51 protein-coding genes, 1 tRNA gene and 2 pseudogenes (1 of these 54 only partly in view) are annotated in these 57,132 nt (G+C 64.1%); 15 read left to right on the top strand and 39 right to left on the bottom strand.

From position 1 onward, the window contains the following. From JQ632_RS17950 to JQ632_RS17900, 11 genes are all read right to left on the bottom strand, one after another. A protein-coding gene (locus JQ632_RS17950; RefSeq protein ID WP_212403891.1) for a sugar ABC transporter ATP-binding protein crosses the window boundary here: on the bottom strand, positions 1 to 1,370 show its 5' portion. 136 nt of this gene lie to the left of the window's left edge; 1,370 of the gene's 1,506 nt are visible here — the first part of the coding sequence; it begins with the start codon at positions 1,368 to 1,370; the stop codon falls past the left edge of the window. Positions 1,371 to 1,408: 38 nt separating this feature from the next. Then, positions 1,409 to 2,362: a sugar-binding protein gene (locus tag JQ632_RS17945; protein WP_212403890.1), complete on the bottom strand. Its 954-nt coding sequence runs from the start codon at positions 2,360 to 2,362 to the stop codon at positions 1,409 to 1,411. A 190-nt stretch (positions 2,363 to 2,552) separates the two neighbouring features. Further along, positions 2,553 to 3,389: a glucose 1-dehydrogenase gene (locus JQ632_RS17940; protein WP_212403952.1), complete on the bottom strand. Its 837-nt coding sequence runs from the start codon at positions 3,387 to 3,389 to the stop codon at positions 2,553 to 2,555. Between the two features lie 127 nt (positions 3,390 to 3,516). After that, positions 3,517 to 4,464: an ABC transporter substrate-binding protein gene (locus JQ632_RS17935; protein ID WP_212403889.1), complete on the bottom strand. Its 948-nt coding sequence runs from the start codon at positions 4,462 to 4,464 to the stop codon at positions 3,517 to 3,519. 97 nt (positions 4,465 to 4,561) lie between these two features. Beyond that, entirely contained in the window at positions 4,562 to 5,608 is a 1,047-nt protein-coding gene (locus tag JQ632_RS17930; protein ID WP_212403888.1) for an ABC transporter permease subunit, read from the bottom strand. Next, positions 5,601 to 7,124 (bottom strand): sugar ABC transporter ATP-binding protein, encoded by a 1,524-nt coding sequence (locus tag JQ632_RS17925; RefSeq protein WP_212403887.1) that lies wholly within the window; start codon positions 7,122 to 7,124, stop codon positions 5,601 to 5,603. Before JQ632_RS17925 ends, JQ632_RS17930 begins: the two co-directional genes overlap by 8 nt. Positions 7,125 to 7,265: 141 nt before the next feature. Next, entirely contained in the window at positions 7,266 to 8,711 is a 1,446-nt protein-coding gene (gene xylB / locus JQ632_RS17920) for a xylulokinase (protein ID WP_212403886.1), read from the bottom strand. A 27-nt stretch (positions 8,712 to 8,738) separates the two neighbouring features. Beyond that, positions 8,739 to 9,368: a uracil phosphoribosyltransferase gene (gene upp, locus JQ632_RS17915; protein ID WP_212403885.1), complete on the bottom strand. Its 630-nt coding sequence runs from the start codon at positions 9,366 to 9,368 to the stop codon at positions 8,739 to 8,741. A gap of 55 nt (positions 9,369 to 9,423) precedes the next feature. After that, positions 9,424 to 10,665, bottom strand: coding sequence for a URC4/urg3 family protein (locus JQ632_RS17910; protein ID WP_212403884.1), 1,242 nt, complete (start codon positions 10,663 to 10,665; stop codon positions 9,424 to 9,426). A 7-nt stretch (positions 10,666 to 10,672) separates the two neighbouring features. Further along, the gene (locus tag JQ632_RS17905; RefSeq protein WP_212403883.1) at positions 10,673 to 11,929 is read right to left on the bottom strand and encodes a GTP cyclohydrolase II; all 1,257 of its coding nucleotides are present in this window, start codon (positions 11,927 to 11,929) and stop codon (positions 10,673 to 10,675) included. Positions 11,930 to 12,105: 176 nt separating this feature from the next. Next, positions 12,106 to 12,969 (bottom strand): alpha/beta fold hydrolase, encoded by an 864-nt coding sequence (locus JQ632_RS17900; protein WP_212403882.1) that lies wholly within the window; start codon positions 12,967 to 12,969, stop codon positions 12,106 to 12,108. On the opposite strand from JQ632_RS17900, the gene JQ632_RS17895 reads away from it, so the two are divergent. Further along, positions 12,968 to 13,234, top strand: a complete 267-nt coding sequence (locus tag JQ632_RS17895) for a hypothetical protein (protein ID WP_212403881.1) — start codon at positions 12,968 to 12,970, stop codon at positions 13,232 to 13,234. The two genes, JQ632_RS17900 and JQ632_RS17895, sit on opposite strands and share 2 nt — an antisense overlap. A 52-nt stretch (positions 13,235 to 13,286) precedes the next feature. On the opposite strand, the gene JQ632_RS17890 is transcribed toward JQ632_RS17895, so the two are convergent. The 7 genes from JQ632_RS17890 to JQ632_RS17860 all read right to left on the bottom strand — a co-directional run bounded on the left by JQ632_RS17890 (position 13,287) and on the right by JQ632_RS17860 (position 25,777). Continuing rightward, on the bottom strand, positions 13,287 to 15,761 hold the full coding sequence (locus JQ632_RS17890) for a tyrosinase family protein (RefSeq protein ID WP_212403880.1): 2,475 nt from the start codon (positions 15,759 to 15,761) through the stop codon (positions 13,287 to 13,289). A gap of 259 nt (positions 15,762 to 16,020) precedes the next feature. Continuing rightward, complete coding sequence (locus tag JQ632_RS17885; RefSeq protein WP_212403879.1) at positions 16,021 to 17,211, bottom strand: adenylate/guanylate cyclase domain-containing protein; 1,191 nt, start codon at positions 17,209 to 17,211, stop codon at positions 16,021 to 16,023. Between the two features lie 107 nt (positions 17,212 to 17,318). Then, entirely contained in the window at positions 17,319 to 17,903 is a 585-nt protein-coding gene (locus JQ632_RS17880; RefSeq protein WP_212403878.1) for a HutD family protein, read from the bottom strand. A 93-nt stretch (positions 17,904 to 17,996) separates the two neighbouring features. Further along, positions 17,997 to 19,658 (bottom strand): FAD-dependent oxidoreductase, encoded by a 1,662-nt coding sequence (locus JQ632_RS17875; protein WP_409363495.1) that lies wholly within the window; start codon positions 19,656 to 19,658, stop codon positions 17,997 to 17,999. 57 nt (positions 19,659 to 19,715) lie between these two features. After that, positions 19,716 to 20,192 carry a MarR family winged helix-turn-helix transcriptional regulator gene (locus tag JQ632_RS17870; RefSeq protein WP_212403876.1) on the bottom strand — a complete coding sequence of 159 codons (477 nt, stop codon included), beginning with the start codon at positions 20,190 to 20,192 and terminating at the stop codon, positions 19,716 to 19,718. A 3-nt stretch (positions 20,193 to 20,195) separates the two neighbouring features. Further along, positions 20,196 to 22,517 carry a molybdopterin guanine dinucleotide-containing S/N-oxide reductase gene (locus JQ632_RS17865; protein WP_212403875.1) on the bottom strand — a complete coding sequence of 774 codons (2,322 nt, stop codon included), beginning with the start codon at positions 22,515 to 22,517 and terminating at the stop codon, positions 20,196 to 20,198. Between the two features lie 158 nt (positions 22,518 to 22,675). Then, positions 22,676 to 25,777, bottom strand: a complete 3,102-nt coding sequence (locus JQ632_RS17860) for a DEAD/DEAH box helicase (RefSeq protein ID WP_212403951.1) — start codon at positions 25,775 to 25,777, stop codon at positions 22,676 to 22,678. 427 nt (positions 25,778 to 26,204) lie between these two features. Between JQ632_RS17860 and JQ632_RS17855 the strand changes: the two genes are divergently transcribed. Then, a complete protein-coding gene (locus JQ632_RS17855) occupies positions 26,205 to 27,992 on the top strand; it encodes a peptide ABC transporter substrate-binding protein (protein ID WP_212403874.1) in 1,788 nt (595 codons plus the stop codon). Between the two features lie 90 nt (positions 27,993 to 28,082). Here JQ632_RS17855 and JQ632_RS17850 read toward each other — a convergent pair whose 3' ends face one another. Beyond that, positions 28,083 to 28,763: an alpha/beta fold hydrolase gene (locus tag JQ632_RS17850; protein WP_212403873.1), complete on the bottom strand. Its 681-nt coding sequence runs from the start codon at positions 28,761 to 28,763 to the stop codon at positions 28,083 to 28,085. A gap of 118 nt (positions 28,764 to 28,881) precedes the next feature. Continuing rightward, a pseudogene (locus JQ632_RS40460) lies at positions 28,882 to 29,088 on the bottom strand (P-type conjugative transfer protein TrbL); the annotation flags it as partial. Positions 29,089 to 29,090: 2 nt separating this feature from the next. On the opposite strand from JQ632_RS40460, the pseudogene JQ632_RS17845 reads away from it, so the two are divergent. After that, positions 29,091 to 29,231, top strand: a pseudogene (locus JQ632_RS17845) (DUF932 domain-containing protein); the annotation flags it as partial. A 93-nt stretch (positions 29,232 to 29,324) separates the two neighbouring features. Here JQ632_RS17845 and JQ632_RS17840 read toward each other — a convergent pair. Beyond that, positions 29,325 to 29,576 carry a helix-turn-helix domain-containing protein gene (locus JQ632_RS17840; protein ID WP_212403872.1) on the bottom strand — a complete coding sequence of 84 codons (252 nt, stop codon included), beginning with the start codon at positions 29,574 to 29,576 and terminating at the stop codon, positions 29,325 to 29,327. A gap of 162 nt (positions 29,577 to 29,738) precedes the next feature. Between JQ632_RS17840 and JQ632_RS39475 the strand changes: the two genes are divergently transcribed. Together JQ632_RS39475 and JQ632_RS17835 are read left to right on the top strand one after the other, a co-directional pair. Continuing rightward, a complete protein-coding gene (locus tag JQ632_RS39475; protein WP_249152171.1) occupies positions 29,739 to 30,011 on the top strand; it encodes a DUF2285 domain-containing protein in 273 nt (90 codons plus the stop codon). 165 nt (positions 30,012 to 30,176) lie between these two features. Next, the gene (locus JQ632_RS17835; protein ID WP_249152170.1) at positions 30,177 to 30,422 is read left to right on the top strand and encodes a transcriptional regulator domain-containing protein; all 246 of its coding nucleotides are present in this window, start codon (positions 30,177 to 30,179) and stop codon (positions 30,420 to 30,422) included. 29 nt (positions 30,423 to 30,451) lie between these two features. Here the strand turns inward: JQ632_RS17835 and JQ632_RS17830 are convergent, their stop codons facing one another. From JQ632_RS17830 to mnmA, 7 genes are all read right to left on the bottom strand, one after another. Beyond that, positions 30,452 to 31,213, bottom strand: coding sequence for a hypothetical protein (locus JQ632_RS17830; protein WP_212403871.1), 762 nt, complete (start codon positions 31,211 to 31,213; stop codon positions 30,452 to 30,454). After that, complete coding sequence (locus tag JQ632_RS17825; RefSeq protein ID WP_212403870.1) at positions 31,200 to 31,901, bottom strand: tyrosine-type recombinase/integrase; 702 nt, start codon at positions 31,899 to 31,901, stop codon at positions 31,200 to 31,202. The genes JQ632_RS17830 and JQ632_RS17825 overlap by 14 nt, the downstream gene beginning before the upstream one ends. Positions 31,902 to 31,921: 20 nt before the next feature. Further along, entirely contained in the window at positions 31,922 to 32,617 is a 696-nt protein-coding gene (locus JQ632_RS17820; protein ID WP_312015624.1) for a DUF6538 domain-containing protein, read from the bottom strand. Positions 32,618 to 32,875: 258 nt separating this feature from the next. Beyond that, positions 32,876 to 32,952: transfer RNA gene (locus JQ632_RS17815), tRNA-Met, on the bottom strand. Positions 32,953 to 33,066: 114 nt separating this feature from the next. Continuing rightward, positions 33,067 to 33,432, bottom strand: a complete 366-nt coding sequence (locus tag JQ632_RS17810) for a hypothetical protein (protein ID WP_212403868.1) — start codon at positions 33,430 to 33,432, stop codon at positions 33,067 to 33,069. A gap of 174 nt (positions 33,433 to 33,606) precedes the next feature. Next, positions 33,607 to 34,245, bottom strand: coding sequence for a class I SAM-dependent methyltransferase (locus JQ632_RS17805; protein ID WP_212403867.1), 639 nt, complete (start codon positions 34,243 to 34,245; stop codon positions 33,607 to 33,609). A gap of 20 nt (positions 34,246 to 34,265) precedes the next feature. After that, on the bottom strand, positions 34,266 to 35,447 hold the full coding sequence (mnmA, locus tag JQ632_RS17800) for a tRNA 2-thiouridine(34) synthase MnmA (protein WP_212403866.1): 1,182 nt from the start codon (positions 35,445 to 35,447) through the stop codon (positions 34,266 to 34,268). Between the two features lie 353 nt (positions 35,448 to 35,800). Here mnmA and JQ632_RS40290 point away from each other — a divergent pair, with 353 nt between their 5' ends. From JQ632_RS40290 to JQ632_RS17760, 8 genes are all read left to right on the top strand, one after another. Continuing rightward, positions 35,801 to 37,432 carry a flagellar hook-length control protein FliK gene (locus JQ632_RS40290; protein ID WP_212403865.1) on the top strand — a complete coding sequence of 544 codons (1,632 nt, stop codon included), beginning with the start codon at positions 35,801 to 35,803 and terminating at the stop codon, positions 37,430 to 37,432. Positions 37,433 to 37,443: 11 nt separating this feature from the next. Next, positions 37,444 to 38,139, top strand: coding sequence for a flagellar hook assembly protein FlgD (locus tag JQ632_RS17790; protein WP_212403864.1), 696 nt, complete (start codon positions 37,444 to 37,446; stop codon positions 38,137 to 38,139). Between the two features lie 288 nt (positions 38,140 to 38,427). Further along, positions 38,428 to 38,703: a DUF1153 domain-containing protein gene (locus JQ632_RS17785; protein ID WP_002714638.1), complete on the top strand. Its 276-nt coding sequence runs from the start codon at positions 38,428 to 38,430 to the stop codon at positions 38,701 to 38,703. A gap of 177 nt (positions 38,704 to 38,880) precedes the next feature. Further along, entirely contained in the window at positions 38,881 to 40,497 is a 1,617-nt protein-coding gene (gene fliF / locus JQ632_RS17780; RefSeq protein WP_212403863.1) for a flagellar basal-body MS-ring/collar protein FliF, read from the top strand. Positions 40,498 to 40,503: 6 nt separating this feature from the next. Continuing rightward, on the top strand, positions 40,504 to 41,601 hold the full coding sequence (gene fliG / locus JQ632_RS17775; RefSeq protein WP_212403862.1) for a flagellar motor switch protein FliG: 1,098 nt from the start codon (positions 40,504 to 40,506) through the stop codon (positions 41,599 to 41,601). Further along, positions 41,601 to 42,236 (top strand): FliH/SctL family protein, encoded by a 636-nt coding sequence (locus JQ632_RS17770; protein WP_212403861.1) that lies wholly within the window; start codon positions 41,601 to 41,603, stop codon positions 42,234 to 42,236. The genes fliG and JQ632_RS17770 overlap by 1 nt, the downstream gene beginning before the upstream one ends. Positions 42,237 to 42,259: 23 nt before the next feature. Further along, complete coding sequence (gene fliN, locus JQ632_RS17765; RefSeq protein WP_212403860.1) at positions 42,260 to 42,613, top strand: flagellar motor switch protein FliN; 354 nt, start codon at positions 42,260 to 42,262, stop codon at positions 42,611 to 42,613. Positions 42,614 to 42,668: 55 nt separating this feature from the next. Beyond that, positions 42,669 to 44,051 carry a sigma-54-dependent Fis family transcriptional regulator gene (locus JQ632_RS17760; protein WP_212403859.1) on the top strand — a complete coding sequence of 461 codons (1,383 nt, stop codon included), beginning with the start codon at positions 42,669 to 42,671 and terminating at the stop codon, positions 44,049 to 44,051. A gap of 88 nt (positions 44,052 to 44,139) precedes the next feature. Here JQ632_RS17760 and JQ632_RS17755 read toward each other — a convergent pair whose 3' ends face one another. Further along, a complete protein-coding gene (locus tag JQ632_RS17755) occupies positions 44,140 to 44,472 on the bottom strand; it encodes a GYD domain-containing protein (RefSeq protein ID WP_212403858.1) in 333 nt (110 codons plus the stop codon). 344 nt (positions 44,473 to 44,816) lie between these two features. Here JQ632_RS17755 and JQ632_RS17750 point away from each other — a divergent pair, with 344 nt between their 5' ends. Beyond that, complete coding sequence (locus tag JQ632_RS17750) at positions 44,817 to 45,965, top strand: M20 family metallopeptidase (protein WP_212403857.1); 1,149 nt, start codon at positions 44,817 to 44,819, stop codon at positions 45,963 to 45,965. 124 nt (positions 45,966 to 46,089) lie between these two features. Here the strand turns inward: JQ632_RS17750 and JQ632_RS17745 are convergent, their stop codons facing one another. From JQ632_RS17745 to JQ632_RS17700, 10 genes are all read right to left on the bottom strand, one after another. After that, positions 46,090 to 46,245: a hypothetical protein gene (locus JQ632_RS17745; RefSeq protein ID WP_212403856.1), complete on the bottom strand. Its 156-nt coding sequence runs from the start codon at positions 46,243 to 46,245 to the stop codon at positions 46,090 to 46,092. Between the two features lie 92 nt (positions 46,246 to 46,337). Beyond that, the gene (locus JQ632_RS17740; protein WP_212403855.1) at positions 46,338 to 46,916 is read right to left on the bottom strand and encodes a flavin reductase family protein; all 579 of its coding nucleotides are present in this window, start codon (positions 46,914 to 46,916) and stop codon (positions 46,338 to 46,340) included. Positions 46,917 to 46,993: 77 nt separating this feature from the next. Next, positions 46,994 to 47,830, bottom strand: coding sequence for an ATP-binding cassette domain-containing protein (locus JQ632_RS17735; RefSeq protein ID WP_212403854.1), 837 nt, complete (start codon positions 47,828 to 47,830; stop codon positions 46,994 to 46,996). A gap of 7 nt (positions 47,831 to 47,837) precedes the next feature. Further along, a complete protein-coding gene (gene ssuC, locus JQ632_RS17730) occupies positions 47,838 to 48,644 on the bottom strand; it encodes an aliphatic sulfonate ABC transporter permease SsuC (protein WP_212403853.1) in 807 nt (268 codons plus the stop codon). Then, entirely contained in the window at positions 48,641 to 49,816 is a 1,176-nt protein-coding gene (gene ssuD / locus JQ632_RS17725; protein WP_212403852.1) for an FMNH2-dependent alkanesulfonate monooxygenase, read from the bottom strand. Before ssuD ends, ssuC begins: the two co-directional genes overlap by 4 nt. Before the next feature lie 143 nt (positions 49,817 to 49,959). Beyond that, positions 49,960 to 50,910, bottom strand: coding sequence for an aliphatic sulfonate ABC transporter substrate-binding protein (locus JQ632_RS17720; protein ID WP_212403851.1), 951 nt, complete (start codon positions 50,908 to 50,910; stop codon positions 49,960 to 49,962). A 370-nt stretch (positions 50,911 to 51,280) separates the two neighbouring features. After that, a complete protein-coding gene (locus tag JQ632_RS17715; RefSeq protein WP_249152169.1) occupies positions 51,281 to 51,721 on the bottom strand; it encodes a hypothetical protein in 441 nt (146 codons plus the stop codon). 40 nt (positions 51,722 to 51,761) lie between these two features. After that, positions 51,762 to 52,931 carry a cytochrome P450 gene (locus tag JQ632_RS17710; protein ID WP_212403850.1) on the bottom strand — a complete coding sequence of 390 codons (1,170 nt, stop codon included), beginning with the start codon at positions 52,929 to 52,931 and terminating at the stop codon, positions 51,762 to 51,764. A gap of 216 nt (positions 52,932 to 53,147) precedes the next feature. Further along, entirely contained in the window at positions 53,148 to 54,161 is a 1,014-nt protein-coding gene (locus tag JQ632_RS17705; protein ID WP_212403849.1) for an ABC transporter substrate-binding protein, read from the bottom strand. A 391-nt stretch (positions 54,162 to 54,552) separates the two neighbouring features. Next, positions 54,553 to 55,341 (bottom strand): class I SAM-dependent methyltransferase, encoded by a 789-nt coding sequence (locus tag JQ632_RS17700; protein ID WP_212403848.1) that lies wholly within the window; start codon positions 55,339 to 55,341, stop codon positions 54,553 to 54,555. Positions 55,342 to 55,623: 282 nt separating this feature from the next. On the opposite strand from JQ632_RS17700, the gene JQ632_RS17695 reads away from it, so the two are divergent. After that, positions 55,624 to 57,003, top strand: coding sequence for a transposase (locus tag JQ632_RS17695; protein WP_212403847.1), 1,380 nt, complete (start codon positions 55,624 to 55,626; stop codon positions 57,001 to 57,003). Positions 57,004 to 57,132 lie beyond the last annotated feature (129 nt).

Here is a 57,132-nt window from a genome sequence, read left to right as displayed (position 1 = left end):
CTCGAAATCATCAGGATCGCGACGCCGGCATCGGTGAGGCGGCGCAGCATGTCGTAGATCTCCTGCTTGGCGCCGACATCGACGCCGCGCGTCGGCTCGTCGAAGATCAGCACCTTCGGCCGCATCGACAGCCATTTGGCGAGCACGACCTTCTGCTGATTGCCGCCGGACAATGAACCGACGGATGTTTCAACGTCGGGCGCGCGGATCTTGAGCCGCTCGCGCTGGGCCTTCGCATTCTCCGTCTCCTGCGCGGTGTTCACCAGAAAGAAGCGCAGATAGGATGAAAGGTCCGGCAGCGAGATGTTTTCGGCGATCGACACGTCGAGCAGAAGGCCGCAGCCCTTGCGGTCCTCCGGGATCAGATAGATGCCGTGGTCGATCGCCGCGCGCGGGCCCGCGACGCGGATGGGTTCACCGTCGAGCCGGATGGCGCCGGCTTGGAGCGGATCGACGCCGAAGATGGCGCGTGCGAGCTCGGTGCGGCCGGAGCCGACAAGGCCCGCGAGGCCGAGAATCTCGCCGCGGCGCACCGAGAGGCTGACGGCGCGATCCGGATAGGTCGACGTGACGGCGCCCTCGATGTCGAGCACGCTGTCGCCGGGCGGCGCGGCCGGCGGAACATAGAGCGACTTGAGGTCGCGCCCGATCATCAGGCGGATCATCGCCGCCGGTGCAAGCTCTTCGCGCCGGAGCGCGCCGACCATGCGTCCGTCGCGTAGCACCACCGCGCGATCGGCGCATTGCACGACCTCGTTGAGGCGGTGGGTGATGAAGATGACGCTGACGCCGTCAGCCTTGAGACCGGCGATGACCCGCATCAGCCGGTCGGTCTCGGTCAAGGTGAGGCTCGACGTCGGCTCGTCCATGATGACAAGACGCGCATCGAGCGACAGCGCTTTCATGATCTCGACGAGCTGGTGCTGGGCAAGCGACAGCTCCGCGAGCGGCGCATCCGGGCCGAAATCAGCCCCGAGACGTTCGAGCAGCGGCTGCACCTTGGCATGCAACTGCTTGCGGTCGATGAGCCGCAGCGGCCCGCCATAGACGGGCTCGCGGCCGATGAAGACGTTGCCGGCGACATCCAGATTGTCGAAGAGGTTGAGCTCCTGATGGACGAAGGCGATGCCGGCCGTGATCGCCTCCCCCACGGTGAGCGAACGTCGCTCGGCGCCGTCGACCCGGATCAGACCGCCGCTCGGCTCGACCACGCCGCCGAGCACGCGCATCAGCGTCGACTTGCCGGCGCCGTTCTCGCCGATCAGGGCGATCACCTCGCCGCGCGACACAGAAAGATCGACGTGGTCGAGTGCGACCACGCCGGGATAGTTCTTGCTGATGTCGACCAGCTCGAGGAACGGCTCTGGCATTGGAGGCTGCGAGCGCCAGGTTGGCGTCAGGTCTCCCGTTACTTCTTGAGCATCGCTTTCATCGAGGCCATGAAGTCGTCGACGTTCGACTTGTCGATGACCTTGCCGGGTACGATGATGATGCCGTTGGCCGGAACGCCCGACTTGTCGCCTCCGATATACTTCGCCATCAGCTTCATGCCCTGATAGCCCCACTCGTATGGCTGTTGCACGACGGTGCCGGCGATGCTGCCTTCCTTGACGCCACCAAGCGTGATCGGATCCTCGTCGAAGCCGATGATCTGGATCTTGCCGAGCTTGCCGGCTTCCTTCAGCACCTCATAGATGCGCGGCGTGTTGTAGGAGTAGAAGCCGACCATGCAGCTCACGTCGGGCATGGCGGCGAGGATATCCTCGACATTGCGCTTGGCGCGGGTCTGGTCGATTTCGTCGCCGCGCACGTCGACGAGTTCAATCTTCGAGCCCTTGATGGTCTCCTTCACGCCTTCGATGCGCTCGCGCGCATTGTCGGCGCCGGGCAGGCCGACGAAGCCGACGCATTTGCCGCCGTTCGGCAGCGCCTTCAGCATCATCTTGCCGGCGTCCTTGCCGAGTTCGGTATTGGACGAGCCGATATAGGCGATGCGCTTCGAGTTTGGCGCGTCGCTGTCGGTGGTGAAGAGCAGTGTCTGGGAAGCGATCTTGTTGAGGTGTTCGGTCTGGTTCTTCGGATCGACGGCGCTGACCATGATGCCGGCAGCACCGGCCGCGACCAGGTCGTCCATCATGCGCTGCTGCACGGCGGCCGCAGCCTGTTCGGGATATTTGAGCTGGAGATCGTAATTGGGCAGCTCGCCCTGTGCCTTCTTCACGCCGGCCTCGGCGATCTTCCAGAAGTCGGACGCGCCATTGACGACGAAGGCGAGAACCTTCTTGTCGGCGGCCTGCGCGGAGCCGAGCCCCAGCAGAGCTGAAAAGGCAACGGAAATACCTGCAACAACAAGACGCTGCATCGAACCCCTCCCTGAATGCGGTCGGCCATCTACGGGCCCACTCGCGTCACAAGCTTGAACTTCGCCTCAAAATGAGGCGCGCACCTCAAAGCTAGCAGAAAGACATCAGAGGCGCAACCGATGACCGACTCAGAGACGTTGCACAACGACGGCGTGAAACCTGCGAGGAACGCAGACGCAGCATTGCCGATTAGCTCGCCCAGTTCTCCCTGAACTCGCCGAACAGCGTCAGGCCTCCGCAAACGTAGATGGTCTGCCCGGTGATGTAGCCGGCCTCCTCTGAGGCAAGAAAGGCGAACACGCCGGCAATCTCCTCCGCCGTTCCAACGCGTCCGAGCGGAATGTGCGCCTCGACGGCCGCCCGCTTGGCCGGATCGCCGGTCCATGCGGCGTTGATGGGGGTGTCGATGGCGCCGGGCGCAACCGCATTGACGCGAATCCCGCGGCCGGCAAATTCCAGCGCCAGGGTCCGCGTCAGGTTCGCCATGCCGCCCTTGCTGATGGAATAGGCGAGATAGCCGGGTTTTGGGACGATCTGGTGGACGCTCGAACAGTTGACGATCGTGCCGCCGCCGCCGCGCTTCACGAAATGCGCGAGCGCCTGCTGAGCGCAGAGTACCGCGCCATTCAGATTGACGTCGAGAATGCGACGATAGGTTTCGACATCGAGCGCCTCGCTTGCGGACTCCCGCTGGAAGCCGGCATTGTTGACAAGGCAGTCAAGGCGCGGCCAGCGCGCCAGCACTGTTTCGAACATTCCCGCGATGTCCGGCTCGGCACCGATATCGGCCTTCACGACGAGATGGTCCCGATCACCATGCCCACGCTCGCGCGATGCCGCTTGCACCTGCGCGAGCGTATCCTCGGCCTGCGCACGATGGTCATGGAAATTGATGGCGACTGTCGCGCCCTCCTGTGCGAACCGGACGGCGATCGCGCGCCCGATCCCCTGAGAGGCCCCCGTCACCAGCGCATGTTGCCCAACCATGCGCGACGGAAATTGAGTGGGACGATCCGGCTGCTGCATGGGTGGGGTCACTCTGAAAGACTCAAGGGAACGATGATGATCACACGGCGCAACTTGCGATGCGGTCACCCGCGTTCCAGCGCCGCCTGCGAGAGGCGGCGCTCCGCAAAACATAGCACGCGCTCGACTATTGCGAACGGTCCGAGGTCCAGCCCTTGTACTCGGCGACGTTGTCCCGGGTAACGAGCTTCGACGGCAGGAGTTCGACGGGGTTGGCCGGCTTCTGCCCGTTGAGAATGCTGACCCCGACCTGAACGGCGCGGCGCGCCATGAAGAAGGGATCCTGCGAGGCCGAGGCCTGGATCTGGGGCGACCCCGGGTCCTTCAGCGACGCCTCGATGTCGGGCGCGCCGTCGACCGCGGTAATGATGATGCCGCTGCGCTGCTGCTGCTTCGCCGCGAGATCGGTGCCGATCGCCTGCGGATCGTTGATGGCGAAGATGGCATCGATCTTCGGGAAGCGGGTCAGATAGCCCTGCGCCACGGTCAAGCCGCCCTCGCGCGATCCCTTGCCATCCTGATCGCTGGACAGGACCTTGATGCCGGGGTTCTTGGCGAACACGTTCTTGCAGCCGACCACGCGGTCGATCACGGCGGAGACCTGCGGCCCGTTCTCGATGACCACGTCGCCCTTGCCGCCCAGCTTGTCGACGATGTACTGGCAAGAGATCTCGCCGGCCTGGACATTGTTCGTGGTCACGGTGGCGTCGGCGCCTTCGGCAGCGGTATCCACGGCAACGACGATGATGCCCGCCGCCTGCGCCTTCTTGATCGCCGGTCCGATCGCCTTGGGGTCGCCGGGATTGAGCAGAATCAGGTCAACGCCGGCGGCGATGAAGTTGTCGATCTGGGTGACCTGCTTGCCGAGGTCGTATTCGAAACCGACCGTCGTCACCTTCACATTCGGATTGGTCTTCTTGGCCTCGAACTCCGCGCCCTTCGACAGCGCGACGAAAAACGGATTGCCGAGCGAACCCAGCGAGACGCCAATCGATTTGAGCTCCTTGGCGAACGACGGCGCTGAACTCAGGACCAGCGCCATGGCGGCGCCGGCAAGCGAGATCGTCTTCAACATGGCTTCCTCCCTGGTCTGGTTTTTGTCCCGCGACGGCCGACCAGTTGCCATCACGGGGTCCCATCACGTTGTATAGAACCTTGCGCGCCGCCGTCTTTCAAGTACGGGCCGAGCCCTGCAACCGGTAACGATCGAGTGCAACGGCACCGATGATCACCAAGCCCTTGATGACATATTGCCATATATCGGACACACCGACGAGAATGAGGCCGTTCGACAGCACGGCAATGATCAGGGCCCCGACCAGCGTCCCCCAGATCGATCCGATGCCACCGACGAAGGACGTACCGCCCAGGATCACCGCGGTGATGGCGTCGAGCTCGTAGGACTGACCGAGTTGCAACCCGTTGGCCGCATAGAGGCGCGCGGCCTGCATGGCGCCGCCAAGTCCGGCAAAGAGTCCCGACACGCCGTAGACGAAGATCAGCACGGCCCAGACCTTGATGCCGGCCAGGCGTGCCGCGCTCTCGTTGCCGCCGACGGCATAGATGTGCACGCCGAGCACGGTTCGGCGCAGCACCAGCCACGACGCGAGGATCACAAGCAATGCGATCACCGACAGCCAGGGAATCGAGGCGACGCCGGGAATGAGCGTCAACGAACCGTTGCCGATGAAGGCGTAGGGAATGGACGGATTGAAGACGGTGGTGTCGGCACCGAGCAGACGCGCGAGACCTCGCACGGCCGTCAGCGAACCGAGGGTCACGATGAAGGGTGGCAGGCGCAGAAGCGCAATCAGCGCACCATTGATCACACCGAAGGCGAGGCCCGTGAGGACGGCGACCGGCAACCAGAGCAACCCGAAATCGGGAAGTTTTGAGATCGTCAGCCCGGCCATCGCGGACGCCGCGAGAATGGAGCCGACCGAGAGATCGATGCCGCCGGTGAGGATGACGAAGGTCATGCCGGCCGCCAGCACCGTGTTGACGGCGGCCTGCTGAAGCACGATGCCGAGATTCTGGCCCGTGAAGAAACGCCCCTCGGACAGGAAATGGAAGCCGAGGCACAGGATCAACAGCACCGGCAGCATGCCCGCGGCGCGGACCAGCAACCTGATGCGCTGCCGCTTCGTCTCCTGCGCGGCCGCGATACCGTTCGCCGTGACGGGCGCGGCCTTTGCCTGCGAAGCACCATCATCAGGCATCGAGGTGCTCCATCCCGGTGGCGAGTGCCATGATATCCTCCTGGTTCAGCGGCGATGTCTCTGTTCGCTTGATCTCGCCGGCGATGTGCCCCGAACGCATGACGATGACGCGGTCGCAGATGCCGATGATCTCCGGCAGGTCGGACGAGATCACGAGGATCGCGGTGCCGGCTTTCGCGAGATTGTCGATGATCGAATAGATCTCGGACTTGGCGCCGACGTCCACGCCGCGCGTCGGCTCATCCAGGATCAGAACCTTTGGCGCGATCGCAAGAAGCCGCGACAACAGCACCTTCTGCTGGTTTCCACCCGAGAGCCCACCCGCCGGCACACCGGCATTTGCGGCGCGGATGCTCAAGCCCGTGAAAGCCCGGTCGGCGCGCTCGCGCGCCTTGTCGCGATCGAGGACCCAGCCAAGCTTGGCGTCGTTGCCCAAGACCGCGAGGTTGATGTTGTCCAGGCACGACATGTCGAGGAACAGGCCGAGCGCCTTGCGGTCCTCGGTGAGGTAGGCGATGCCGGCCTCCAGCGCCTCGCCGGGCGTGCGTATCTCGATCGGCCGTCCCTCGAGCTCGAGCCGGCCCGAAATCTTCGGCGCGGCACCGATGATGAGATGCGCAAGCTCGGTGCGACCCGCGCCGATCAGGCCGGCGAGCCCGACGACCTCGCCCGCATGTACGGTGAGCGAGCAGCCCTTGACGCGCTGCGCGTCGGACATGTCGACCGCGGTGAGCACAGGATGCCCCCTCCCGGCTTCGGGATCGTGATCCTTCTTGTAGAATGACGAGACGTCGCGCCCGACCATCATGCGGACGATGGTGTCGGCGCGGATGCCGGACTTGTCGAGCGAGCCGACGAGGCGGCCGTCGCGCAGCACCGTGACGCGGTCGCCGAGCGCGTAAACCTCGTCCATGCGGTGCGAGATGTAGATGATGGCAAGCCCCTCGGCGCGCAGCTGACGGACCAGCGCGAACAGCCGCTCGCTCTCGGCGGCGGACAGCGAGGTGGTCGGCTCGTCCATGATCAGGATTTTCGACCGCACATGCAGCGCGCGGGCGATCTCGACGAGCTGGCGCTGGCCCATCGACAGATGCGTCACCAGCGTCGACGGGGTGAAGTCCGCGCCGAGGCGCTGCAGGATCGGGCCGACACCCGCGCGCATCGCGCTCTTCGCCAGCAAACCTGAACGGGAGACCTCGCGGCCGAGATAGATATTCTCCGCAACCGTAAGGTTAGGAGCCAGCGATAGTTCCTGATAGATGATCGAGATGCCGGCCGCGCGGCCGCCAAGCGGGCCGTGGATGTGCGCCGGCCTGCCCTCGATGCGGATCTCGCCGCCGGGATCAGGCTTGTAGGCGCCCGACAGGATCTTCATCAGCGTCGATTTGCCGGCGCCGTTCTCGCCCATCAAGGCATGGATTTCGCCGGCATAGACGGTCAGGTCAACCTGACGCAACGCCTTGATACCGAAGAAGGACTTCGAGACCCCGCGCATCTCGAGGATCGGATCGTTCATCGTGCCTCCCGGCGCACAACGCGTTCTCAGCCGCGTCTCGTTTGGCAGGCAGCGCGGTTCGCGCATTAAACAAAAGGCCGCGACGGAGGGCAATACCGATCGGGCCTCCCGGATCGACCGCAACCAAATTTGAGGGCTGAGCTAGTTCCGCGGGCGGTACAGCGCGCGCCATTCGGGAAGCCGCTCGGCATAGGCCGCAACGAGCGCGCGTTCAGGCTCGAACGTCTCGACGCGTTGCGGCGGCGTGCAAACGGCATCGATCGCCTCGCCGGTGACGGCAAGCCGGCCCAGTCGCGCCGCACCAAACGCCGCTCCTGTCTCGCCATCGGCAAAGCGATGGATCGGGACATTGAGGACATTGGCCAGCACCGACAGCCAGAACCGCGAACGCGATCCGCCGCCGATTGCATCCGCTTGCGCGATCACGATGCCGGTATCGGCGAGCGCGTCCCGGCAATCCGCAAGTGCGAAGGCCACGCCCTCGAGCACGGCTTGTACAATCGCAGTTCGATCAGCGCCAAAGGACAATCCGTCGAGCATTCCGCGGGCCAGGGGATCATCGTGCGGTGTTCGTTCGCCGGACAGATACGGCAAAAAGCTCACGGACGACGGCGCCTTCGGACGCGCGCCGAGTGGCTTCAGCAGATCTGTCTCGGAGGCGCCAAACAGCCGCGCGATCCAGGCAAGGCACGACGCCGCCGAGAGAATTGCGCCGGCCTGTATCCACATCGCGGGAACGGCGTGGCAGAAAATATGCACGGCCCTATCAGGATTGGCGGCAATTGCGTCGGTCGGCACCAGCAAAGCCCCCGAGGTCCCCAGCGAGATGAAAGCGGCACCTCGCCGTATCGCACCGATGCCGACGGCACCCGCCGGATTGTCACCGGCACCTCCAGCGATCACGGGACGCCGCGACATTCCCCAGCGCTGCACCAACTCGCTTCGCAACATTGCAGCGGGCGCGCACCCCTCGGCGAGGCGCGGCATGTGCTCACGCGTCAGGCCGGTCGCGGCCAGTCCCTCATCCGACCAGTCGCGCCGCGCGACATCGAGCCACAATGATCCCGATGCGTCCGACACGTCCTCGACCGCGTCACCGCTGAGGATCAGGCGCAGATAAGCCTTCGGCAACAGCACGAGCCTGGTCGCTGCAAAGACATCCGGCTCGTGCTTCGCGACCCAAAGCAATTTCGGCGCGGTGAAGCCGGGCATCGCCTTGTTGCCGGTCGTCGCGCGCAATGCGGGCCAACGCTGTTCGAGCGCGCGACATTCGAGAGCGGATCGCCCGTCATTCCAGAGAATGCAGGGACGCAGTGGCCGGAGGTTCACATCGAGCAGCGTCGCGCCGTGCATCTGGCCGGACAGGCCGATGCCCTCGACCGCTGCCAACTCACGCGGATGATCCGCCTTCAGTGCGTCCAGCGTTGCAAAGGCGGCATCAACCCAGGACGCCGGATCCTGCTCGGAATAGCCCGGATGCGGCGAAGCGGTGTCAAGCGATCGGCTTTGGGTCGCGATCACGCGCTGCGCATCATCGACCAGAACGGTCTTGACCGCCGACGTGCCGAGATCGATGCCGAGATACATGATGCCTGCCTGCGTCGAGCCACGATTTCATCTGGTTCCGTAGGCGCGGTCGCCCGAATCGCCGAGGCCGGGGACAATGAAGCCTTGCTCGTCGAGGCCTTCGTCAACGGCCGCGGTCCAGATCGGGACGTCGGGATGCAGGCCCCTGATACGTTCGAGGCCTTCGGGCGCGGCGATCAGGCAGGCGAGCCGGATGTCCTTGGCGCCGCGCTCCTTCAGCCGGTCGACGGCAGCGACCGCGGTGTTGGCTGTCGCGAGCACCGGCGTCACCACGATCGCAAGCCGCTCGCCGAGATCGGACGGTGATTTGAAGAAGTATTCGACCGCGGCAAAACTGTGGGGCTCGCGGTAGAGCCCGATATGGGCAACGCGCGCAGTCGGGACCAGATCCATCATGCCATCGACGAAGGTCACGCCGGCACGGAGCACTGGAACGAAGGCCAGCTTCTTGCCGGCGATCTTGGCCGAGTGCATGCGCGCAAGCGGCGTCTCGACGACGACGTCGGTGAGCGGAAGATCGCGCGTCACCTCGTAGCACACCAGCATCCCGATCTCCTTGAGGAGCTCGCGGAATGATTTTGTCGAGATGGACTTGTCGCGCAGCAGCGTCAGCTTGTGCTGGACCAGCGGGTGATCGACGATCGTGACGCCTTCCATGAATTGATGCTCCCTGCAATCGAAGTGGCGCGCAGTGCGCTTTTCGGCCCCTGCGCTAAAACACGGTGCCGTCGCTGATGATCTTGAGCGGCGGCGCACCGTCGCTGCGCCGCTCGAACGCGGCGGCGCGCCCTGCCGCCCAGGTGCCGCCTTCCAGAATGCTGGCCAACGGCAGCTCGCGGGAATTGCGGCCAAGCTTCGTGCGGACGCGTTCGGCGATGCGATCCAGCAAGGCAACCGTCAGCGCGCGCCACTCCACGACAAGGAGAGAATCCACCGCATGCGAACGCTGCGCGTCCGCAGCGTCGCGCAGCCGCAGGACGCCGAGATCGACGAACAGACCGCCGTTGCGGTATTCGGCGAGGCCCGTCAGGCCGTCGATGTCGGTCACATCGAAGCCGGCGCGTTGCAACGGCTCAATCAGCGAGTAGCTCAGCCATTGCGACAGCTTGTGCAGGGGCACGAGGCCTGCGGTCGCGTCATCGGCCGTGATCGCCGGATGGCGCCAGCAATCGCCGAGCGGAACGCCAGCGAGCGTGAGCCGCGACGGCCAGATCGATCCGAACTCGCTCAGCACCTCCGACAAGATGACGGGTGCAGCAATCGCGCCGCCAACTACCTTCGCCGTGAGATGATCGAACAGTCCTCCCGGACGCGAGCGGTCGGAAAGCGCAAACACCTCCGAACGATCCAGCACCAGCGCGCCAAGGCGGCGCAGCAGATCGACGCGGCCCTCGAGGCCGAGCAGTGGATTGTGGTCGGTGACCTGAAAACCGGCCTGGAGTCGATCGAGCGGGAGTTGTGCGAGCACGTCCGCATCGACCCGGAAGGGATCGCTTGCATCGCTGGAGAACGCGCCGTTCGCGAACATGTCGAGGCTTGCAAGCGCGAGCCCCTCGGAGCGGCCGACATCCGCCCCGGTCACGGTGTCACGGTATCGCCAGAGAGGCCCGGCACCGGCATCGAGCAGCACGCTGACGATGGCGAGATCGAATTCCGCGCGCGCCTGCGCCGCGCGATCCGGCCACGCCGCGACATCCGCATACAGGGCCCAGCGGTCGACACCGTCACGAACGAAATGCCGCCAGCGGGCATGAAAGGGAACATTCAGCGCCGGATACGACCGGCGCGTGACCGCGAGCACGGCGTCGGCCACGGCATCCATGCGATCGAGATCGACCGTGAAGTGATTGAGCCCGTCACGCAGACCGATCGCGAGCATCTGTTCGGCGCGCGCACGCACCGCTGCTGCCGCAAGCAGCGAACGGGCCTGTTGTTCTGTGGCCGAGGCCGGCATCACGGGATCAATATTTCTCCAGCGAACGCCCGACCGTGTCGGTCAAGTCCGTCGCCGCCGGAATCTCCTCGGAGTAATATCCGGCCGCCTTCTTGGCGGCGATCTCGACATGCGCGTCGGCCGGGATCAGCTCCAGCGGGATCGGCACGCGTTCGACGATGTCGATCCCCTGGGCGGTGAGCGCGTCGTACTTCATGTCGCTCATCGACAGGAAGCGATCGATGCGCGTCAGGCCGAGCCAATGGATCGTATCCGGCATCAATTGCTGGAAGCGCGCATCCTGAACGCCGGCGACACATTCGGTGCGCTCGAAATAGGCCGCAGCCGCGTCGCCGTCCTCCTGCCGCTTGCGGGCGTTGTAGACGAGGAATTTCGTGACCTCGCCGAGCGCGCGCCCTTCCTTGCGGTTGTAGACCACGATTCCCAAGCCGCCCGCCTGCGCGCCGCGCGCACATTCCTCGATGCCATGGATGAGGTAGGGTCGGCAGGTGCAGATATCGGAGCCGAACACGTCAGAGCCGTTGCATTCGTCGTGCACGCGGCAGGTGGTCCTGGTGCGATGATCGGGCAACTTGGTGACGTCGCCGAACATGTAGACCGTGGTGCCGCCGATCGGCGGCAGAAACACTTTCATGTCCGGCCGCGTCACGAGTTCGGGGAACATGCCCGCGGTCTGCTCGAACAACGTGCGGCGCAGGCTGGCCTCGCTGGTGCCGAAGCGCGTGGCGATGCCGGGCAGATACCACACCGGATCGATTGCGATCTTCACCACCGACACGCTGCCGTTGGCGTGCACGACCTCGCCGTCGGGCTTCAGCCGCTTCGCAGCGATCGCATCGCGGATCTCGGGCAAATCGAGCCGCGCGCGCGTCACCGCGATGCTCGGTCGGATGTCCGCGCCCTCGGCGATCTCCTGGCGGAAATTCTCGGCGACCAGATGCCCCCACGGGTCGATCGCGACGATCTTGGCCGGATCGGTCCATTGCGGGAACGGCCCGATGGTCGCGGCGGGAAACGTGTTGGTGAGATCGGGGCGCCGGATGGGATCGAGCGCGCCGGCGGAGACGGCGAGCGCGCGATAGACCGCGTAGGAACCGCCATGGCTGCCGATGACGTTGCGATCCTGCGCGCGCGACACCGTACCAACGATCGGCCCGCGCGCGCGGGCATCCGCGGCACCCCAGTGAATGGGGAAGGCCGCCTTCCCGCCCGGCTCCGGGTGGGAGGTGAGACGGATATGGTCGGTACGGTTCGAGCGGCTCATGACCGGGCTCCCAAAAAGCCAACGGCCCGCCTGTCGGACGGGCCTGGCTCCGTGACGTCGCTGTTCTCGTGGCGCTCATATTAGTATGCGCAGGGAACTACGACGATTGATGATCAATATAGGGATGATTTGTTATTAATTTCAATAGCGTGAGGCCCCGGAACCGCCGCCAGCCGCTAGAGGACGCCGAGGAAACCGCGGATCGCGCCCAAGACCTCCTCGGGCTTGTCGTGGTGAAGCCAGTGCCCGGCGCCGGTGATCGTCTCGATGCGCGCCTGTTTGAAATGATCGGCGAGACCCGCCGCGCGGGCACCGCCGAGGAAGCTTTCGGAGGCGTTCACCAGCAGCGTCGGGCAGACAATGCGCGACCAGAGCGCGACATGATCGTCCGACCAAAGCCGATGCGGCGCCGCCGCGCGCTGGTAGGGATCGAACTTCCAGCTATAGGTGCCGTCGGCATTTTGCCGCGCGCCATGGGTCGCAAGGTGGAGCGCCAGCTCGCGCGACAAGCGTTTGTTATGGGCCTGCATACGCGATGCAGCATCCTCGATCGTCGCGTAGCGATGCGGCGTGCGATCGTGCAGCCGGTCGAGTTGATCGACCCATTTGGCGATGCGCTCATGTGGCGGCGGCGGACTCTTTCCGCCCGGCAACACGGTCACGCCGTCCAGCACCACCAAAGCCGACACCCTGTCCGGGAATGCCCCCGAATAGATCAGGCTCACCATGCCGCCCATCGAATGGCCGACGAGAGTCACCTGCGGCGCCGCAAGCGTCTGCACCAGCCGGGTCAGATCGTAGAGATATTCAGTCAGCGCGTAGCTGCCGCCTTTGGTCCAGTCGGAATCACCGTGCCCGCGAAGGTCGGGCGCCAGCACGTGGAAATGCGGACGCAACGCGCGGGCGAGGAAATCCCAGCTCCGGCAATGATCGCGGCCGCCGTGAATCAGGATCAGCGGCGGCGCCGTCTCGTTACCCCAATCGGCATAGTGCAGCCGCAGGCCCTGGGACTCGTAGAAGCGACTTTCCGGAATTGCCATGGCGACCTGCGGTTCTCTTTCTGGATGGCACCCTTCGGTCAGTAGCGGCAGGCTGGCCCGGCCGCAAGGCGAGAGCGAAACGGGCCTCTCTCGACAAAATGTCGAAAACAACCCCATGCAAAGTAGAAAGCCCATCGCCCCAGATTTCCGGGGTAACGTCTGCTACGACGTTGAGGCGTTGGACAAATCGGCCGCACAGGCGCAACGCCGCCCGGCCAAGGACGACGGCAAGACCAGAAATCATGGGGCGGAGTTGATCGACTGAAAAGGGCGACCGCCGTTGCAGACGGTCGCCCCAGCGACAAGGCCCTGTCGCGTCAGCCGGGAGGTGCGACGACGAGGCGGGCGCTGTCGAAGCGGACATTGGCGTCCGGCTTGATCAGGGCCGCGGCGGCCTCCGGCGCGGAGTCGGACAGACCGGTAGTCGGTTCGAACACCAGCGAGGGCTGTTCACCCGCGGTAATGCCGAGCCGGTGCACGGCGTCGGTGGCGTCGAACTCGAACTGCGCGGCGTTGCCCGTGTGGTGGGCGTGGGCACCGCCCTGAGGCGCCGTGAAGTTGAAGAAGTTGATGATGCCGACCTGCTCGCGCTGGCCGCCCTTCACCATGTAGACGTTGTAGAGTGTTCCCGGTGCGGAATCGAATTTGAGACCGTCAATGACCAGGCGCACACGGCGTCCGGCGAGCGGCTCGGCGGTCGCTGAAAGACTCTGCATCCCTGCCGGCGCGACGTTCATCGGCACCGTGGTCACGCCACGCTCGAGCCGCGTCGCACCGACGGTCGCGATCGCCTTCTCGCTCGCCGTGGAAGCCGAAACTCCCGCGGCATCGCTCATGGTCGTCCCCATCGTGACACCCTCTGCCTCCGCAACCAGCGTTCCGGCCGGACAGCCGCCGCCCGTGGCATAGGCATAGCCCAATTGCGAGAGCCGCAGCATATCACTGACCTTGCGCGTAGCGGTACTGCCATCGGCGTCGATGAAGGAGAACTGCGTGTTGAGATGGCCGGAATCGGTCGGCAGCCGCGCCGGCTCGTTGACCTTGAGCCAGCACTCGTACAGCCGGTCGATGTTGGTGTGGTGCGCATAGAAGATGGGATCAAGCGCCGAGACCGGCACCGAGCCCATCAGACCGTTCGGGCACCCGGGGGAGACGCCGACGGCACAGTGCACGGCGCCGTGCGGCGTAGCCTGGATCGAATTGTTGAACGGGACATAGGACGTCGATGTCATTGCGCTAGCCGACGACGTGGTGCCCGCGCCCAAGGACGACGTGCCCGCGTTGAGGCTTGCCTGGCGTGCGTCGACACGCAACGGGTTCGGAACAGTCGCCCCGTTCTCGTTGACATAGGTCGCGTCACGATACGCGGCCGGCAAGCCAGGATTGGTCGCGTAGTCCCAATATGGCAGGCGAAGCGAGGGATCGCCGGCCGCCTGCTGCAGCACGCGCTCGAAGTACCAGAGATACATGCGATGCCAGGTCAGGAACGGCTGCGTGCCGTGCTGGCATTTGCACCACGTCGCGGTTTCGGCCGCGTTCGTCGCGGTGAACGTCTGCACGCCGGCCATGCCGGCGCCGCTGATCGGTCCGGCGCAATCCGCGCCGAAATGCGCATGCATGTTGGCCCAATAGATCCAGCTCCGACGGTAGTCGGCGCTGTCACGCGGGGCGGAGTTGCGCGCCATCATCGCGGCAACGCCCTTGCGCAGCGACATCAGCTCGGCTGCGGTGAGTGAGTTGACCGACTTGCGCGTGCCGACGGCGCAGGTCGGGCACGGCCACCAGCGATGGAACATCGCGCGGTCGGTGCCGCGGGCGAAGCAATCGATGCGGTTCGCGGCCCAGCTCACGCAGTTCGGCTGCTCCAGGATGACGCCACCGAGATTTTCCCAGCCGCCCCAGCTGTTGCCGTCCCACCAGCGGTGGAACATCGCGAGGTTGGTGCCGCGGGCGAAGCAGTCGATGCGGTTCGGACCCCAGCTCACGCAGTTCGGCGCTTCCAAGATGATGCCGCCGAGGCTCTCCCAGCCGCCCCAGGCCGAGCCGTTCCACCAGCGATGCCACATTGCGCGGTCGGTGCCGCGGGCGAAGCAGTCAATGCGGTTCGCCCCCCAGCTCACGCAATTCGGCGCTTCCAGGATGACGCCGCCGAGGCTCTCCCAGCCGCCCCAACTGTTGCCGTCCCACCAGCGGTGCCACATGGCCGCGTCGGTGCCGCGCGCGAAGCAGTCGATGCGGTTCGCGCCCCAGCTCACACAGCTCGGCCCTTCCAGGATGACGCCGCCGAGATTCTCCCAGCCGCCCCAGGCCGAGCCGTTCCACCAGCGATGCCACATCGCGCTGTCGAGTCCGCGCGCGAAGCAGTCGATCCGGTTCGCTCCCCAGCTCACGCATTCGGGCCGCTCGCGGATGACGCCGCCGAGATTTTCCCAACCGCCCCAGCTGTTGCCGTCCCACCAGCGATGGAACATCGCCTGGTCGGTGCCGCGGGCGAAGCAATCGATCCGGTTCGGTCCCCAGCTCACACAGTTCGGCGCTTCCAGGATGATGCCGCCGAGATTCTCCCAGCCGCCCCAGGCCGAGCCGTTCCACCAGCGGTGGAACATCGCCGCGTTGGTGCCGCGGGCAAAGCAGTCGATCCGGTTCGGTCCCCAGCTGACGCAGTTGGGTTCTTCGAGAATGATGCCGCCGAGACTTTCCCAGCCGCCCCATTGCGCGCGCGCCTCTCGCGTCGTGAGAGAGCTCGTTGCAGCCAATGTCAAAGCAAGTGTCAGAATCTTGATGAAACGCATGACAGCCTCCGGATCGCATCTCGTTGAAAAAACGGCGATAGCTGGCGCGCTACTGTGGGGCAATAATCCCAGAGCATTCAACCTAACGATGTGTTTGTACACCCGCGCCAAAAATCAGAGAAGTGAATTCACTGTGACAAATTAGGTTAACCTGCAGTTGTATCTCTCACTGCATGCATCTAAGACAGCAATGATGACGTTATGATGCAGGGAAGCGCGGTGAGATGCTTCTCAGAGGCGAGTAGACAGGTGATGGCCTTCAGCCGTTGTACGCGAACAGCTCGACGGGCTCGCTGAAGCCGCGCACCGCATGTTCGCCGACGCGCTCGAGATCGAAATCGCTCTTTACAAGGTCCGCGAATGCACGGGACAGCAGCACCGTGCGTCCCAACTGCTTGGTGAGAGCTTCGAGGCGCGAGGCCATGTTGACGGCGGGACCGATGACGGTGAAGTCGAGCCGCGCGCGCGAGCCAATGTTGCCGTACATGACGTCGCCGACGTGAACGCCGATGCCGTAATTCAGCAACGCGCGGCCGCTTGCCTCGTTGTTCATATTCAGCGCAGCCATGGCCTGACGCGCCTCGGACACGGCTTGCAGCAGGTTGGCGCAGGCCGAAGGCTTGTTCAGCGGGAAAATGGCGAGCAGGCCGTCGCCGATGAATTTCAAAATCTCTCCACCGTGCTTTGCGATCGGCTCGCTCATCGCGTCGAAATAATCGTTGAGGAGATCGATGACGTCGTCGCGCGGCCAGTTGTCGGAGATTTTAGTGAAATCCCTGAGATCGCAGATCATGATCGCGGCGCGCACCGTCGTTCCGGTGCCGCGCCGCGTGGCGCCGGCCAGGATCAGCTCGCCCGCATGCGAGCCGACATAGGTCTCGAGCAGCGTCCGCGCCAGCCGGTTCTTGATGCGGATCTCGCTGACCAGCGCCAGCACCGGCAGCAAGCTCTTCAGGGCGGCGATATGCGCTTCGTCAAAGCCGCCGCGACGGTCGGTCGCAAAGGTGACGAGATGCCGCTTGCCGAGCGTGTGGTAGATCGGCCAGGCGACGTATTCGGTCAGGCCCATCGCCCGCATCTCGTCATAGAGAGCGTGCTTGCGCCCCGATGACGGGTCGCGTTCGAGATTCTCGCGCACCTCGGTTGCACCGTCAAAGATCTCGTTGGCGGGGCTGCCGATGAATTCGGACCGCCCCCGCACGTCAAAGTCGACCCGCGAAATCTCCGCCTCGCGCATTCCGTCGGCCCACATGAAGCGGGCGCCAAGCCATTGCGGGTGTTGGATCAGGACATGCAACGTCGACCGCTTGAGCGGAATGCCGGCCTGCTGGAGGCGGATGCACATGTCGGCAAAAATGTTGTCGATGAAGCGCTGGTCGCGGGTCTCGTTGGTCAGCCAGTGCAGGACGCCGGCGGCCGCGGCGGGATCGATGTTGGGCGGCGCGTTCATGGTCTACTCCGGGCGGATCTGGTTCCATGGAGATATCGTGTTGCCATGCGACGACGTCAACCGCTCCGCCCGCGATCCGGTCCTGCATTACGCGGGTCGATTGCCGTTTACGCGACGAGGTAAATCGACCCCAGCACCGCCAATCCCGAAACGAGCGCGAGCTTCGACGCCCCGGTCAGGTCAACCCTCAACGTGTCGCCGCCCAGAATCGCAAACTCCTCGCCATCGAGCCGGATGCTGCAATCGCCACATGCCGCGTAAAGGAGATGCGTGCCGGCTGGCAAATGCCGATCGCCAGGCTCTTGCAGAGCCAACAGCTCGATCTCCGCCGCACCGCGCCGCGCCATCAGGTTCACGACCTCGACCGGACCGGCCTCGAGCTCGGTCACGATCGGAAGTTCCCCAGTAAAGCGCACGGTCGTGAACGCCTCGCGCTCGTCAAAATCCTGGCCCGGCGCCCTAAGCACCAGCCCGCGTCCGCGCACGACCATCTGCAGGCGATCGATGCCAGGCATATGCGAGAACGGACCGGGCGTCACGATCGGCGTGCCGGCGAAGCGCCAGAGCAGGCTGTCCCAATCTTTCGCCGGCGCATCGGAACGATGAGCATCCGCGATATCGGTGAAAATGCCACCGCCGTTCTTCCACGGCGAGCGGGCATAGTTCTCAGATTTCAGCAGCGTGGTTTTCATGTCTAAAAGCGCATCCCGAAAAGCATGTCAGCCGATATCACCCGCGCGCATCGGGCGCCAGCCGGTTCGACGGGCGGCTACGCAAACGGCTTATCAGCCGTGCCCGAGCGCGCCGCCAAGCACGCGGCCGAGCATCCCCGCCTGCGACGCGCTGCCGCGCCAGGCCACGATCTGATCGGAACGGATCAGCGCGAGGTCCGCTTCATATAGGTCGCGCAATTGCCGGGGCAGCGTGACGAGCTTCACGTCGGCGCCGAGCGCCTGCGCCGCGTCGCGCAACGCACCTTCAGCAGATACGACATCGTCGAACTGCAGCAGCGTCCATTCGAATCCGAACAGGTCATACAGGGATACGCCGTCGTCGAGCCAGGCATGCGGCGCGCGGCCTCCTGGACAGGCGCTCGGCACGTAGACATTTGCGGCGTCGGGCGGCGGCTGGGTGCCGTCGGACAGGATGATCGGCGAGGTGTCATAGCGCCCGCCGAAGGTGATGCCGGGGATGTTGAATTCGGCGCGGGCGTGTTGTTCGAGATAGGCGCCGGCCGTGCGCCTCGCGTCGTTGCCCGCTTCGGTCGCCTCCTCCAGTTCCGGCACGGCCGCAAACAGGCCGAGCGAGTCGGCGAAGCGCCGCGCATAGAAGGTGTTGCGCAGCGCGACCGGACGGCGCTCGACCTCGTAGCTGTCGAGGAGCGCAAGCGGACTGATGCCCTTGACGACGCTTGCGAGCTTCCAGCCGAGGTTGACGGCGTCCTCGATCGCGGTGTTGTAGCCGAGCCCGCCGGTCGGCGTGAACAGATGGGCGGCGTCGCCGCCGAGCAAAACCCTGCCCCGCTGCATGCCATCGGCGACCAGCGCATGACCTGCGGTCCAGGTCAAATGGGACAGCACCTCGCATTCGATCGGCGCGCCGCATGCGCGCTGGAACGCGGCCTTCGCCTCATGGGCGGTGATCGCGGTCTCGTCCTCGCCGGGCCGAAGCTGGGTGTGGAACGCGAATTCGTCGCGCCCGTTCACGGACGCCATGAAGGCGCGGCGATCGCCGTTAAAACAGTTGTACATCCACGCCTTGGCGTGAGGGATGCTTGCGTAAAAATCCGGCGAACGGAGATAGACGGCGAGCATTCGTCCGCCCATGAAATCGCGCTGGATCCCGGTCTCGCCGCCATAGGCAATGCCGAGCGACTGCCGGACCATGGAGCGCGGCCCGTCTGCGCCAACCAGAAAATCGGCATGAACCTGAAAGCGGCTGCTATCATCGTGGCATTCGATTTCGCCGACGATGCCGTCGCCGTGTTCGGCGTAGCTCACCAGACGGTGACCGTAATGAAGCCGGATTCCCGGCAGCCGCTCGGCATGCCGGCGCAGCACCGCCTCGACATATTTTTGCGGGACGCGATGAGGTAGCTCCGCGGCGCTCCACGAGCCCGACAATCCCTTGACGAGTTCGGTCGCGCGGCTCGAGGACGGCAATTGAAACCGCGCCAGCTCATAAGCGGTGTAGCGGGTGAAGTAGGCAACGTCGGTCGGATAGTCGGCAGGTAGCCCCGCCTGCCTGATCTCGTCGGCAAAGCCGAGCCGGCGATAATGCTCCATCGAGCGGGCCTGGGTCGCATTGGCTTGCGGATTGAACGCCGTCCCGTGCTTTTCGTCGACGAGGAGCGCGGAGACGCCGCGCCGCCCGAGCTCGTTGGCCAGCATGAGCCCGCAAGGGCCGCCGCCCACGATGAGCACGGAGGTCGTCAGGCGTGTTTCCAAGGCGCGTCTCCCACCAGGCATTCCTGCATGGTAAGGGTGCCTGACGAATTCGTCAAGCTACCTGACTATATCGTCATCGTCGAGCGTATCGAAACGCGCGCCATAGGCCGCGAGCCCCTTCAGGATCGCCTCCATGCTCGCCTTGCCGAGCTCGGCACGCATCTCGCGCTCGGCCACATCGACCGCATCCCGAAAGGCATTCAGCCAGATCAGGCCGGCCGGCGTGAACTTGACGATGCGGGCGCGGCCGTCGCTCGGATCCGGAATGCGGTCGACCAGGCCGAGCTCGACACATTGGTCGACAAGTTCCCCCATAGCCTGCTTGCTCATCGAGGCGCGCCGGGCGAGCTCGGTCAACCGCGTCCCCTCGACGTCGAGATTTCGGGTCAGGCCCACATGGGCGATGCGCGTCTCGGCATGACCGTGCGCGCTCATCAGTTCGAGGACGCGGGCCTCGAAGCGACGCACCGCGTTGTTGAGAAGGCGACCGACATTGGCATGCCGCCACGCAGTCCCGGACTTTCTGGCATTCATCCCCTACACCGGATCGAATGCGCGGATCGGCGGCAGATTGCCGGTGAACTTCTCCACCTCGACCGTCGTGAGCTGGCCGGTGCAACCCTGCGCAAAGGATGAGGTGCCGATGTCGCGGGTGAGTACGTTCGGATTGCCGTGAACGCAGAGCGGCGCCTCCTCCTCCGGATCCATCGGGTCGTACCAGGCGCCGGTCGGCAACTGGACGACGCCGGGCGCGATGCCGTCGGTGACATGGACCGCGGCAAGGCAGGCGCCGCGCGCGTTGAACAGGCGGATGATGTCGCCGTCCTTGATGCCGCGAGCATCCGCGTCGCGCGGGTTCATGCGCGCGACCTCGCGTCCCCGATGTTTTGCCGCAAGCGAGTGTCCGCCGAAATCGAGCTGGCTGTGCAGGCGCGTCACCGGCTGGTTGGCAACGAGGAAGCAGGGCGCGCCGGGCTTTGGCATATCGGTCTTCTCGAGCCAGACTGGATGGCCCGGGCAATCGGCATCGCCATGAGCCGCGATCTTCTGCGAAAAGATTTCGACGCGTCCGCTCGGCGTCGGCAGGGCATGCGCGACCGGATCCTCGCGGAAGCGGCGCAGCCGGCCGCCGTCGTCGGGCTGCTGCGGCACCACCAGGCTGCCGCGGGCCCAGAATTCGTCGAAGCTCGGCGCCTCGAGACCGCGCCTGGCAAGCGAGGCGCGGGTCGGCTCATAGAGATGTGCGAGCCACTCCCGCGACGTGCGGCCTTCGGTAAAAGGTTCGCGCGCGCCGAGACGGTCGGCGAGATCGGCAAAGATATCGTAGTCGTCGCGCGCAAGGCCAAACGGCTCGGCGATGCGGTGCATGGCAACCATGAGGGGATCATTGGTGGAATAGCCGATGTCCTCGCGCTCCAGCGTCATGGTCGCGGGCAGCACGATGTCGGCGTGCCGGGCGGTGGCGGTCCAGGCGAGTTCGTGCACGACCAGCGTGTCGACCTTCGCAAACGCCTTGCGCAGGCGGTTGATGTCCTGATGGTGATGGAAGGGATTGCCGCCCGCCCAGTAGACGAGGCGGATGTCCGGATAGGTACGTGTCTCGCCATTGTAGCGATAGGTGCTGCCGGGATTGAGCAGCATGTCGGCGATGCGCGCCACCGGAATGAAATCCGCAACGCCATTGCGGCTCTGCCCGAGCGTCGGCCCCGGCACGTCGTTGACGCGGCGACCGTAATAACCGATCGCGCCGAGCGAATAGGCGTAGCCGCCGCCGGGCAGACCGATCTGGCCGAGCGCTGCCGCCAGCACCATGCCCATCCACACCGGCTGCTCGCCATGCTCGGCGCGCTGCAGCGAATGGGAGACGGTGATGAGTGCCCTTTTTCCGGCGAGGCGGCGCGCGAGCTTGCGGATGCTGTTCGCATCGACACCAGAGATCGCGGCGGCCCATTCGGCGTGCTTGGCTTGCCCATCGCTCTCGCCGGTGAGATAGCGCAGGAAGACGGGCCACCCCTCGGTGTAGCGATCGAGGAAAGCCTGATCATGCAGGTCTTCCGTGACCAGCGTGTGGACGATGCCGAGCATCAGCGCGGTGTCGGTGCCGGGAATGCATGTCATCCATTCGGCGCCGGCCTCCGCGGGCAGGTCGTCACGCAGTGGACTGACCAGGATGAACTCGCAACCGCGGCGGCGCGCCGCCGCCATCGCGCCGCGCTCGACATGCTTGCTGATGGAGCCGCCGGCCACCATGGAGTTCTTCAGCGCCATGCCGCCGAACGCCAGCACGATATCCGTCTCGGCGACGATCTGCTCCCAGGTGACGTTGCGCCTGGTGATGTCTTCGTAACCGCAGAGAATCTGCGGCAGGAGCACCGAGGACGCACCCGACGAATAGGTGTTCACCGAACGCACATAACCGCCCATCGCGATGTTGAGGAAGCGATGAACCTGGCTCTGCGCATGATGGAAGCGGCCAGCGCTCGACCAGCCATAGGAGCCGCCGAACACTGAAGACGGGCCGCTGGCGTCGCGGATGCGCGACAGCTCGTCCCCGAGGAGATCGAGCGCCTTCTCCCAACTGACGGAAACGAATTCGTCGCGGCCGCGGCGCGCATCGGGGCCGGGGCCGTTCTCGAGCCAGCCGCGGCGGATCGCCGGCTGGGCGATGCGGGCCTGGTGACGCAACGCGCCGGGAAAATTGTCGATGATGCCGCTCGGATCGGGGTCCCCCGCATATGCCCTGACTTCGAGCCCGGCCGCACCGTTGCGCGCCGAGAACACACCCCAATGCGAGGTGTGCGGCCTGAAACCGTCCGAGAGATCGAGGCCGGGATCCGGGAAGCCAATGGTGTCGGTCATTGCATTGTCCTTATCGCGGAAAGCGCCAGCCAGCCCGCTCCCGTGGCGCATCATTCGGACAGTATAGTGATCCTTCCGCGCTGTCGTCGACCAATCCACATGGCCGCCTCAGCCTGCCCGAAACAAACGCATGCGCAAAAGCACAACGGGAGCCATTTTCACTCGTCCAGGAGATCCAGGAACTCCTCCACACGGACGAACGGCTGCTCCTGCCCCTTGCTGGCGTAGACGACGCGATCGCCGTCGCGCTGCAGCGAACGCGCCCTGGATTTCCGCAGCCGTCCGGGAAGGAATGTCGCCGCAACGGCCTCCGGCCCGACATCAAGCCTCACGATGCCGCGTCGCTTGCACTCGATCCTGAGCCTGGCTGCGGCGAAGAAATCGCGAGCCGGCGGCGGCAGCCTGCCGAAGCGGCGGGACGTCTCCTCCTCCAGATCTTCCAGATCGTCTTCGCTGCGGCACCTGGCGGCACGGCCATAGATTTCGAGCCGGACCGATTCCGACTGCACATAGCTTGCAGGCAACATGTCCGCGAGTGGGAGGTTGAGATCGGGCACCCAGAGATCGCCGCCGCCATCCTTGGTCTTCTCGGAGGCGAGCTTCAGGAGATGACTGTAGAGCACCGGTCCAAAAACCTGCACATGGCCGGACTGCCGCTCCGAAAACAGATCCCCCGCTCCTCTGAGGTCGAGGTCGCGCTCGCTGATCGCAAAGCCCGCGCCAGGCCTGCTGAACTCTTCCAGCACCGCCAGACGCTTTTCGGACTGCTCGGACGTCGAGTCGGTCAACAGATGTGCAAAGGCCCGCGTTCCACCGCGTCCGACCCGCCCTCTGAGCTGGTGAAGTTGAGCCAGGCCGAACTTTTCGGGCCAGCATACGACAATGGTGTTCGCGCGGGGAATATCGAGGCCACTCTCCACGATATTGGTTGCGAGCAAGACGTCCGCATCGCCTTCGACGAAGCGCATCATCCGGTCGTCGATCTCATCGACGGGCAACCTGCCATGGAGACAGACGATGCGCAGATCAGGCGCCACCGATTGCACGCGCGCCAGCATCGGTTCGAGGTCCTGGATGCGCGGACAGATCAGGAAGCTCTGCCCATGCCGCCTTTGCTCCCGCAGCAAGGCCGCGGCAATGGCGGGATCCGACAGCGGTGCGATCCTGGTGACGATCGGGAGACGATGGACCGGCGGAGACGCAATGACACTGAGGTCGCGAAAGCCTGCAAGACCCGCCGCAAGAGTCCGCGGGATCGGCGTGGCGCTCATCCAGAGCGTATGGGCATTTTTCGCCAGGCTCGAGAGCATCGCCTTCTCGGCCGCGCCAAAATGCTGCTCTTCGTCGATGATGACGAGGCCAAGATCGGCAAACCTAACATCCTTCGCGGCGAGCGCCTGCGTGCCGACCACGACTTTCAATTTTCCGCTGCGCAGCCCCTCTTTCGCCTGCCTCGTCTCCAGAGCCGAACTGGCGCGCGACAGGCTTGCCACCTCGATGCCGAAAGGACCAAACCGCTTGCGAAAGGTTTCGACATGCTGCCTTGCCAGGACCGTCGTCGGCACCCCGATCGCCACCTGCTTTCCCGCAAGCGCCACGGCGGCTGCCGCCCGCAATGCCACCTCGGTCTTGCCAAAGCCGACGTCGCCGCAGATCACGCGGTCCATGGGATGACCTGACGCCAGATCATCGAGAACGTCCTGAATGGCTTTTGCCTGGTCGACGGTCGTGAAATAGGGAAAGCGCGCGACGAACCGCTCGTAGCCCGGGCCGGGAGGGACCAGTTTGGGCGCGCGCCGGCGGCGGCGCTGGCTGATGTGCTTGGCGAGCTGTTTTGCGGCGGCCTGGATCTCCTGCTCCGCCTCGGTGCGTCGCGCCCACCAGCTACTTCCATCCGCCCTGTCCAGCACGAGCTTGCCGCGCTCTGTCGCATATGGCCAGATCAGCGCGAGGTCGGCCGGCGGCACGAGGATCGCGTTGTCGCCGGCGGACGCCAGCCTGATCATCTCGCGCCGCGTCCCGCCGCCCATGTCGACGGTCTGCAGGCCATCGAGCAACGCCAGCCCTCGCTGCAGATGGACGACGACAGCGCCCTGCTCCGGCACATCGGGGTGATCGAACGCGGCATTCCAGGCTCTCGCCATGGGCTGCGGATGATGAGCCCGGCTGCCGAGCACGTCGGATGCAGTGACAATGACAAGCGGCTTGCGGCCGGTGCCGACGAAGCCGACATCGAAGTCAGCTAGGAGCGCGCCTTCGTCGCTGCGTCCCCTCGTTACGGCATTCCAATCGGCGAACCGCTCGGCCTTGATCCCGCTCATGCGCTCCATCGCGCGCAAATCATCCTCGACGGCAGCGACGAACAGCAGCCGCGATCCGGCGCGCTGCGTGTCGGCGACAAAGGCGCGAAAGGCCTTTCGCGGCGTGGGGACCTTCGAAAACTCCGGCGTCGGGTGGAAGGCCGCCTTCCGTGGCAGCACGCTCATCCGCTTCTTCAGCCGCTTCCACTCCCCGTCCCCCAGATACTCGCGTTCCGCTTCCCTTCGGCCGGCCTCCTTGATCGTGCCGAGCCAGCTCTCGGCGTGGGCCAACACCCCGGCATCCACGATCCACCGGGCGCGACCGCAATAGTCCGATAGCGTCGCCCGCTGTGCGCGCTTGCCGCCGAACGCGAGCCGTTCGGACATGGGATCGACGATCAGCTCATTGGTCTCGAAGACGACTTCGTGTTCGATGGGGTCAACGGCAACGATCCGCCGAACCACGCCATCGGCGTGCTCGATCCTGAACGGGCCAAGCGCGCCCGCGGGAAACACCTCGAACGTTTTTCCATGGAACAGAACGCCCCCGGGATATTCCGCCTCTTCATCGAGATCGTAGCCTAGGGCGGCCAGGCGGTCTTCCAGCTCCTGCTCGGAAAAAGGCGCCTCCACCTTCAGGCTCAGGCTCGACCGCGACCAGTTCGCAGGCGGCGGAAGGCGCTCCATGATGGCCTCTGCCGTCGACACCAGGAAGACAGGCTTCTTTGTCCTGGCGAGGCGCCGCAAGACCGCGCTGCGCCGGCCGGCAATCTCGCGCGACGGCTCCAGGCCATCGAATGGCAGCGTATTCAATCGCGGAAACACCAGCACTTCGACCGAAGGGTCGAGCGCGTGGATGATGCCTCCCAGCCGCTCGGCCCTGTTCTCGTCTTCGCAAAGGAAGACGATGCCGTCGCGGCCGGACTTTCCGTACTGTTCGAGAAGATGGAGGGCCACCATGCCAAGCGGCGAGGTCGAGGAGATCGCGGAACGCGAAAGACTCTTCTTTTTCTTCGTCGCGCCAATCGTGGCGCGGGCCTTTTTGGGATGCCCCACGTCGAATCCATCGTGTTTCGTAAAAGGAATTGATTGACGCTGGTAGCGCAATTCCGCCCGCAGTGTCCAACGACCTCTTACGCGCTCGCGATCGCGTTGAACAGGGCTCGCGGATGCGCGGAGTTCCAGCCTGGTCGTCTTGCGACAGAAGTTGCCCCACCGCCAAAGGCTCGACTGTAACAGCGACGGCCTGGACTATGCGGCTTGGCCGTACGCACATTCGCCATTTCGCCGCAGGTATTCCGGCCTTGTCGGCATTGCCGCCTCGTCCATGATCACACATGATGGGTCACGGCCGGTGACGATTTTTCTTTGAGGTGGAGGTCAGCTGATGAACGAGAACGAAATCCGCAAGGCAATCGCGGAAGTCAAGCAAGGCACGCTGTCGCGACGCTCGTTCATCCAGACAATGGCTGCGGTCGGGATCACAGCGCCAATCGCGAGCCAGATCCTGCTCTGGAACGACGTGGCGATGGCCGACGCCACGCTGCCGTACAAGCCGACCAAGGCCGGCGGCGGCGGCCAGCTGAAACTTCTGTTCTGGCAGGCCCCCACCCTGCTCAATCCGCATTTCGCGATCGGCACCAAGGACCAGAACGCCTCGCGCATCTTCTTCGAGCCGCTCGCCGGCTGGGACAAGGACGGCAACCTCATCCCCTGCCTCGCCGCCGAGGTGCCGACCAAGGCGAACGGCGGCCTCGCGGCCGACGGCACGAGCGTGATCTGGAAGCTGAAGCAGGGCGTGAGGTGGCATGACGGCAAGCCCTTCACCGCCGACGACGTCGTCTTTACCTGGGCCTACGCCGCGGATCTTGCGACCGCGGCGTACACCACGGGATCGTACAAGGACATCAAGGTCGAGAAGATCGACGACCACACCGTCAAGGTGATCTTCAAGGCCCCGACCCCGTTCTGGGCCGATCCTTTCGTCGGCTCGGTCGGCCAGATCCTGCCAAAGCATCATTTCGCCGACTATGCCGGCGCGAAGTCGCGCGATGCGCCGGGCAATCTGAAGCCGGTCGGCACCGGCCCATACCGGTTCGTCGAGTTCAAGCCGGGCGATTTGATCCTGGCCGAACGCAACCCGGACTATCACGTCAAGAACCAGCCGCATTTCGATACGCTCGAACTCAAGGGCGGCGGCGACGCGGTTTCCGCGGCGCGCGCGGTGCTGCAGACCGGCGAATACGACTATGCCTGGAACCTGCAGGTGGAGGACGAGGTCCTCAAGCGTATGGAGACCAGCGGCAAGGGCAAGATCGACGTCACGGTGTCAGGCAATGTCGAGTTCATCATCCTCAACACGACGGACCCCTGGACCGAGGTCGACGGCGAGCGGTCCAACGCCGAGACCAAACATCCGACGCTGTCCGACCCCGCCGTTCGCAAGGCGTTCAACCTTCTGATCGATCGCGACTCGATCCAGAAATTCATCTACGGCCGCGGCGGCGTTGCGACGGCGAGCTTCGTCAACCAGCCCGCTCAGTTCAAGTCGAGCAAGCTGAAATACGAATTCAATGTCGACAAGGCGAACAAGATCCTCGACGAGGCCGGCTGGAAGATGGGCACCGACGGCGTCCGCGAGAAGGACGGCAAGAAGCTCAAATACGTCTTCCAGACATCGATCAACTCGCCACGCCAGAAGACGCAGGCCATCATCAAGCAGGCCTGCCAGAAGGCCGGCATCGACATCGAGCTCAAGTCGGTGGTTGGTTCCGTGTTCTTCTCGTCTGACGTCGGCAACCCCGACACCTACTCAAAACTCTATTGCGACATGGAGATGTACAACACGACGCAGCCGCAGCCCGATCCGGAGCGTTTCTTGAACCAGTGCGTCTCCTGGGAGATTGCAACCAAGGACAACAAATGGTTGGGTCGAAACGTCTCGCGCTGGTCCGATCCCGAGGCCGACAAGGCCTACAAGGCCGCGCAGAAGGAGCTCGATCCGGTCAAGCGCGCCGCGCTGCTGATCAAGGTCAACGAGATTTTTTGCGAGGCCAATGTGTTCGTGCCGCTCCTCTCGCGCAACATCGTCGGCGGCGGCGTCAATAGCATCATGGCCGATATCTCGGGCTGGGACGTCACGGTCTGGAATCTGGCCAGCTGGTATCGGAGTTGAAGGGGGAATTTCCAATCAAGCGCGGGCAGTTGATGTCTGCGGACACCCGAGAGGTTGCTAATGATGGGGTTCCCAGGAGCAGCCCTGTCATCAACTCGCCTTCTCCTTCACATCCCGGCCTGGCGCAGGCTCGCCCGGAGGGTAGAGGTTGCTCCCGAGTTGGGTACGCGCGCCCAGCTTGTCTTCCGTCCAAGGTCTGAGCCAAGTGATCCAGTCGTTCCACCAGCTACCGGGCTTTTCGGCCGCGCTCGCCAGCCATGTTGCCGGGTCATCGCACCGATTGTCCGACACCCAATAGCTTCTCTTGTCCTTCGACGCGGGGTTGATCACACCGGCAATATGCCCCCTCGCGCCGAGCACAAGGCGGGTGTCGCCGCGGAACAAGCCCGTGGTGCGATAGGCCGAGCGCCACGGCACGATATGATCTTCAACGGTCGCCAGAACATAGGCAGGCAAGTCGACCCGTCCCAGATCGACTGACGTGCAGCACATCGTCAACCGATTCGGCTCCCGAAGATTGTTCTCCAGGTACATGTTCCGGATGTACCAGCAATACATCGGCCCCGGCAGGTTGGTGACGTTGGCGTTCCAGAACAGAAGATCGAAACGCTCCGGCGAATTTCCCTTCAGATAGTTGTTGATCACATTCGGCCAAATTAGCTCCTTGGACCGCAGGGTCTGGAAAACGAACCCGAGCTCCGCGCCGCGGTAGATGCCGCCATTGCCGATCGTCTGCTCCCGCTGCCGCACGCCCTCCTCGTCAATGAACACGCTGAGGTCCCCGGCTCGCGGAAGTCCAGCATCGTCGTCGGCAAGGTCACACTGGCGACCGACACGTCTCCCCGCGTCCGCAGGATCGCCAGCGCGGATGACAGGATCGTTCCTCCGACGCACCACCCGAGGACGTTGATCTTGTCAGCGCCCGGGATGTCGCCGCGTATGTCAACCACGCCGCTCGACCGGTTCCGATCGCAGCGCCCGCACCAAGTTGCGGTCCGCCGGAGACCAGGCCGTTTGCGATTCCGGGTGCGAAGATACCAAGGCCCTACAATGAGAGCGCCGCGAGCACCAGTGTCATCGCGTCTTCAATCGTCGGCTCTGGGCGAAGAAGATCGGAAGCCGGAAAGCATCTTTGATTTCGTGCAGGGCATTAGCGCATTTGCTCGCGGCAAAGCTCATCAGGACACGCGCCTTGATCTGGAGGGCAAGGCAAAGCGCTTGATGGAGCGGGCTATCTGAAGACATGGGCCGCGTAACCGGACGCCGGGCCTCCGGCCCGGCGAGCGAAAGTCAGGCTCTACAATTGTTGAAAATGGATTCGTAACGAGCCGATCACTTCCGCTTAGCAGGTTTTGATCGTTCGGCTCGCACCTCTTCATCTGGGAGAACGAGATCGACGTGGCTGACGCCCAACGTGCTGGCGAGTTCAAACAAGGTTACGACAGTTGGATTACGGCGGCCGCGCTCCAGGTCACTAATATATTGCTGCGTGAAGCCGGACACTTCGGCGAATTTCTCCTGCGTGAAGCGCTTCTGCTTCCGCAGTCTTGCGAAATTCCGCCCGACCAACTTGCGCATGTCCATCGGCGCAAGTTGCGTCTTTACATACTATGAGGTTTATCTCCTATAGTATGTATTTCGAGCTGCTCGCTGGTCGGCTAGGTCGCAATGAGGCTAAAATGAGACGTCGGGATGATCCCGGCCTTCCAGGGAGATTAGAATCATTCGCTGTTTCTTGGGACGGTCATGACAAAACCGCAGCTAGATCCTGACGTCGCATATGTCGCGCCGAACGAGCCGGCGCTGACGGCCTATGACGAACAGCATGTCGTTACGTACATTCGGCTTCTGCAGGCGGAGAGTGAGAGAGCGGACTGGCGCGAAGTGGCTCGAGTGGTCTTGCATATGGATCCGGAGCGAGAGCCTGACCGTGCGCGGACCGCATATCAGAGCCATCTTGCGCGCGCCAAATGGGTAACCGAGCAGGGGCGCCTCTTGCGCGGCGCTGGCTCAACATAGAAGAAAATCGCCGACCGGAGGCCTGCAGCCAAAGCAATTTTCTCCTGCTAACCAGTGGTCATTCTCAAGCACCACGTGGTGCCAAACTAGGGGCTTCCTACAACCGCCTCGATCATAACTATTGCGCCGCAATCCTTGTTAGCTGCATGCAATGGGGCGGAAGCAATGCCTGAATTCGACTGGCGATCGCCGGATTCGTTCAAGAGCCTGGAGAATGCTGAGATCACTCACATCGCCTGCGAAGGCCTTCGTATGAACGTGGACTACAACGATTACGAAGCGATGATTGCGAGCAGCCCCCGATGGCGAAGTGACCGAGGATTTCAGGAGGTGGTGGGGCATCTGCTTTCGCCCATGATCCGCAAAGGTCCTCCAAAGAGCAGGCGATCTTTTGGACACCTGAGGTTCTAGCATCGTCGTTCCGATGGCAACTTCGGCAGTTACGCTCGTTTTTGCTTTTGGTCCTTTCGGATACGTCGTACCGTCTCAATACCTTCCGACAACGGCATCCATTCCACCACTGCCGTGAAGGGGTATAGGCGCACGTGTGCATCTTTGACCGAAATTTGATCTTGCCGAACTACAAGCGATCCCGCGGACCGCTGGTCATTTTCAACTAGCATGTCTCCAACTGGAATACGGATAATAGCTCCCTTCACCGGACGCATGGTGTGGTCCACCGCTGCCGCGCCGACCCAATTAGATGCTCGCCGCCAGTTTCGTTCAAAGAAGACGCCGCTGGCAGCGTGCGCGGTGATGCCCGATTGTCCCCACTTCTTTGGTCTTTTGGCGGGCCTTAACCCATCACGGGCTATGCCGATCAGTCGGCTTCGTAGGGTCCCGTGGTAGAGGTATTTCAATTCCTGTTTGCCCGCTGCTGCTCGCAGCGCTCGTTGATAGCCGTGCCAAGCGTGGGTCGGCTGCATAGCAATAAAGATTGATATATGGTCGCGGTCGTCGCGACTGATGGCTAGGGCCGCATGGATCAGCTCAAATCTGGACACCTCTAACTCGCCTTGTTTCATCCTGCGCTCGGCCTCATCTAGGAGAGCGAGGTTTCCCTCTCGATCGCTCGCAATGTATTCACTGGCATCGGCGCATTCGATGAAGAGTTGATCTGTTGAGAGGGCCTTCAGAATATCAGGTGTCATCGTCTTATCGAAAGTTTGCTGATCTTTTAAACTTAGTTCAACGCCTTGCAAGCAGCGGTGTCTTCAATATCGCTCGGCTCACCTGAGGCTTTTTGAAATATAGCTTCCACACCTTCTCAGCCGCTTCTCTCTTTCTCTCCAGCAACTCATTCGAGCCATACTTGCTTGCTTCGTCTCCCGCCGTGTGCCCGTGGATCATGTTCCGAATATCATCAAGAACACCCACATCTCGGAGCGCGTCCTTGAATGTGTGTCGTAAGCTGTGAGTCGTCTTTGGCTTCGCCGACCTAGGGTCGCGCAGTCCAATCGTTGTTAGCCTTTGGCTCAACGCTGCTGAAGCGCTATTGGCCCCCTTGTCCCATCCGTACTTCGGAAAGATCGATTCAGCCGGAGGCCTGCCCTCAGCTCTCTTTCGAAGCGCCTCCAGCGCCTTCGCGTCGACCACAGGCACAACGCGGATAGACGCCTTATTCTTGAGCCTGCGAATATCGTTGAACTCAATGCTGATGGATTGCGCCTTAGTGTCGAAATCCTTGACCTGTAGTCCGCTGATCTCAGCGAGCCTCGCCCCTGTGCAGGCAAGTATCCTCACGATATCTTGCAGCTCGTCGTTGATGCTGCCCGTCTTGCCCAATAGCGTCCTAACTTCCCCGTATTCGAACGAGACACCGTTATCGTCCTCGTCAACGGGCGCGACAACCTTCAGCCCGGTGAATGGGTTTCGACGTTCCAGCTCCAATTCCCTCAGAGCCCACTCGGTCAGCGTGTCATAAACTTTGTCTGCTTCCTCACCGAGGCGGGGGCGTAACCTTCATCCTCCAACTTCTTCACAAACCCTCTGGCGTCCTGTCTGCTGAGGTCGTTGATCTCTTTGTTGATACCTATCAGCTTAGTGAACTCACCGACGATGCGCTTGCGCTCTCGCTCATAGTTCACCCAATCCTTTTTGGCCAGGTCCCTGCCCCGCGCCTTCTCCTCAAGGAATTGGCTTAAGCAGTACGACAACGTCGGCCGCGGCTTGTCCCCGCCGATGATGCCAAGCGCGGCAGACACGGCCCGCAGCTTCGCCGGTGCCTTGCCGTCAGCGTACGCTTCCAGGGCCTCGCTCAGTTCCTCTGCGTCGGTGAATCCCGCGTCCCGGAGAACGATGTCCTGAGCGTCGGACCTATCTTCATTATCCGTCAGCCCGTACAGTCCCCGAGACTTCAACGACGCTACCGCGAGATCAAAAGCAGTGTCCGCGCTAATGCCCGCCTTCTGTCTTGCCTCGGCAAACAATTGCTCAACAGCGGCATGCACCTGAGCGTATCTGCGAGCGACTATCAGCCGATCTGCAGTGCGTAGGCTGCGGACAATTTCCGTCTTGCCTAGCTCTGCCCTGAGCACGTCAGGGACGCGCCTGCGGTATCTGTATTGCCCGGTCTTTGTCGTTACGAGGTACGGAAAGGAAGTCACAACAGCCCCATGTGGAGGGAATCGAACCCCTGTTTCAGCCTTGAGAGAGATCGACTGCGTCGCGCTCCAGATTTTGCCCAAGCAATCCGACCTAAGCAGGAAGCCGGCGGGCTCGTCGAGCCTCCCCGGCGCCGCAACGAGCCGCACAGTGCGGTAATGAGAATTGATCAGCGACTAGCCCGGATGTATCAATGAGACATCCCTCGCGTCGAAACGTCAATCGGCCAAGTCTGGGAAATCAAGGGGTTACGTTGGATCTGGTAGCGGGGGAGGGACTCGAACCCCCGACCCCAGGATTATGATTCCCGTGCTCTAACCAGCTGAGCTACCCCGCCACGAGGGTTCGCGAGGCCAAGCGGCTCATCTCGCGAACGCGCGGCATATAAGGAAGGGTATCGGGGGCTGTCAAGCAAGCCGCGCCGCTCCCGTAAACCTTTGTGGGATGGGCCCTATTTCGGCCTCACATTGGGGTCGCCGCCGGGGCTGCCGGGGGGCGGGATGATCGGGGTCTTGCCGATTTCGGGCGCGGGAGCGCGCATCTCGGGATCGACGCCGGCGGGCGGGCAGAGCACGCCGTCGGATTTCGCCAGGCGGTCGCCGAGCGACTCGCGGGACAGGCCGGTGGTGCCGCCATCGGGAACCACGGTGTTGCGGGAGTGGTCGGGGCGCGTCGGCATGCAGTCGGCGGACCGCTGCGGCGCGGGCGGCGCGGTCGCCTGCGGCGGCGTCGCCGGCGCAGGCGGGGCCTGCGCGATCGCGCTGCCTGTGGCGGCCATCAGCACGGCTGCGAGCAGCAATTTCGGTTTCGTGCGCATGGAAGGGGAACGCGCGCGCCCCCGCCCGCGTTCCCTCCGAAGCGCGGCGGCTTCAAATGGACTTCTTCTTTTTGAGCATGATCTCCGCGCAAACGCGTTCCGCGTTTGTCGCGAGGGAAAACCGCGGCACACTTTGCGCTAACGCGGCCCTCCGGGTCCGGATCATGCTCGCGATCACGCTTTCCGGTAACGGATCAGCGAAAAGTGCCCCATCGGCGGCATGGGGCGGCGTTCGGCGAGCGTGATGCCGCCGTGGCGCTTCTGCCAGTTGGCGAGCCTCGCCCACGGAAATTCCGGCCGCCAGCCGAGCCGGCGCGCGATCGGCGCGAAGGCGAGCTCGAAGGCGCGGCGCGGACCGGTCTCGGCGCCGATGTGGTTGACCAGGATGAGCTCGCCGCCGGGCTTCAGCACGCGCACGAACTCGTCGAGCGTGCCTTCGGGATCCGGCACTGCGGTGATCACATATTGCGCGACGACGGCGTCGAAGCAGCCGTCGGGGAATGCGAGGTTTTTCGCGTCCATCACCGAGAGCACCTCGACATTGTCGAGCTTCATCTCGCGCACGCGCTTCAACGCCCTGCGCAGCATCGGCTCGGAAATATCGACGCCGCAGAGTTTTGTGGTGCGCGAATAGTCCGACAGCGACAGGCCGGTGCCGACGCCGACGTCGAGGATGCGGCCGCCGATCTTGTCGGCGACCTCGATAGTCGATTGCCGGCCCTGGTCAAAGACCTTGCCGAACACGAGATCGTAGACCGGCGCCCAGCGGCCATAGGCCTTCTCGACCCCGGCGCGCGAGATATCTGCTGCCATGCCCCCTGCCCCGGAAAAAATTAGCCGCGTACGGCTTCAGCGAGCGGACGCTCCGCGCCGCTTGCGACTTTCGACGCCGCGCTCTGGATGAAGCCGCCGCCGAGCACGCGCGCCTGCCCCGAAGGCGCGTCGTAGAACACGCAGGCTTGTCCGGGCGAAACGCCCTCCTCGCCCGCGACGAGCTCGACCTCGTAATGACCGTTGCCGCCGCGCAGCCAGGCCGGCTGCGGCGCGCGCGTCGAGCGAACGCGCACATACATCTCGAGCCCGCCGCCGATGGCGCGGTCGATGTCGCCATCGCCGATCCAGTTGACGTCGCGCAGCACGATGCGGTGCATCTTCAGCGCATCGCGCGGGCCGACCACGACGCGACGGGTGGCGGCTTCCAGCCGCACCACATAGAGCGGCGAGCCGGAGGCGATGCCGAGGCCCCGGCGCTGGCCGACCGTGAAATTGGCGATGCCGTGATGCTGGCCGATGATGCGGCCGTCGAGATCGACGATGTCGCCGGGCTCCATCGCGTTGGGGCGCAGGCGGGTGATGATGTCGGTGTAGCGGCCCGTCGGCACGAAGCAGATGTCTTGGCTGTCGTGCTTGTCAGCCACCGCAAGGCCGAAGCGGCGCGCGAGCTCGCGCGTCTCGGGCTTGGTCATGTCGCCGAGCGGGAAGCGCAAGAAGTCGAGCTGCTCACGCGTGGTCGCGAACAGGAAATAGCTCTGGTCGCGCTCGGCGTCGGCCGCGCAGACCAGCGCGCGCGAGCCGTCATCGAGGCGGCGCGAGGCGACATAATGGCCGGTGGCGAGCGCGGTCGCGCCCAGCTCGCGCGCGGTCTTCAGCAGATCGCGGAACTTGACCGAGCGGTTGCACTCGATGCACGGCACCGGCGTTTCACCATGGGCATAAGAGTCGGCAAAATTGTCGATGACGGACTCGCGGAAGCGATCCTCGTAGTCGAGCACGTAATGGGGAATGCCGAGCTTGGCGGCGACGTCGCGGGCGTCGTGGATGTCCTGGCCGGCGCAGCAGGCGCCCTTGCGATGGGTCGCCGCGCCATGGTCGTAGAGCTGCAGCGTGATGCCGACGACGTCGTAGCCCTCCGCCTTCAACAGCGCAGCCGTCGTCGAGGAATCGACGCCGCCGGACATGGCGACGACGACCCTGGTGTCCTGCGGACGGCCTTCAAGATCCAGACTGTTGAGCATGAGTTCCGGTCGATGCGCGTGCTGCGGTGAAGTCCCGCGATTTCCGCTTGCTGAGCCGGGAGACAAATCCCTCCCGGAACCAGGTTCCATGAGGTCGCCTTGCCCGGGTCGAAAGCGGCTGAGAGCTACCCTTTAATATAGGCCGCATTCCGGTGAAGCAATCGCACGGGTGCCATTTGCGGAAGGCTTAGGGCAATTCTTGCCGGGAGGCAGAAATGGGCCCCCTTTTGAAGGGCCCCTCCCTCCGGTGCCGAGCCAGCAAGACGTTGAAATAGCTCACAAAATATCGACTGCGGCGGACTGGCCCGCTCCTTGCTGGCCTCACGAACCAAGATTATTGCAAGAGGTCTCCCGTGGTCAGCGTGACGTCCGACGTAGCATCCAGCGTACCGGTGCCGAGCGCATCGTCGAAATCTGCAAAATCGCAGGCCAAGACGGCCGGCGATCAGTTCGGCGCGCTGGTGGACAGCAACACGGACGCCGCCGCCAGCACGCCAGCCGCGGACCCCGCGCCGCGCCGCTCCGACGTCACCAATCGCGCGTCCGACAAGACCGCGTCCGACAAGAACGCCCGCGACACTGCCGCCTCCGACCAGGCCTCGCAGGCGAAGTCGAACGATGCGACCGACGATGCGGCGCCGGCCGACAAGGACGCCGCCGTCGATTCCACAAAGGGCCCGGCCAAGACCAAGGACAAGCCTGATACGTCGGAGACCAAATCGGCCTCGAAGTCGGATGAGTCCACGCAGGCCGACGAGACCGACGCCACCGCCGCGCAAGGAGCCGACGCCGCACAGCAGCAGGCAGCCGCCCAGACCGCGCCTGATCCGACTGCCCTCATCGTTCCCGTCCCTGTCGTTGCGGCCGATACTGCTGCGGCCGGAGCGCAGACCGGCGCCAACTCCGATTCGCCGCTGACGATCGCGGCCGCGGGGATCGCGGCGAGCGCCTCGACGGCCGCGCAGATCGCAGCACCGACGGCGACCAAGACCGACGCCGCGACCGCGACCACCGACGCCGCGGCCAAGACCGCTGATACCGATGCCGCCGCGGCAAAGGCCGCGCTCGCGGATGCGACTGCAGCCGGGACAACCGACGCTGCGCCGTCGGATCCGCAGCAGACCAGTGGCGCAGTGGCGGCCGCGGTGGACAAGGCGACGCCAAAGACCGCGTTCAAGGAAGCCGTCACCGCGCAAGCCAACAAGGACGTGTCTGATATCGGCAGCCAGGACTCGACCAAGCCGGGCGGCCTCACCGCGACGACACAAAATTCCGCCACGTCCGCCGCCACGAATGGGACGGCGCATCCGCAGAGCGCAAAACCGGAAGGCAACGGCACCACGACCGAGGCCAAGACGGACGTCGCCGATCGCGCGGCCTCGGCCGCGCCCGCCGCTCCGACACCGCATGGCCATGCCACCAATGCGCAGGCGCAAGTGAGCGTGCCGGATACCAGCGCCCAGGCCGCAGCCGCCATCCAGGCGCCGATCACGACCACGACATCCAGCGCATCAGCCTCGACCGCGACGCTGACCGCGACCGCCGCGACATCGACCGCCGTGCCGCTCAGCGGGCTGCCGGTCGAAATCGCCGCCGCCGCGCGCGCCGGCAAAACCCAGTTCGACGTCCGCCTCGATCCCGCCGAGCTCGGCCGCATCGACGTCCGCATCGCGGTCGACCGCAACGGCCAGGTCACTTCGCATCTCACGGTCGAGAAGCCGGAAACGCTGTCGATGCTGCGCCAGGACGCGCCGCAATTGCAGCGCGCGCTCGACGATGCCGGCCTCAAGACCGGCAGCAACGGATTGTCCTTCAGCCTGCGCGACCAGTCGTCGTCCGGGCAGAACAACGGCAACGCCAACGACAATGGCGGCAACGCCCGCCGCCTGATCGTCAGCGACGACGAGGCGATGCCGGCGGCCGCGCTCGGTCGCAGCTACGGCCGCATGCTCGGCGCGAGCGGCGGCGTCGACATCAGAGTGTAGGGAGTTTCGACATGACAACGACCAATGCCACTGCGGCGCCTTCGGTTGTCTCGGGCACGACCCAGACCTCGTCGTCGTCGAGCTCCACGAGCCTGAGCTCCAAGACCGGCTCAACATTGGCCGGCAATTTCCAGACCTTTTTGACGCTGCTGACCACGCAGCTCCAGAACCAGAACCCACTGGATCCGCTCGACACCAACCAATTCACCCAGCAGCTCGTGCAGTTCGCCGGCGTCGAGCAGCAGCTCAAGACCAACGACACGCTGTCCACGCTGGTCTCGCTGCAGCAGACCGCACAGGCGACCCAGGCCCTCAATTTCGTCGGCAAGACTGCGGTGGTCGACGGCTCGACCGCGACCATGACCAATTCGTCAGCGACGTGGCACCTGAACGTGCCGACCAGCACTGATGTCAGCATCACGCTGGAGAATTCGAGCGGCCAGACCGTCTTCACCGGGAAATATACGGCCAGCGCCGGCAGCGACATTCCCTTCACCTGGAACGGCCAAGGCAATGACGGCACGCAATGGCCCGACGGCAAGTACAAGCTGACGGCGACCGCCAAGGACGCCTCGGGCAATGCGGTGGCGATCACGAGCCAGGTCCAGGGCACCGTTTCGTCGGTCGACCTGACCCAGTCGCCCCCGCTTTTGACGATCGGCGGCGATACCTACACGGTGAGCCAGATCAAGAGCGTCGTGAACTGAGGTTCGCGCCTCACGTTGGAGCGTTTTCGAGCGAAATGGATACCGGTTCGCGTCAAGAAGGCGCGTCAAAACAGAACATCCAAAGCCTCGCTCGCTGGTTTCGTTAGTAAAGTATTTACGAAGACCCCCCTCGACCGGCGCGGATAACCGCACTCAGCCGGCCGGGGCGCCTGTGTTCCAGCCATTTTCAACGAGAATTGTATTGAAGCCTTAGGCTTAGCGGATTTTTAAGCCGCCAAGCGTAGGGTCATGGCGTGAGTTCAGTGGTTGAGAGTTTGTGAGTACGCCATGACAGAACCCCATCGCCCGAGGGTAAAATACGTCATCGGGCCGGACGGCAGCCCGCTAACGATTGCCGATCTTCCCGCGCCCGGGACCAAACGGTGGGTCATCCGCCGCAAGGCCGAGGTCGTAGCCGCGGTTCGCGGCGGCCTTCTCTCGCTCGAGGAAGCCTGCAGCCGCTATACCCTCACCGTCGACGAATTCCTCTCCTGGCAGTTTTCCATCGACCAGCACGGTCTTGCGGGCCTGCGCACCACCCGCATTCAGCAATATCGCCAGTAAGCGACCCGGAAACTGATCGATTTGATGAAAATCGGCCTCGCCCCGCGAGGCCGATTTTTTTCATGTCCGCTCTTTTGTCCAAGCTCTTAATCTTCGTTAACCATATCGAAACCATCACCTAGGCAATAATTGCCCAGTCGGCTGCCGGAAGTTGGGCCGAATATCTGGGGCGGTTGCTTGCAAGGTCTGTTGGACTTCCTGAAGGGTATCGGCGCTGCGCGGTTCGCGGCGATGATCGCGGTCACCGCCGCGCTCATCGGCTTTTTCGCGTTTGTCATCCTGCGCGTCACCACCCCCCAGATGACCACCCTGTTCACCGACCTTTCGGTCGAGGACTCCTCCGGAATCATCAAGGACCTGGAACGCCAGGGCATTCCCTTCGAGATCCGGAACGAGGGCAGCATCATCATGGTGCCCAAGGACAAGGTCACCCGTCTCCGCATGAAGCTCGCCGAGGGCGGGCTGCCCAAGGGCGGTGGCGTCGGCTACGAGGTCTTTGACAAATCGGACGCGCTGGGTACCACCAGTTTCGTCCAGAACATCAATCACTTGCGGGCGCTGGAAGGCGAGCTCGCCCGCACCATCCGCGCCATCGACCGGATCCAGGCCGCCCGCGTCCATCTGGTGCTGCCCGAGCGTCCGCTGTTCGCGCGCGAGGCTCCGGAGCCGTCGGCCTCGATCGTGCTGCGCGTACGCGGCTCGCTGGAGGCGCAGCAGATCCGTGCCATCCGCCACCTCGTCGCCTCCGCCGTCAACGGATTGAAGCCGCAGCGCGTCTCGATCGTGGACGAAGCCGGCCAGCTGCTCGCCGACGGTGCCGCGACCGATCCCGAGCAGGCCGTCGGCGACGAGCGCCGCGCCGCCTTCGAGAAGCGGATGCGCAAGCAGGTTGAGGACATCGTGTCCTCGGTGGTCGGCTCGGGCCGCGCCCGCGTCCAGCTCTCCGCCGATTTCGACTTCAACAAGATCACCCAGACCTCGGACAAGTTCGATCCCGAGGGACGCGTGCTGCGCTCCAGCCAGACCCGGGAAGAGAGCAGCATGACCGCCGAGAACAACGGCCAGGTCACGGTCAACAACGAGCTGCCGGGCAACGGCGCGGGCGGCAGCGGCGCGGTCGCCAAGGACCAGAGCAAGAAGACCGAAGAGACCAACAATTACGAGATCTCCCGCACCACCAAGACCGAAGTGACCGAGGTCGGCCGGGTCAACCGCATCTCCGTCGCAGTGCTGGTCGACGGCATCTATTCGAAGAACGAGAAGGGCGAGCTCGCCTACACCGATCGCCCGAAGGAGCAGCTCGACCGCATCGCCGCCGTGGTGCGCTCGGCGATCGGCTTCGACCAGAAGCGCGGCGACCAGGTCGAGGTAGTGAACCTGCGCTTCGCCGACGCGCCGTCGACGTCTCCGATCAGCGAGCCCACCGGCTTCCTCGGCATGCTCCAGTTCACCAAGGATGACGTCATGTACGTCATCGAGCTCGGCGTGATGATGCTGCTGGGCCTGGTCGTCATGTTCATGGTGATCCGGCCGCTGGTGAAGCGCATCCTCGCCTCCGACGAGGTCACGGCCGCCATCACCGCCGCAATCGCCGGCCCCGCGACCGAAGAATCCTCGCCGGCCAGCGGCGGCCAGGCGCTGCTGCCGAGCGCGGCCGCAAGCGCGATCGACGTCGCCACCATTCAGGGCCAGGTCCACGCCCAATCCGTGCATCGCGTCGGCGAACTCGCCGAGCGCAATCCCAACGAAACCGTCGCCATTATCCGTCAGTGGCTGACCGAACCCGCGAAATGATGTGAAATGGCCGGCTCCTTACAGAACGCCAACTCCCAGGACATCACCAGCGTCATCTCGACGCTCGGTCAGCGCGCCGGCACGCGTGCAAAGGAAGGCAAGCAGGTCGAGCAGATCTCCGGCCCGCGCCGCGCGGCGATCCTGATGCTGGCGCTCGGCGAGCAATATGGCGGCAAGATCTGGCAACTACTCGACGACGACGAGGTGCGCCAGCTCTCGCTGGAAATGTCCACGCTCGGCACGGTCGAGGTCGACACCGTCGAGGACATGCTGCTCGAATTCGTCTCGCGCATGTCGGCCTCCGGCGCGCTGATGGGCAATTTCGACGCCACCGAGCGGCTCTTGCAGCAATATTTGTCGCCGGAGCGCGTCAACGGCATCATGGACGAGATACGCGGCCCTGCCGGCCGCAACATGTGGGAAAAGCTCTCCAACGTGCAGGAAGAGGTTCTCGCCAACTATCTGAAGAACGAATATCCGCAGACCATCGCGGTGGTGCTCTCAAAGCTGAAGCCGGAGCACGCCGCGCGCGTGCTCGGCATCCTCCCCGAGGAGCTCGCGCTCGATGTCGTCAACCGCATGCTGAAGATGGAGGCGGTGCAGAAGGAGGTGATCGAGAGCGTGGAGAAGACGCTGCGCACCGAATTCATGTCCAACCTTTCGCAGACCCGCCGCCGCGACGCCCACGAGGTGATGGCCGAGATCTTCAACAATTTCGACCGCCAGACCGAAACCCGCTTCATCACCTCGCTGGAAGAGGACAACCGCGAATCGGCCGAGCGCATCAAGGCATTGATGTTCACCTTCGACGACCTCGTGAAGCTCGACTCCGGCTCGGCGCAGACGTTGATGCGCAACGTCGACAAGGACAAGCTCGGCGTCGCGCTCAAGAGCGCCAACGAGGACGTCCGCAACTTCTTCTTCGGCAACATGTCCTCGCGCGCGGCCAAGATGCTCCAGGACGACATGGCGGCGATGGGCCCGGTCCGCCTGCGCGACGTCGATGAGGCCCAGGCACTGCTGGTCAACCTCGCAAAAGACCTCGCCGCCAAGGGCGAGATCATGCTGACCAAGAACCGCGCTGACGACGAGCTGGTGTATTGATGGCCGCGCCCGCAAAATTCCTGTTCGACAACGACTTCGCCGCGCCCGACCGGACGCGCGAGAAGGCTGCAAGCGCGGCCGAGATCACGCAGAAGGTCGCAGCCGCGGAAGCCGCCGCCTACCAGGCCGGCTTCGATGCCGGCCAGCGCGAGGCCAAGGCCGAGAGCGACCGGCGCGTCGCGCTGGCGATGGAAGAGATCAGGATTTCCGTACAAGGCATCGCGTCGCGCTTTGCCAGCGTCGAGCTGAGGATGGAGACCGAGGCCGTCGACGTCGCGGTGGCGGTGGCGCGCAAATTGTGCGCCGAACTGATCGCCCGCGAGCCGCTCGGCGAGATCGTCGCGCTGGTACGCGACTGCTTCTCGCACCTCGTCGCGACGCCGCATCTGGTCGTGCGCATCAACGACGCGCTCTACGACAGCGCGCGCGAGACGATCGAGCGGCTGGCCAAGCAGAGCGGGTTCGAGGGACGGCTGGTGATCCTGGCCGAGCCCGAGATCGCGACCGGCGACTGCCGGATCGAATGGGCCGACGGCGGCGTCGCGCTGGAACGCGGAGCGATCGAGGCCAAGATCGGCGAGCTGGTCGGGCGCTACATCACGGCGTCAGGCGATGGCGCGGCACAGAGGATCTGAGACGGGGATTTGAGGGGTAAGACATGAGCGACACTGACGGGCAGGTCCCGCTTCCCGATCTCAACGGCCCTTCGCCGCCGACCAACCCCGGCGACATCGGCTACAACGAGGACGAATATGCGGCCCGCGTCGCCGCCGACCTCGAGGCCGTGTTCGACGTGCCGGTGCAGGTCTCGGCCGTGCTCGGTCGCTCCAAGATGGATGTCGGCGAGCTGTTGAAGCTCGGGCCCGGCACCGTGCTCGAGCTCGACCGGCGCGTCGGCGAAGCCATCGACATCTACGTCAACAACCGTCTCGTCGCCCGCGGCGAGGTTGTTCTGGTCGAGGACAAGCTCGGCGTGACCATGACGGAAATCATCAAGACGGAACGCAGCTAGCGCACGCTTTGGACAATGAGGCGCGGCAGCGCGAACAGACGGACAGGAGACTGACATGCGGCTTCTCATCGTTGGCACACTGAAGGGCCAGCTCACCACCGCCACCAAGATCGCGATGGAGAACGGCGCTACCGTGACCCACGCGGAGGACAACGAGCAGGCCATGCGGGTGCTGCGCAGCGGCAAGGGCGCCGACCTCCTGCTGGTCGATGTCGCGCTCGACATCCGCGACCTCGTGATGCGGCTCGAAGCCGAGCACATCCACGCCCCGATCGTCGCCTGCGGCATTACCAACGACGCCCGCGCGGCGGTCGCGGCGATCCATGCCGGCGCCAAGGAATACATCCCGCTGCCGCCGGAGCCGGAGTTGATCGCCGCCGTGCTCGCCGCGGTCGCCAACGACTCCCGCGAGTTGGTCTGGCGCGACGAGGCGATGGGCCGCGTCATCAAGCTCGCGCAGCAGATCGCGGGCTCCGACGCCTCGGTCATGATCACTGGCGAATCCGGCACCGGCAAGGAGGTGCTAGCGCGCTACGTCCACACCCGCTCGGCGCGCGCCAAGCGCCCGTTCATCTCGATCAACTGCGCGGCGATCCCCGAGCATCTGCTCGAGTCCGAGCTGTTCGGCCATGAGAAGGGCGCCTTCACCGGCGCGATAGCCCGCCGCATCGGCAAGTTCGAGGAGGCGACCGGCGGCACCCTGCTGCTCGACGAAATCTCCGAGATGGATGTCCGCCTGCAGTCAAAGCTGCTGCGCGCCATCCAGGAGCGCGTCATCGACCGCGTCGGCGGCACAAAACCCGTACCCGTCGATATCCGCATCATCGCGACCTCGAACCGCAACCTGGCGGACGCCGTGCGCGAGGGCACGTTCCGCGAGGACCTGCTGTTCCGCCTCAATGTCGTGAACCTGAAGATCCCGCCGCTGCGCGACCGTCCCGCCGACATTTTGGAGCTCGCCCAGCACTTCGTGAAGAAATACGCCGACGCCAACGGCGTGCCGCTGCGCCCGATCTCGGCCGAGGCGCGGCAGGTGCTCACCACCAACCGCTGGCAGGGCAACGTCCGCGAACTCGAAAACACCATGCACCGCGCGGTGCTGATGGCGCAGGGCGACGAGATCGGGCCTGATGCCATCATCACCCCGGACGGCGACCGCCTCGACCTCGCCAAGACCGCACCAGCCGTGGCGCATGCGACCTTCGCCGCCGAGCAGGTGACGCGGGCGCTGGTCGGCCGCACCGTCGCCGATGTCGAGCGCGATTTGATCCTGGAGACGCTGAAGCATTGCCTCGGCAACCGGACGCATGCGGCCAACATCTTGGGCATCTCGATCCGCACGCTGCGCAACAAGCTCAACGAATATGCCGACGGCGGCATCCCGATCCCGCCCGCCGGTGTCCCCGGCGAATACCCGCGCATGCCCGCGATGGGGTGAACGAGACGCGGCAAGCACGGCTCATGGAAATGGCCCGGAGCACGCGCTCCGGGCCATTTCGCTTGATCACTTGCCCCGTCTGTCCGACCTACTTGCCCGGCGGAACGTAGGAGCTTGCAAGCTTCGCGGCCTTCTCTGCGATGGCCTTGAATTCACCCATCTTCCAGGCACGTACGGTCTCGATCTTGGAAATGGCGCCGCTTGCGGCAGCGGCCATTCCGATGGCGACGGCATCGGCGCCGTCGGGAAACTCCGTGACGATCAGCGCATCATGCGGGCCGGTGGTCATGAAGGCTCCCTGAAGCTTTCCGCCCGCCTTCTCGACCATCGCGCCGATGACCGCCGTGCGATCAGTCGGCTTGTCGACCATTCCCTTGATGCCGGCATTTGAGTATGAGACGTACGAGATGAACAACGGCATGTTTCTCTCCGTTGAGGTTACAGCGACGCCAATAACATTTTGAAAAAAGCGCTCTCATTGAGAGCAAGGCATGGCCTGCCGACGGCACGCGAGCTGCCTTTGAAATCTCAGGCTTACGGACTTCGGCACGTCCAACTGGCAGCTTGTGCCGACTATAGCGGCTTTCGTCGGCTCCACAATGCGGACATCCGCGAGCGGCAAATCAGGCCAATCATGCCTGAATTGAAGGGACTTGCGGCGCGGGTATTGCGTTCCGGCGTGCAGAGGTCAGGGCTGCATTCGCCGACTAGGTCGGCGAGCGGACAGGCCCTATAAGGACAGCAATACAGACACTCGAGGTGACAATGTCCGAAACCCCAATCACGGAATGGCTGGCGTCGCAGAAGCAGGCGATGATCGATCTCTTGCGCGACGTCGTGAACATCGACTCCGGATCGTATGACAAGGCGGGCGTGGACGCCGTCGGAGCGCGCTTCGAGAAACATTTTGCCGAGCACGGCATCTTGAGCTGGCGGGAAAGCCACGACAGTTTCGGCGACGCCCTCCACGCGGTGGTGGCAAAGCCCGGCAGCAACGAGGAGCCGATCCTGCTGATGGGCCATCGCGACACGGTGTTCTCCAAGGGCGAGGCCGAGCGCCGGCCCTTCACCATCAAGGACGGTCGCGCCTACGGTCCCGGCGTCGCCGATATGAAGGCAGGCCTGGTGATGAACGTGTTCGTGGCCGCAGCCTTCAAGCGGTTTGGCGGCAGCCCGCATCCGATCAAGGTGCTGATCACCTCGGACGAGGAGATCGCCTCGCCGTCGTCACGCCCCGTGATCGAGCGCGAGGGACGCGCTGCGCGCTGCGTGTTCAATTCGGAGCCGGGACGGCCGACCGGCAACGTGGTGACGGGCCGCAAGGGCGGCGTCTTCATGCATTGCACGGTGACCGGCAAGGCCGCGCATTCCGGCGCCAACTTTGCCGCGGGCATCAGCGCCATCGGCGAACTCGCGCACAAGATCGTCCAGATCCACGCGCTGACCGATGTTGCGAAAGGCATCACCCTCAATGTCGGCCTGATCTCGGGCGGCCAGTCGGTCAATACCACGGCGCCCTCGGCCGAAGGCCAGATCGACTTCCGCTATGTCGAGCCCGCGCAACGCGGGGCGGTGATGTCGGCGATCGAAAAGATCGTCGCCACGTCTTATGTCCCCGGCACGTCGGCGACGCTGACCATCAGGGGCGAGTTCCTGCCCGCCGTCCAGAGCGCGGCGTCAAAGGCGCTGTTCGAGACCTACCAGGGCGCCGCCAGGCAGGCCGGACTCACGACGTTGCAAGGCGAGTTCTCCGGCGGCTGCGCCGACTCCGGTTTCACCGCCGCGGTCGGCACGCCCACCATCTGCGGTGTCGGCCCGGTCGGTGGACTTGCGCATACACCCGAGGAATATCTCGAGATCGACAGCATCGTGCCGCGCGCCCAGGCGCTCGCGCTGGCAATTTTGCGGAGCTAGCTGCCACACACTCCGTCGTCATGCCCGGGCTTGACCCGGGCATCCACGTCTTTCAAAAGTCGCGGCGACACGTGGATGGCCGGGTCAAGCCCGGCCATGACGAGTTGTGAGAGACGTAGTGACCTCACGAATAGCTCGGCGCGTCGGGCTTGCGGAAGATGTGGATGGGATCGCCGGGCACGATCGGGTTTCCGGTGAACATTGTGTAGGCGTAGGCCGCGAGATAGGCGATCGCAAGCGCGCCGATGGCGTAGAAGGCCCAGGTCGCGACGCGCTTCATTTTCCGGCTCCACGGCTTCCCGACGGGGAGGCCCTGATAGCGCTTCTAGAGCGACGGGGACGAAAACGCCAGTCTGGACCGTCGTGCTGCGATCAGACGACGCGGCGGCCCCGCGCGGGAACACTGACCTCGACCAGCCGCGCCGCGTCCTCGTCCTGATCGACCGCGACATACTGGCCGTGCCAATAGGCCAGCGCGGCGCTGCGGGTCGTGCTCTTCACGTCGCGCACGCGGCCGATGACGATGCCGTGCGAATAACGCTCGACGATCTCCTCGACCTCGCAGTCGAGCGCGGCGAGCGCGCCGACCAGCAGCGGAACGCCGGAGACGCTGGTGATCCACTCCGCGCCGGCAAAGCGGTCGGCCCCCGTCAGGTCACTCTTGCCGGCAAAGCGCTCGGCAATGTCGATCTGGTCCGCATGGAGGATGTTCACGCCGAAGGCGCCGCAGCGCCTGATCAGCGGCAAGGACGACGCATCGCGATTGATGCTGACGATCAGCGTCGGCGGATCGACCGACAGCGATGTCACCGACGTCACCGTCATGCCGGTGATGTCCCTGCCCCGCCCCGCCGTGATGACGCTGACGCCGCCGGTGAGGTGCCGCATGGCGCCGCGGAAGTCGGCCGACGATACGGCGGGATCGGTGACGAAGGGAGGGATGGCGTTCATGGCACGCTCGCTGGTGATAGGCCTTTTTTGCGCATGATCTTTGCGGAAAAACGCTGCACACTTTTCCGGGTCATGCTCTAGCTACGCTCGTCGCCCGACAACAGGTGCCGCAGGATCGAGCCTTCGAGACTGGCAAGCTCGACCGAGCCGCGCTCGCGCGGCCGCGGCACGCTGATCGTGACATCCTGCGCGATGCGGCCGTCCTCGATCACGAGCACACGATCGGCCAGCGCGACGGCCTCGGAGACGTCATGCGTCACCAAAATCGCGGTAAAGCCCTGGTCGCGCCAGACGCGCTCCAGAAGCCGCTGCATCGAGATGCGGGTCAGCGCATCGAGCGCCCCGAGCGGCTCGTCGAAGGCGAGCACGCGCGGGCTGGAGACGAGCGCACGCGCCAGCGCCACGCGCTGCTTCTGGCCGCCCGACAGCACCGAAGGCCACTGGTTGCGCTTGTCGGCGAGACCCACCTCGCCCAGCGCCTTCTCGGCGCGGCCGTGCGCGTCAGCAGACGCGCGCTCGCGACCGAGACCGACCTCGACGTTTTCGAGCACCCGCGCCCAAGGCAACAGTCGCGGCTCCTGGAACATCACTCTGACATCCTCGGGCCGCGCCTCTTCACTGAGGCTGATGTTGCCGGCCGTGATCTGCTCCAGTCCCGCGATCAGGCGCAAGAGCGTGCTCTTGCCGCAGCCACTCTTGCCGACGATGGCGACGAACTGGCCGGCCGGAATGTGCAGGTCGATCCCGCGCAGCACCTCGTTGTCGCCGAAGGACTTTCGCAAGCCGCGGATGTTCAGCGGCAGGCCGCGGGAGATCGCCGGCTGGATCTCGCGCACGATTCGGGCCTGCGGGGCGAAGTGGGCGCGGCTGGCAAGCTCGGCTTGGGGCAACATGGTACGAACGGCTGTCTGCATTTTCTTCTCAACGTTTCTGGAAGGCGGGGTGCCAGGACAGCGTCAGCCGCTCCAGCACGCGGGACGCACTGTCGGCGAGCTTGCCGAGCAGCGCGTAGATCAGGATCGAGAGCACGACGACGTCGATCAGCATGAACTCGCGCGCCTGCATCGCCATGTAGCCAAGGCCGGAGGACGCCGCGATCGTCTCCGCGACGATCAGGGTCAGCCACATGATGCCGAGCGCAAAGCGGATGCCGACGAAGATCGAGGGCAGCGCGCCGGGAAAAATCACCCGGCGGAACAATTCGCCGTCGGTCATGCCGTAGATGCGGCCCATCTCGATGAGCTGGGGATCGACGGAGCGGATGCCGTGCAGCGTGTTGAGATAGATCGGGAAGAAGACGCCGAGCGCCACCAAGAACAGCTTTGCGCTCTCGTCGATACCGAACCAGAGGATGACGAGCGGGATCAGCGCCAGATGCGGCACGTTGCGCACCATCTGCAACGTCGTGTCGGTCAGCCTGCTCGAAAGCTGCGACAAGCCATTGGCGAGGCCGAAGACAAATCCGATGCTGCCGCCGATCAGGAAGCCGATCGAAGCCCGCCAGAACGAGACCCAGATATTGCGGACGAGCTCGCCTGACAGTAGCAGCTTCCAGCCGGCCAGCACGACGTCGCTCGGCGCCGGCAGCACGCGCGTCGGCACGAAACCGGTGGCGCAGGCCAATTGCCAGACGGCGATAATGAGCAGCGGCACGATCCACTGGATCAGGCCGTCGACACGCGGCAGACGAAAACTGCGCGGAAGGGAAGCGCTGTCGATGAGACTCATGATTGCGAGGCCTGCCTGGAGGGACGATAGTCATTGCCGATGGTCTCGCCGAACGGGCCGCTGCTGAAGCGGAGCGGCGTGACGTTGCTGCCCTGCCCCAATGAGAGTTTCGGGAACACGAGCTCGGCGAAGCGATAGGCTTCCTCGAGATGCGGGTAGCCCGACATGATGAAGGTATCGATGCCGATATCCTCATACTCCTTGATGCGCGCCGCGACCGTGTCGGCGTCGCCGACCAGCGCGGTACCCGCGCCGCCGCGCACCAAGCCGACGCCGGCCCAGAGATTCGGGCTGATCTCGAGCTTATCGCGCTTGCCGCCATGAAGCTGCGCCATGCGCTGCTGGCCGACCGAGTCCATGCGCGCAAAGTTCTTCTGTGCCGCCGCGATGGTGTCGTCGCTGACATGCCGGATCAGCTCGCCCGCGGCCTGCCAGGCCTGCTCATTGGTCTCGCGCACGATGACATGCAGACGGATGCCGAAGGAGAGCTTTCGGCCGCGTCGGGCGGCAACGTCCCTCACCCTCGCGATCTTCTCGGCGACCAAAGCCGGCGGCTCGCCCCAGGTCAGGTATTTGTCGACGGTGTCGACGGCGACGTCGATGCCGGCATCGGACGAGCCGCCGAAATAGAGCGCTGGCCGCGGCGACTGCACGGGGTGGAACAGGAGGCGGCCATCTTCGATGCGGATGTGCTTGCCTTCGACGTTCACGGTCTTGCCGGCGAGCAGATCGCTGTAGACGTTGAGAAACTCGCGCGTGACCTCGTAGCGTTCGTCATGGGCGAGGAAGATGCCGTCGCCCTTGTTCTCGACGGGATCGCCGCCGGTGACGACGTTGACGAGCAGCCGGCCGTTGGAAATGCGGTCGAGCGTCGCGGTCATGCGCGCGGCCACGCTCGGCGATTGCAGGCCGGGCCTGACCGCCACGAGATAGCGCAGCCGCTCCGTGAAGGGCGCGACCGAGGAGGCGACGACCCAGGAATCCTCGCAGCTCCGCCCGGTCGGGATCAGCACGCCGTAATAGCCGAGCTGGTCGGCGGCCTGCGCGATCTGGCGCAGATAGTTGAAGTTGACCTCGCGGCCGCCTTCGGACGTGCCGAGATAGCGGCCGTCGCCATGGGTCGGCAGGAACCAGAGGATGTTGCTGTTGGATTGCTTTCTGGATTGGCTCATGGATGTCTCATGCCCGGATGATTAGTAGGACGTGCCGACCGCACCGGCGACGATGCCGATCGACGCGACGACGGCCGCGATCAGACGCTGAACGATACGTCTCATGTCTGGACCTCTCGAATTGGGACGGCTGGTCGGCACGATCAGGTCGCCGTGCTGCGCCAGACGATGTCGCGGATCGCGATCGGTCGTGGGATCAGGCCGAGCTTGTGGAAGCGATCGGCGACGCCCTGCTGGGTTGCGATGATGTCGTCGGTGATCGGGCCGACCCGGAACGAGGAGCGATTGGCGGCGATGGTCTGGATATCAAGCGGGATGCCGGTCACGGCGCTCAGCGATTTCGCGACCTCGCCGCGATGCGTCTCCGCCCAGGCAGCCGTCGAGGTCGTGACATCGATGATCTGCTGCAGCACCTCGCCGTGGTTCTTCGCAAAGTCACGGTTGGCGATGTAGAACGAGTTGGTCTTGGTGACCTCGTGGGCATTGATCAGGATACGACCGCTCTGCCTGGTCTCGCCGATCGCGAAATACGGGTCCCAGATCGCCCAGGCCTCGATGCTGCCATTGGCAAAGGCGGGACCGGCGTCCGGCGGCGTCAGATAGACCGGCGTGATGTCAGCATAGGTGAGGCCCGCCTTCTCCAGCGTCTGCACCACGATGTTGTGGGCGCTGGATCCCTTGGTGAAACCGATGCGCTTGCCCTTCAGCTCATTGATCGAGCGGATCGGCGAATCCTTCGGCACCAGGATGCCTTGTCCATTGGTGATGGGCTGGCCGGCCGCGTAGACGATCGCCGCGCCGGCGGCCTGGGCGAACACCGGCGGAGAATCGCCGACCGCGCCGTAATCCACGCTGCCGACATTCATCGCCTCCATCATCGGCGGCCCCGAGGAGAACTCGACCCACTTCACCTCGATGCCTTGCGATGAAAAATGCTTTTCCAGCGCGGCCTGCTGGCGCGTGATGACCAGCACGCCGTTCTTCTGGTAGCCGATACGAATTTCCTTCACCGCGCCTTGCGCGATCGCAGGCGCCGACAGCACCGCGAGCGCGGCCGTTCCAGCGGATAGCTTTAGAAAGTCCCGACGTCGCATTCCCAACTCCCGGCCGCACGGCCGTCTTCATTGCCTTGCGGGAATGATGGTGCGGGTCAGGAAAGCTGTCGAGACGTCCGGAAAAATAGCGATGCGCGCACTGCGGCGCGTGCAGCCGCATGACTAATCTTTCAAGCGGCGCAGCGAATGCAGGGAGAATTTTTCTGCACGCGAATGTGAGATCACGCAGGCGCGACCGCGGTTTCATTCCCGTCCGACAAAAAATGTCGAAAACAACCCCATGCAAAGTAGCCGGCGGCGACTGTGCGCATTTTCCGAAAATCACTTGACACGTCGGGCAAATCGGTGGCAATATGCCATCATGGCTGCGTTTGGGACGGCGGGCTCTATTGCAATGCTCGTTGCGCACTCAGTGCTCGCGCACCCAGGGATCGGACGAGAAGTAGCAATTCTCAAGCACCATGCGATCCCCGGCGGGGAAGTTTACGCGACAACGACGCCACACCTTTGTCTGGCGCTTGCCGTCGTCTGACATATCGACGTCGGAAATCCACACGATCGGCCGTCGCCAGCGGTAGCGACCATCCAGATCCCAGCCATCGCAACCGGCGCGGTCGCATGCGACGTGGACCCTCGTCATTTTCCCATGTGACAGGAAGCACCAGGTTCGCGAGCCCCACTCCTTTCCGGGCGGCGTTTGCGCGTAGGGGAAAGGCGAGGTCTGGGTCCAGCAGCCGGAAATGGACGGCCCGGCGGCATGCGCCGGTACGGCGGCCAGCAACGCGATCAACGCCGAGGCGGCAGCCAGAGGCGATTCGCGCCGCCGTTTGATCCAGGATTGGATGGACATGACGCCATGTGTGTCGCCGAAGAACGACGTGGTTCAATCGTCAGTGCTGCCACGTCACAGGCAGATTCAGCAGCCCGCGGAAGGCCCAGCCGCCGATCCGCACCGGCTGGTCGTCGGCAAGCTCCAGACGGCTCGCCCTCGCAAACACCGTCGGCAGCGCGACGTCGGCGATCATGGCGCGCGAGGCCGAGGCGCCGGCGCAGAAATGCGGGCCGGCCCCGAAGGCGACGCTCTTTGCGACATCGCGCCGTATGTCGAATTGATCGGCGCGTTCAAAATGCTTCTCGTCGCGGTTGGCCGAGCCGAACATCAGGAACACGCGCTCATTGGCCTCGAAGGAGACGTCGCGGATCGTCCACGGCTTTGCGATCCGCCGCGGCGACATGCCAATCGGCGAGATCCAGCGCGAATACTCTTCGAACGCCTGCAGCCAGGACACCTCGCCCTTGCGCACGAGGTCGAGCTGATCGGGATGGGTCAGCAGCGCCCACACCGTGCCGGCGATCGCCTTGCGCGGCTCGTTCTGGCCGCCGGAGATCGCGAGTTTGACATTGGCGCGCACGCTCTCCATCGGCATGCCGGATGCGATGAGGACGCCGAGCAGACTCTGGTCGGGATTCTTGCGCATGACCGGCAAAATGTCGTCGATCGCGGCGTCGATGCCGGATGTCGCCGCATGGCAGCGCGCTTCGACGGCGGGATCGCCGGCATAGTTCGCGATGCCCTCGATCATGCCTTGCGACCACGCGTCCATGTCGCCGAAGCCGATATTGGTGAGGCCGGTGATCGACTTCAGGCATTCGCCGGAGAACGGCAGCGCAAAGTCGCGCATGAAGTCGATGCGGCTGCCGGGTTCGATAGATGCGATGATGCGGTCGGCATGCGCCTGAAACTGCGCGGTCCAATGCGCCTTCACCGTCTTCGGCGACACCGAGGGAAAGAACGCGCGGCGCTCGACCTGATGCGCCTCGCCGTCCTTGCGCATCATGTTGTGGCCCATGAGCTTGTTCATGAGGCCTTCGGGCTGGTGCGAGGAAAACACGTCGATCTGCTTCTCGGAGATCGAGATGTCGTCGCGGCTCGTCAAGAGCGTCGAGCCGAGCTGCGGCACGAAGGCGATCGGCGCCTCCTTCCGCATTTTGGCGAGCATCGGATAGGGATCGCTCCAGAACGAAGCCGGGTCGATGTCGATGCGCGGCGCGGTGCTCAAGGCAGGCTCCCAGGTATTGTCGTTTCCTCAGGGCAGAGACTAGCGAACTCAGCAGTCGGCGTCTGTCCCCAGCGATGGGGACAGGCAGCCTGGGCACGCACTCATAAATCCGGTACGCGCGGGCGGGATGGCAAGGTCCGCATGGCCACAACAGCGGCCATCCAAAATGCATGAGGGAATGTTCGTTAAGGGCGCTGAGCCAGAAACGACGTCGAATCAGTTTCCAAGCTCACGTCGGACCTCGTTGAGGAACCGCCAGTCGACCGCATCCGCGATAATTTTCGCGGGGCTTGATTTCAGCATCCCCGCTTCGCGCAGGCGAAGCGCGTAAAAGCGGATTGTGTCCTCGGGATCATAGTCACGCCAGTGGTTGTACGGCACGTCAGCAAGGGTCTGAACCGCATCGTCATGGCGAGGCGCAAAGCCCCTATCTACCATGCGCTGCGCAACAACGGCCGGCTCGCTTACGCACAAATCCGTCGCCCGAAGCATGGCGCGCACCACGCGCTTGGTGGCGATGGGATTCTTTCGGACGAATTCGCGAGTACCGGCCAACATGCAACAAAAATATTGCGACCACGGGCGATCCTGCGCGCTGTTGACGATGACATGGCTGATATTTTGCGCACGCAGGCGCTGTGGTTCTGGCGGAAATCCGAGGAAGGCGTCGATCTTGCCCTCCGCAAATAGCTCGATCGGTTTGACCGACGCACTCGTCACCCATTCGATATCCTTGGCGGGACTAAGTCCAACAAACGTCGCCATCGCGCTGAGGAAAACGTGCGGGCTGGTCCCAAGCCCCGGAATGCCGACTGTTCGCCCCTTCAGATCGGAGATGCTGCGTATGTCATTTTTGGCGAACAGCTCGTAGCAGCCGACATGGATTCCGGCCAGGACCGTGATGCTCAAGCCGCGATCGATCTCAAGAAGAAGCGGACCGGAGAAATGCAAGGTGAAGTCGAGGTCGCCGTTCGCGAGTGCTTTCGCTTGTGTTTCGCCAGCTTCAGCTTCAACATAAACGACGTTTGTGAAGCCCTCAGCATTCAGCAGATCGCTGACCACGTATTGCGGGGCAATGCAGATGGACGGTCTCTTCCCGAGGCGGATTGTCGTAGTTTCTGGCGGTGCATTGAGCTCTTCGGCCCTGAGCCGAGCCGCGACATTCCAAAACAGAGCAGTGGAGGCGACGGAGGCTCCAGCCAATAGCAAGTCGCGACGGTTCGTATGCATCGGGACCTCCTCGAAATCACCGTTGCGGTAGCTTTCGGGGGCCGAATGTCGGGCCGATGTGATTTGCGCGGACTTAACGGCCCCGCTAGAGAGAAAGATAACACGGTTGCGCCAGGGGCGGATATGGCCGGGTGGCTGACACGTTCGCGGTAGTCTAATCCCTGACCCAGTTGTTCTTTTGCAGCGCTTCCCGCGCACCTGTGGTCGGGTTTGGGTCGATCTCGTCGGTTCGCCCTTGGGGCCGTGGCTTCTGCTTTACCTGAGTGAGCGAACATCTGAGGCCCCAACGACCAGGTCTCGCAAGGGCCACAAGCGGTCGCGCCGATAACCTCGTGGCAAGCATAGAGGTTGGCAGCTTCTGGGGGGAGGAGCGGAAGAGCGATCGACAGCCCTATCCGGGCCGACGGCCGACGATCGCATTGGCGCGCGCCTCGATCGAGACACGCCCACTCGCCTCGATAGGCACCTGCTCACGAACCCGAGACTTGAGTTGCGTCACGTCGGCTGTCGCCATCGTTGTGAGCATCGGAGCGAGATTGGGCGCCGCGATCGTAGTGGACCAATAGTCCTCGAAATCGTCGAACGTTCGTCGCGCGCGAAGAACGCGCGCTTCGATATCGGCGAAACCCGCCCGTGTCCACAGCGCATGTAGTCCTTCGGGCGTCGAGGCTTCCGCTTTCGGGGCCCGCGGTGGCGTGAACCCCATGCCTTTCATCTGGATTATGATGGCCTCCGACGGGCCGCCGCCGCTGACGACGTCCCAGACATAGGCGGCCGCGAGACCGCCCGGCCGCACGACGCGAGCCATTTCAGCGACGCCCCTGGCAGGGTCCGGAATGAAAAACACAACGAGCGCCATCACGGCCGCATCGAAGGTGCCATCGGCAAATGGCAATGTCATTGCATCGCCCTGTCGAAACTTCGCGACAGGTGTCGCCAGCCGCTCTCGTGCAAAGGCCAGCTGACCTTCCGAGGGATCCACGCCTTCGACGGTCATTGGGACGCATTGCTCGACCAGCAACTGTGTAAACGCGCCATTGCCACAACCGATGTCGACCCATCGCAAATTGGGCGGGGGCAAGAGCCAATCAATAAAAGCGCGTCCGGCCAGTCCACTCCACTTGCCCATCATCCGTTCATAGACGGCGCCGTCATCGAACTTGATCGTCGGCACGGACATTGGGGCACCTCGCTGCGCATTCGCGCGTCTCACGAACGTCGGCTCCGACGATAACCGGACACAACCTCGGGGTCTACGCTCCGATCACGTTGATGACTGTTCGGGGTCAGAAGCGCGCTTCTGGACCTGCCCCGCCCCACGTCCGCTCCCCCCTGAAGGCGGACGTCAACAGCTCCACTGGCCAAGTCGGCTAAGGGCCCCGATTTTGTTGCAGAACTGTCTTGAGGAGCCGAGCGAACCGTGATTCCGTCGAGGTGAAGCGGCCATCGACGGAGAGTTTCGATGATGGGGCGGTGCAAGGGTGAGCAGGGTCAACTGTTCTATGCGTTCGACCTCGAGGCCGTAGTGCCGGACGACCATCAGGTTCGGCAAATTGCAGCAGTTCTCGATCTCTCGTGGGTGCGCGTCGAGCTTGCGCCGCATTACTCCAACACAGGTCGGCCCTCGGTCGATCCAGAGCTGATGATCCGGATGCTCATCCTTGGCTACGTATTCGCGATCCGCTCGGAGCGCGCACTATGCCGCGAGGTTCAGCTCAATCTCGCCTATCGCTGGTTCTGCGGCCTTGGCATAGAAGACAGGATCCCGGATCACTCGGCATTCACGCGCGCCCGCAACGAGCGCTTTCGCGATCATGATGTCTTTCGTCATGTCTTCGAACACGTCGTCGCTTCGTGCATCAAAGCTGGCCTTGTCGGCGGCAATGGTTTCGCCGTCGATGCCAGCTTGATCGCGGCGGACGCCAATAAGTGCCGCTCGACGCCGGGCGATAAATGGAGCCACGACATCGACCCGATGAGGGCTAGGCGCGCCGTTCAGGACTACCTCGCCAATCTCGACGATCCAGCATGGGGTCGTGCGACCGACGTCGTGCCGAAGTTTGTCGCGCCGTCCGACCCAGCCGCGCAGTGGACTGGCGCACTGCGCAACGCCGCGTTCTTCGCCTACGCCGACAATTACCTCATCGACATCAAGTTCGGCATTATCATGGATGTCGAAGCGTCCCGGGCGATCCGCCAATCCGAGGTTGGCGCATCCCAGACGATGATCGAAAGGACTGAGAAGACGTTCGGCATCAAACCCGACTGGCTCGTCGCGGATACGGCCTACGGCGCGGCCCAAAATCTCCACTTCCTGGTCGATGTGAAGGGGATCGCGCCCCACATCCCGGTGATCGACAAGTCACAGCGTGACGACGGCACGTTCAGCCGCGACGATTTCATCTATGACGAGGCGCGCGATCAATATATCTGCCCCAGCGGCAAGATCCTGCCGCGCTCAAGTGGAGCACGCGGACCACGCGGAGATGACGCTATCTCGTATTTCTCGCGCGTCGCCGATTGCCGCGACTGCCCGCTCAAGTCCAAATGCTGTCCAAACTCGCCGAGCCGGAAGATCACACGCCACGTGCACGAGGCAGCGCGCGATGTCGCCCGCGCGATCGCCAAGACGCCTGCCTACGATCAGACCCGACGAGATCGCAAGAAGGTTGAGATGCTGTTTGCGCACCTCAAGCGGATCCTGCGGCTCGACCGCCTGAGACTGCGTGGACCGGCCGGCGCGCGGTTCGAATTTACGCTTGCAGCAATCGCTCAGAACCTACGTCGCTTTGCCAAGCTGGCGCTCCATCCACCCAACACGGCCGCACTATGCGTTGCGTAAGTGCGTCCGTCGCGTTGGTTGCGTCAGGCGTCAGTGCCCGGGCGTCTCCGCAGCCCATGCCGGGCAGGCGGCCGAGAGATCGCGAGCCCAAATTTTCAGATCTCTGCCCCGGCTGAGAGCGTCGATCCT

The sequence above is a fragment of the Bradyrhizobium liaoningense genome, from assembly GCF_018130955.1.
In the GTDB taxonomy this organism is placed as follows: domain Bacteria; phylum Pseudomonadota; class Alphaproteobacteria; order Rhizobiales; family Xanthobacteraceae; genus Bradyrhizobium; species Bradyrhizobium liaoningense_C.
This window is presented reverse-complemented; position numbering and strand designations above follow the sequence as displayed.

What these genes read in the sequence shown, in the direction of transcription:
- JQ632_RS17945 (WP_212403890.1), bottom strand. Translation starts at nt 2,362, where the DNA reads ATGCAGCGTCTTGTTGTTGCAGGTATTTCCGTTGCCTTTTCAGCTCTG.
- JQ632_RS17940 (WP_212403952.1), bottom strand. Translation starts at nt 3,389, where the DNA reads ATGCAGCAGCCGGATCGTCCCACTCAATTTCCGTCGCGCATGGTTGGG.
- JQ632_RS17935 (WP_212403889.1), bottom strand. Translation starts at nt 4,464, where the DNA reads ATGTTGAAGACGATCTCGCTTGCCGGCGCCGCCATGGCGCTGGTCCTG.
- JQ632_RS17930 (WP_212403888.1), bottom strand. Translation starts at nt 5,608, where the DNA reads ATGCCTGATGATGGTGCTTCGCAGGCAAAGGCCGCGCCCGTCACGGCG.
- JQ632_RS17925 (WP_212403887.1), bottom strand. Translation starts at nt 7,124, where the DNA reads ATGAACGATCCGATCCTCGAGATGCGCGGGGTCTCGAAGTCCTTCTTC.
- xylB (WP_212403886.1), bottom strand. Translation starts at nt 8,711, where the DNA reads ATGTATCTCGGCATCGATCTCGGCACGTCGGCGGTCAAGACCGTTCTG.
- upp (WP_212403885.1), bottom strand. Translation starts at nt 9,368, where the DNA reads ATGGAAGGCGTCACGATCGTCGATCACCCGCTGGTCCAGCACAAGCTG.
- JQ632_RS17910 (WP_212403884.1), bottom strand. Translation starts at nt 10,665, where the DNA reads ATGCCGGCCTCGGCCACAGAACAACAGGCCCGTTCGCTGCTTGCGGCA.
- JQ632_RS17905 (WP_212403883.1), bottom strand. Translation starts at nt 11,929, where the DNA reads ATGAGCCGCTCGAACCGTACCGACCATATCCGTCTCACCTCCCACCCG.
- JQ632_RS17895 (WP_212403881.1), top strand. Translation starts at nt 12,968, where the DNA reads ATGGCGACCTGCGGTTCTCTTTCTGGATGGCACCCTTCGGTCAGTAGC.
- JQ632_RS17900 (WP_212403882.1), bottom strand. Translation starts at nt 12,969, where the DNA reads ATGGCAATTCCGGAAAGTCGCTTCTACGAGTCCCAGGGCCTGCGGCTG.
- JQ632_RS17890 (WP_212403880.1), bottom strand. Translation starts at nt 15,761, where the DNA reads ATGCGTTTCATCAAGATTCTGACACTTGCTTTGACATTGGCTGCAACG.
- JQ632_RS17885 (WP_212403879.1), bottom strand. Translation starts at nt 17,211, where the DNA reads ATGAACGCGCCGCCCAACATCGATCCCGCCGCGGCCGCCGGCGTCCTG.
- JQ632_RS17880 (WP_212403878.1), bottom strand. Translation starts at nt 17,903, where the DNA reads ATGAAAACCACGCTGCTGAAATCTGAGAACTATGCCCGCTCGCCGTGG.
- JQ632_RS17870 (WP_212403876.1), bottom strand. Translation starts at nt 20,192, where the DNA reads ATGAATGCCAGAAAGTCCGGGACTGCGTGGCGGCATGCCAATGTCGGT.
- JQ632_RS17865 (WP_212403875.1), bottom strand. Translation starts at nt 22,517, where the DNA reads ATGACCGACACCATTGGCTTCCCGGATCCCGGCCTCGATCTCTCGGAC.
- JQ632_RS17860 (WP_212403951.1), bottom strand. Translation starts at nt 25,777, where the DNA reads ATGGTGGCCCTCCATCTTCTCGAACAGTACGGAAAGTCCGGCCGCGAC.
- JQ632_RS17855 (WP_212403874.1), top strand. Translation starts at nt 26,205, where the DNA reads ATGAACGAGAACGAAATCCGCAAGGCAATCGCGGAAGTCAAGCAAGGC.
- JQ632_RS17840 (WP_212403872.1), bottom strand. Translation starts at nt 29,576, where the DNA reads ATGGACATGCGCAAGTTGGTCGGGCGGAATTTCGCAAGACTGCGGAAG.
- JQ632_RS39475 (WP_249152171.1), top strand. Translation starts at nt 29,739, where the DNA reads ATGACAAAACCGCAGCTAGATCCTGACGTCGCATATGTCGCGCCGAAC.
- JQ632_RS17835 (WP_249152170.1), top strand. Translation starts at nt 30,177, where the DNA reads ATGCCTGAATTCGACTGGCGATCGCCGGATTCGTTCAAGAGCCTGGAG.
- JQ632_RS17810 (WP_212403868.1), bottom strand. Translation starts at nt 33,432, where the DNA reads ATGCGCACGAAACCGAAATTGCTGCTCGCAGCCGTGCTGATGGCCGCC.
- JQ632_RS17805 (WP_212403867.1), bottom strand. Translation starts at nt 34,245, where the DNA reads ATGGCAGCAGATATCTCGCGCGCCGGGGTCGAGAAGGCCTATGGCCGC.
- mnmA (WP_212403866.1), bottom strand. Translation starts at nt 35,447, where the DNA reads ATGCTCAACAGTCTGGATCTTGAAGGCCGTCCGCAGGACACCAGGGTC.
- JQ632_RS17790 (WP_212403864.1), top strand. Translation starts at nt 37,444, where the DNA reads ATGACAACGACCAATGCCACTGCGGCGCCTTCGGTTGTCTCGGGCACG.
- JQ632_RS17785 (WP_002714638.1), top strand. Translation starts at nt 38,428, where the DNA reads ATGACAGAACCCCATCGCCCGAGGGTAAAATACGTCATCGGGCCGGAC.
- fliG (WP_212403862.1), top strand. Translation starts at nt 40,504, where the DNA reads ATGGCCGGCTCCTTACAGAACGCCAACTCCCAGGACATCACCAGCGTC.
- JQ632_RS17770 (WP_212403861.1), top strand. Translation starts at nt 41,601, where the DNA reads ATGGCCGCGCCCGCAAAATTCCTGTTCGACAACGACTTCGCCGCGCCC.
- fliN (WP_212403860.1), top strand. Translation starts at nt 42,260, where the DNA reads ATGAGCGACACTGACGGGCAGGTCCCGCTTCCCGATCTCAACGGCCCT.
- JQ632_RS17760 (WP_212403859.1), top strand. Translation starts at nt 42,669, where the DNA reads ATGCGGCTTCTCATCGTTGGCACACTGAAGGGCCAGCTCACCACCGCC.
- JQ632_RS17755 (WP_212403858.1), bottom strand. Translation starts at nt 44,472, where the DNA reads ATGCCGTTGTTCATCTCGTACGTCTCATACTCAAATGCCGGCATCAAG.
- JQ632_RS17750 (WP_212403857.1), top strand. Translation starts at nt 44,817, where the DNA reads ATGTCCGAAACCCCAATCACGGAATGGCTGGCGTCGCAGAAGCAGGCG.
- JQ632_RS17745 (WP_212403856.1), bottom strand. Translation starts at nt 46,245, where the DNA reads ATGAAGCGCGTCGCGACCTGGGCCTTCTACGCCATCGGCGCGCTTGCG.
- JQ632_RS17740 (WP_212403855.1), bottom strand. Translation starts at nt 46,916, where the DNA reads ATGAACGCCATCCCTCCCTTCGTCACCGATCCCGCCGTATCGTCGGCC.
- JQ632_RS17735 (WP_212403854.1), bottom strand. Translation starts at nt 47,830, where the DNA reads ATGCAGACAGCCGTTCGTACCATGTTGCCCCAAGCCGAGCTTGCCAGC.
- ssuC (WP_212403853.1), bottom strand. Translation starts at nt 48,644, where the DNA reads ATGAGTCTCATCGACAGCGCTTCCCTTCCGCGCAGTTTTCGTCTGCCG.
- ssuD (WP_212403852.1), bottom strand. Translation starts at nt 49,816, where the DNA reads ATGAGCCAATCCAGAAAGCAATCCAACAGCAACATCCTCTGGTTCCTG.
- JQ632_RS17720 (WP_212403851.1), bottom strand. Translation starts at nt 50,910, where the DNA reads ATGCGACGTCGGGACTTTCTAAAGCTATCCGCTGGAACGGCCGCGCTC.
- JQ632_RS17715 (WP_249152169.1), bottom strand. Translation starts at nt 51,721, where the DNA reads ATGTCCATCCAATCCTGGATCAAACGGCGGCGCGAATCGCCTCTGGCT.
- JQ632_RS17705 (WP_212403849.1), bottom strand. Translation starts at nt 54,161, where the DNA reads ATGCATACGAACCGTCGCGACTTGCTATTGGCTGGAGCCTCCGTCGCC.
- JQ632_RS17700 (WP_212403848.1), bottom strand. Translation starts at nt 55,341, where the DNA reads ATGTCCGTGCCGACGATCAAGTTCGATGACGGCGCCGTCTATGAACGG.
- JQ632_RS17695 (WP_212403847.1), top strand. Translation starts at nt 55,624, where the DNA reads ATGATGGGGCGGTGCAAGGGTGAGCAGGGTCAACTGTTCTATGCGTTC.